The 57,671-nt window shown below is 60.6% G+C and carries 50 protein-coding genes and 1 pseudogene (2 of these 51 only partly in view); 24 read left to right on the plus strand and 27 right to left on the minus strand.

What is annotated here, in order from left to right; genetic code table 11:
* From dinG to JFU58_RS16310, 6 genes are all read left to right on the plus strand, one after another.
* Positions 1-1,436: the 3' portion of an ATP-dependent DNA helicase DinG gene (dinG, locus tag JFU58_RS16285; protein WP_008432096.1), read on the plus strand. Its footprint begins 709 nt before the window's first position; the window shows 1,436 of its 2,145 coding nt (coding positions 710-2,145); its start codon lies off the left edge, out of view; its stop codon occupies positions 1,434-1,436.
* Positions 1,437-1,531: 95 nt separating this feature from the next.
* The gene (locus JFU58_RS16290) at positions 1,532-3,859 is read left to right on the plus strand and encodes a beta-galactosidase (RefSeq protein WP_201141150.1); all 2,328 of its coding nucleotides are present in this window, start codon (positions 1,532-1,534) and stop codon (positions 3,857-3,859) included.
* 92 nt (positions 3,860-3,951) lie between these two features.
* Positions 3,952-5,097 carry a serine hydrolase domain-containing protein gene (locus JFU58_RS16295; RefSeq protein WP_093201025.1) on the plus strand — a complete coding sequence of 382 codons (1,146 nt, stop codon included), beginning with the start codon at positions 3,952-3,954 and terminating at the stop codon, positions 5,095-5,097.
* 142 nt (positions 5,098-5,239) lie between these two features.
* Positions 5,240-6,412 carry an OmpA family protein gene (locus JFU58_RS16300; RefSeq protein WP_201141152.1) on the plus strand — a complete coding sequence of 391 codons (1,173 nt, stop codon included), beginning with the start codon at positions 5,240-5,242 and terminating at the stop codon, positions 6,410-6,412.
* 27 nt (positions 6,413-6,439) lie between these two features.
* Positions 6,440-7,087, plus strand: coding sequence for a pyridoxamine 5'-phosphate oxidase (gene pdxH, locus JFU58_RS16305; RefSeq protein ID WP_201141154.1), 648 nt, complete (start codon positions 6,440-6,442; stop codon positions 7,085-7,087).
* Positions 7,088-7,367: 280 nt separating this feature from the next.
* Positions 7,368-7,832 (plus strand): glycine zipper 2TM domain-containing protein, encoded by a 465-nt coding sequence (locus JFU58_RS16310; RefSeq protein ID WP_010176704.1) that lies wholly within the window; start codon positions 7,368-7,370, stop codon positions 7,830-7,832.
* 81 nt (positions 7,833-7,913) lie between these two features.
* Here the strand turns inward: JFU58_RS16310 and nhaA are convergent, their stop codons facing one another.
* Positions 7,914-9,101, minus strand: coding sequence for a Na+/H+ antiporter NhaA (nhaA, locus tag JFU58_RS16315; RefSeq protein WP_017479371.1), 1,188 nt, complete (start codon positions 9,099-9,101; stop codon positions 7,914-7,916).
* 213 nt (positions 9,102-9,314) lie between these two features.
* Between nhaA and JFU58_RS16320 the strand changes: the two genes are divergently transcribed.
* Positions 9,315-10,412: a PLP-dependent cysteine synthase family protein gene (locus JFU58_RS16320; protein ID WP_201141246.1), complete on the plus strand. Its 1,098-nt coding sequence runs from the start codon at positions 9,315-9,317 to the stop codon at positions 10,410-10,412.
* Between the two features lie 144 nt (positions 10,413-10,556).
* On the opposite strand, the gene JFU58_RS16325 is transcribed toward JFU58_RS16320, so the two are convergent.
* The 3 genes from JFU58_RS16325 to JFU58_RS16335 form a co-directional block, all read right to left on the minus strand.
* Complete coding sequence (locus JFU58_RS16325; protein WP_063032829.1) at positions 10,557-12,170, minus strand: NAD(P)/FAD-dependent oxidoreductase; 1,614 nt, start codon at positions 12,168-12,170, stop codon at positions 10,557-10,559.
* Between the two features lie 107 nt (positions 12,171-12,277).
* A complete protein-coding gene (locus tag JFU58_RS16330; protein WP_177027532.1) occupies positions 12,278-12,949 on the minus strand; it encodes a COG3650 family protein in 672 nt (223 codons plus the stop codon).
* A 74-nt stretch (positions 12,950-13,023) separates the two neighbouring features.
* A complete protein-coding gene (locus JFU58_RS16335; RefSeq protein WP_017479367.1) occupies positions 13,024-13,623 on the minus strand; it encodes a short chain dehydrogenase in 600 nt (199 codons plus the stop codon).
* Positions 13,624-13,727: 104 nt separating this feature from the next.
* Here JFU58_RS16335 and JFU58_RS16340 point away from each other — a divergent pair, with 104 nt between their 5' ends.
* Entirely contained in the window at positions 13,728-14,636 is a 909-nt protein-coding gene (locus tag JFU58_RS16340; protein WP_177071817.1) for a LysR family transcriptional regulator, read from the plus strand.
* Here JFU58_RS16340 and JFU58_RS16345 read toward each other — a convergent pair.
* From JFU58_RS16345 to JFU58_RS16390, 10 genes are all read right to left on the minus strand, one after another.
* Positions 14,633-15,118, minus strand: coding sequence for a DoxX family protein (locus JFU58_RS16345; protein WP_017479365.1), 486 nt, complete (start codon positions 15,116-15,118; stop codon positions 14,633-14,635). The two genes, JFU58_RS16340 and JFU58_RS16345, sit on opposite strands and share 4 nt — an antisense overlap.
* On the minus strand, positions 15,115-15,891 hold the full coding sequence (locus JFU58_RS16350; RefSeq protein WP_093200999.1) for an HvfC/BufC N-terminal domain-containing protein: 777 nt from the start codon (positions 15,889-15,891) through the stop codon (positions 15,115-15,117). Before JFU58_RS16350 ends, JFU58_RS16345 begins: the two co-directional genes overlap by 4 nt.
* A complete protein-coding gene (bufB, locus tag JFU58_RS16355; RefSeq protein WP_201141156.1) occupies positions 15,888-16,763 on the minus strand; it encodes an MNIO family bufferin maturase in 876 nt (291 codons plus the stop codon). The genes JFU58_RS16350 and bufB overlap by 4 nt, the downstream gene beginning before the upstream one ends.
* 26 nt (positions 16,764-16,789) lie before the next feature.
* Positions 16,790-17,095 carry a BufA1 family periplasmic bufferin-type metallophore gene (locus tag JFU58_RS16360; protein WP_201141158.1) on the minus strand — a complete coding sequence of 102 codons (306 nt, stop codon included), beginning with the start codon at positions 17,093-17,095 and terminating at the stop codon, positions 16,790-16,792.
* Positions 17,096-17,355: 260 nt separating this feature from the next.
* Positions 17,356-18,057, minus strand: coding sequence for an ABC transporter ATP-binding protein (locus tag JFU58_RS16365; RefSeq protein WP_003211664.1), 702 nt, complete (start codon positions 18,055-18,057; stop codon positions 17,356-17,358).
* A gap of 1 nt (position 18,058) precedes the next feature.
* Positions 18,059-18,826 (minus strand): high-affinity branched-chain amino acid ABC transporter ATP-binding protein LivG, encoded by a 768-nt coding sequence (livG, locus tag JFU58_RS16370; RefSeq protein ID WP_063032815.1) that lies wholly within the window; start codon positions 18,824-18,826, stop codon positions 18,059-18,061.
* On the minus strand, positions 18,823-20,076 hold the full coding sequence (locus JFU58_RS16375) for a high-affinity branched-chain amino acid ABC transporter permease LivM (RefSeq protein ID WP_003211661.1): 1,254 nt from the start codon (positions 20,074-20,076) through the stop codon (positions 18,823-18,825). Before JFU58_RS16375 ends, livG begins: the two co-directional genes overlap by 4 nt.
* Complete coding sequence (gene livH / locus JFU58_RS16380) at positions 20,073-20,996, minus strand: high-affinity branched-chain amino acid ABC transporter permease LivH (protein ID WP_017137212.1); 924 nt, start codon at positions 20,994-20,996, stop codon at positions 20,073-20,075. Before livH ends, JFU58_RS16375 begins: the two co-directional genes overlap by 4 nt.
* A complete protein-coding gene (locus tag JFU58_RS16385) occupies positions 20,996-21,178 on the minus strand; it encodes a hypothetical protein (protein WP_003211657.1) in 183 nt (60 codons plus the stop codon). Before JFU58_RS16385 ends, livH begins: the two co-directional genes overlap by 1 nt.
* Before the next feature lie 45 nt (positions 21,179-21,223).
* Entirely contained in the window at positions 21,224-22,351 is a 1,128-nt protein-coding gene (locus JFU58_RS16390; protein WP_003211654.1) for a branched-chain amino acid ABC transporter substrate-binding protein, read from the minus strand.
* 341 nt (positions 22,352-22,692) lie between these two features.
* On the opposite strand from JFU58_RS16390, the gene JFU58_RS16395 reads away from it, so the two are divergent.
* A complete protein-coding gene (locus JFU58_RS16395) occupies positions 22,693-22,995 on the plus strand; it encodes a DUF2288 domain-containing protein (protein WP_017479356.1) in 303 nt (100 codons plus the stop codon).
* Between the two features lie 1,012 nt (positions 22,996-24,007).
* Here JFU58_RS16395 and JFU58_RS16400 read toward each other — a convergent pair.
* On the minus strand, positions 24,008-26,185 hold the full coding sequence (locus JFU58_RS16400) for a hypothetical protein (RefSeq protein WP_063032813.1): 2,178 nt from the start codon (positions 26,183-26,185) through the stop codon (positions 24,008-24,010).
* A 206-nt stretch (positions 26,186-26,391) separates the two neighbouring features.
* The gene (locus JFU58_RS16405; protein ID WP_063032811.1) at positions 26,392-28,653 is read right to left on the minus strand and encodes a putative bifunctional diguanylate cyclase/phosphodiesterase; all 2,262 of its coding nucleotides are present in this window, start codon (positions 28,651-28,653) and stop codon (positions 26,392-26,394) included.
* A 281-nt stretch (positions 28,654-28,934) separates the two neighbouring features.
* On the opposite strand from JFU58_RS16405, the pseudogene JFU58_RS16410 reads away from it, so the two are divergent.
* Positions 28,935-30,280 (plus strand): annotated as a pseudogene (locus tag JFU58_RS16410) (spinster family MFS transporter).
* Between the two features lie 185 nt (positions 30,281-30,465).
* On the opposite strand, the gene rapA reads toward JFU58_RS16410, so the two are convergent.
* Positions 30,466-33,312, minus strand: coding sequence for an RNA polymerase-associated protein RapA (gene rapA, locus JFU58_RS16415; protein ID WP_063032807.1), 2,847 nt, complete (start codon positions 33,310-33,312; stop codon positions 30,466-30,468).
* A 216-nt stretch (positions 33,313-33,528) separates the two neighbouring features.
* Between rapA and JFU58_RS16420 the strand changes: the two genes are divergently transcribed.
* Complete coding sequence (locus tag JFU58_RS16420; RefSeq protein ID WP_063032805.1) at positions 33,529-33,870, plus strand: hypothetical protein; 342 nt, start codon at positions 33,529-33,531, stop codon at positions 33,868-33,870.
* On the opposite strand, the gene JFU58_RS16425 is transcribed toward JFU58_RS16420, so the two are convergent.
* The 3 genes from JFU58_RS16425 to JFU58_RS16435 all read right to left on the minus strand — a co-directional run bounded on the left by JFU58_RS16425 (position 33,867) and on the right by JFU58_RS16435 (position 36,491).
* Positions 33,867-35,063 (minus strand): aminotransferase class V-fold PLP-dependent enzyme, encoded by a 1,197-nt coding sequence (locus tag JFU58_RS16425; RefSeq protein WP_446739979.1) that lies wholly within the window; start codon positions 35,061-35,063, stop codon positions 33,867-33,869. The genes JFU58_RS16420 and JFU58_RS16425 overlap by 4 nt on opposite strands.
* Positions 35,060-35,530 (minus strand): RidA family protein, encoded by a 471-nt coding sequence (locus tag JFU58_RS16430; RefSeq protein WP_063032803.1) that lies wholly within the window; start codon positions 35,528-35,530, stop codon positions 35,060-35,062. Before JFU58_RS16430 ends, JFU58_RS16425 begins: the two co-directional genes overlap by 4 nt.
* Before the next feature lie 88 nt (positions 35,531-35,618).
* Positions 35,619-36,491, minus strand: coding sequence for a LysR substrate-binding domain-containing protein (locus JFU58_RS16435; protein WP_063032801.1), 873 nt, complete (start codon positions 36,489-36,491; stop codon positions 35,619-35,621).
* A 133-nt stretch (positions 36,492-36,624) separates the two neighbouring features.
* Between JFU58_RS16435 and JFU58_RS16440 the strand changes: the two genes are divergently transcribed.
* Positions 36,625-36,786: a hypothetical protein gene (locus JFU58_RS16440; RefSeq protein ID WP_003172386.1), complete on the plus strand. Its 162-nt coding sequence runs from the start codon at positions 36,625-36,627 to the stop codon at positions 36,784-36,786.
* A gap of 143 nt (positions 36,787-36,929) precedes the next feature.
* Positions 36,930-37,046, plus strand: a complete 117-nt coding sequence (gene ccoM / locus JFU58_RS32480) for a cytochrome c oxidase subunit CcoM (protein ID WP_010176679.1) — start codon at positions 36,930-36,932, stop codon at positions 37,044-37,046.
* A gap of 946 nt (positions 37,047-37,992) precedes the next feature.
* Here the strand turns inward: ccoM and JFU58_RS16445 are convergent.
* The gene (locus JFU58_RS16445) at positions 37,993-39,468 is read right to left on the minus strand and encodes an inorganic phosphate transporter (RefSeq protein ID WP_063032797.1); all 1,476 of its coding nucleotides are present in this window, start codon (positions 39,466-39,468) and stop codon (positions 37,993-37,995) included.
* A gap of 311 nt (positions 39,469-39,779) precedes the next feature.
* Entirely contained in the window at positions 39,780-39,980 is a 201-nt protein-coding gene (locus JFU58_RS16450) for a hypothetical protein (protein ID WP_003219834.1), read from the minus strand.
* A 676-nt stretch (positions 39,981-40,656) separates the two neighbouring features.
* On the opposite strand from JFU58_RS16450, the gene pcaR reads away from it, so the two are divergent.
* The 11 genes from pcaR to pcaC all read left to right on the plus strand — a co-directional run bounded on the left by pcaR (position 40,657) and on the right by pcaC (position 51,424).
* Positions 40,657-41,499, plus strand: a complete 843-nt coding sequence (pcaR, locus tag JFU58_RS16455; protein ID WP_003219833.1) for a pca regulon transcriptional regulator PcaR — start codon at positions 40,657-40,659, stop codon at positions 41,497-41,499.
* A 148-nt stretch (positions 41,500-41,647) separates the two neighbouring features.
* Positions 41,648-42,994 carry an MFS transporter gene (locus JFU58_RS16460; protein ID WP_017479343.1) on the plus strand — a complete coding sequence of 449 codons (1,347 nt, stop codon included), beginning with the start codon at positions 41,648-41,650 and terminating at the stop codon, positions 42,992-42,994.
* Between the two features lie 148 nt (positions 42,995-43,142).
* Positions 43,143-44,000 carry a CoA transferase subunit A gene (locus JFU58_RS16465; RefSeq protein ID WP_063032796.1) on the plus strand — a complete coding sequence of 286 codons (858 nt, stop codon included), beginning with the start codon at positions 43,143-43,145 and terminating at the stop codon, positions 43,998-44,000.
* The gene (locus JFU58_RS16470; RefSeq protein ID WP_201141250.1) at positions 43,997-44,779 is read left to right on the plus strand and encodes a CoA-transferase; all 783 of its coding nucleotides are present in this window, start codon (positions 43,997-43,999) and stop codon (positions 44,777-44,779) included. The genes JFU58_RS16465 and JFU58_RS16470 overlap by 4 nt, the downstream gene beginning before the upstream one ends.
* Positions 44,776-45,981 carry a 3-oxoadipyl-CoA thiolase gene (gene pcaF, locus JFU58_RS16475; RefSeq protein ID WP_177070999.1) on the plus strand — a complete coding sequence of 402 codons (1,206 nt, stop codon included), beginning with the start codon at positions 44,776-44,778 and terminating at the stop codon, positions 45,979-45,981. The genes JFU58_RS16470 and pcaF overlap by 4 nt, the downstream gene beginning before the upstream one ends.
* Before the next feature lie 28 nt (positions 45,982-46,009).
* Positions 46,010-46,714, plus strand: coding sequence for a protocatechuate 3,4-dioxygenase subunit beta (gene pcaH, locus JFU58_RS16480; RefSeq protein ID WP_093200953.1), 705 nt, complete (start codon positions 46,010-46,012; stop codon positions 46,712-46,714).
* Position 46,715: 1 nt separating this feature from the next.
* Complete coding sequence (gene pcaG / locus JFU58_RS16485; RefSeq protein WP_017479339.1) at positions 46,716-47,282, plus strand: protocatechuate 3,4-dioxygenase subunit alpha; 567 nt, start codon at positions 46,716-46,718, stop codon at positions 47,280-47,282.
* Between the two features lie 180 nt (positions 47,283-47,462).
* Complete coding sequence (locus JFU58_RS16490; protein ID WP_063032788.1) at positions 47,463-48,758, plus strand: MFS family transporter; 1,296 nt, start codon at positions 47,463-47,465, stop codon at positions 48,756-48,758.
* 49 nt (positions 48,759-48,807) lie between these two features.
* Positions 48,808-50,172, plus strand: a complete 1,365-nt coding sequence (locus JFU58_RS16495; protein ID WP_201141160.1) for a 3-carboxy-cis,cis-muconate cycloisomerase — start codon at positions 48,808-48,810, stop codon at positions 50,170-50,172.
* A gap of 10 nt (positions 50,173-50,182) precedes the next feature.
* Entirely contained in the window at positions 50,183-50,974 is a 792-nt protein-coding gene (pcaD, locus tag JFU58_RS16500; RefSeq protein WP_093200945.1) for a 3-oxoadipate enol-lactonase, read from the plus strand.
* Between the two features lie 51 nt (positions 50,975-51,025).
* Positions 51,026-51,424, plus strand: a complete 399-nt coding sequence (gene pcaC / locus JFU58_RS16505; protein WP_201141162.1) for a 4-carboxymuconolactone decarboxylase — start codon at positions 51,026-51,028, stop codon at positions 51,422-51,424.
* Positions 51,425-51,448: 24 nt separating this feature from the next.
* Here the strand turns inward: pcaC and JFU58_RS16510 are convergent, their stop codons facing one another.
* From JFU58_RS16510 to JFU58_RS16530, 5 genes are all read right to left on the minus strand, one after another.
* Positions 51,449-53,062 carry a M91 family zinc metallopeptidase gene (locus JFU58_RS16510; protein WP_207198322.1) on the minus strand — a complete coding sequence of 538 codons (1,614 nt, stop codon included), beginning with the start codon at positions 53,060-53,062 and terminating at the stop codon, positions 51,449-51,451.
* A gap of 110 nt (positions 53,063-53,172) precedes the next feature.
* Positions 53,173-54,072 carry a polysaccharide deacetylase family protein gene (locus JFU58_RS16515; protein ID WP_063032782.1) on the minus strand — a complete coding sequence of 300 codons (900 nt, stop codon included), beginning with the start codon at positions 54,070-54,072 and terminating at the stop codon, positions 53,173-53,175.
* A gap of 78 nt (positions 54,073-54,150) precedes the next feature.
* Positions 54,151-55,401: an OprD family porin gene (locus JFU58_RS16520; protein WP_093200941.1), complete on the minus strand. Its 1,251-nt coding sequence runs from the start codon at positions 55,399-55,401 to the stop codon at positions 54,151-54,153.
* Between the two features lie 171 nt (positions 55,402-55,572).
* A complete protein-coding gene (adeC, locus tag JFU58_RS16525; protein WP_063032778.1) occupies positions 55,573-57,030 on the minus strand; it encodes an AdeC/AdeK/OprM family multidrug efflux complex outer membrane factor in 1,458 nt (485 codons plus the stop codon).
* Positions 57,027-57,671, minus strand: partial view of an efflux RND transporter permease subunit gene (locus JFU58_RS16530; protein WP_063032776.1) — the end only. It continues 2,517 nt past the right edge of the window; 645 of the gene's 3,162 nt are visible here — the last part of the coding sequence; its start codon lies off the right edge, out of view; the stop codon is at positions 57,027-57,029. The genes adeC and JFU58_RS16530 overlap by 4 nt, the downstream gene beginning before the upstream one ends.

Here is a 57,671-nt window from a genome sequence, read left to right on the forward strand (position 1 = left end):
TGGTCCTTGCGGACCTGGCCCTGGGCGGCGGTGCCGTGCTGCCAGATCCGCGTGACACGCTCTACGTGTTCGACGAGGGCCATCACCTGCCCGACAAGGCCATCGGCCACTTCGCCCACTACACGCGCCTGCGCTCCACCGCCGACTGGCTGGAAACCACCGCCAAGAACCTTACCAAGTTGCTCGCCCAGCACCCGCTGCCCGGCGACCTGGGCAAGTTGATCGAGCAGGTTCCGGAGCTGGCGCGGGAGATCAAGACCCAGCAGCAATTCATGTTCAGCGCCTGCGAGCAGGTGGCAGACTTCAAGCCCGGCGAAGACGTGGAAGGCCGCGAACGGCCGCGCCATCGTTTCGTTGGCGGGCTGATCCCCGAGCACATGCGGGAAATGGGCGTCGAGCTGAAGAAGGGCTTTTCACGCCTGACCGACTTGTTCACCCGCCTCACCGATTTGCTCAAGGAAGGCATGGACGGCGAGGTCAACATCGGCATCGCCAGCAACCAGGCCGAAGAATGGTACCCGCTGTTTGGCAGCCTGCTGTCCCGCTCCCAGGGCAACTGGGAGTTGTGGACCGCCTTTACCGTCGAAGACCCGGAAGACAACCCGCCCATGGCCCGTTGGCTGACTTTGTCGGAAAGCGGTGCGTTGTTTGATATCGAGGTCAACGCCAGCCCGATCCTGGCGGCGGAAATGCTCCGACGCAACCTGTGGAACGTGGCCTACGGTGCCTTGGTCACCTCGGCGACGCTGACGGCCCTGGGCACCTTCGACCGCTTCCGCATGCGCGCCGGGCTGCCGAAAAAGGCGGTCACCGCCGTGGTGCCAAGCCCGTTCCATCACGCCGACGCCGGTGTGCTGCGGGTACCGGACCTCAAGGCCGACCCACGGGATGCGCCGGCCCACACGGCGGCGATCATTCGTGACCTGCCCTCATTGGTAGAGGGTTCCCGGGGCACGCTGGTGTTGTTCTCGTCCCGCAAACAGATGCAGGACGTGTTCGACGGCCTCGACCGTGACTGGCGCAAGCAGGTGTTTATCCAGGGCAACCTGTCGAAACAGGAAACCCTGAACAAGCATAAGGCGCGGGTAGATGGCGGCGATTCCAGCGTCCTGTTCGGCCTCGCGAGTTTCGCTGAGGGTGTGGATTTGCCCGGCGCTTACTGCGAACACGTGGTGATCGCCAAGATCCCGTTCTCGGTACCGGATGATCCGGTGGAGGCCGCGTTGGCCGAATGGATCGAAGCCCGGGGCGGTAATCCGTTCATGGAGATCTCGGTGCCGGACGCCTCCTTGAAGCTGGTCCAGGCCTGCGGGCGCCTGCTGCGTACCGAAGAAGACCGCGGCACCATCACCTTGCTTGACCGGCGTCTGGTTACCCAGCGCTACGGGAAAGCTATCCTGAATGCTTTGCCGCCGTTTCGGCGGGAAATTTCTTAAGACCCCGTGGGCGAATTCGCCCACTTCGTGGTCTATCTCACCATTGCTTCACGTCATCAGGCCAGTCACCGGCCGTTTGGGAGAACCTTGTTCACATGATTCGCACGCTGCCCGCTGTTTTTGCCTTGTTGTTTGCCGCGCCATTGTTGGCTGCGCCTGCCGGGCAACAAACCCTGTTCAACTTTGTACGGCCCGCCGATGTGGTCAAGGTAGCGACCCAGGACGCCAGCCTGCCGCAATACAACGCCGAACAAACCCCTGAAGGCGAAGTGCTGCGCCGTATTACCTTCAACCCGGCGGCCGAACCAAGCGTGGTGCTCAGCCCGCAGACCGGTGCCTGGGACTGGTCGCAATCCGGTGCGATGAGCCTGCGTATCCAAAGCGCGATGGACTGGGCGCTGACCCTGTACGTCAAGGTGCAGAGCAATGACGGTCGGACCCTGTTCAGCCGTATCGACCTGCCAGCCGGCCCGGCGCAAACGCTGTTGATTCCGTTGCAAGCCAACTCGCCGCTGAGCCAGGGCATGAAGGCCGGCCCGCCGATGCCGATCACCGTCGATGGCCAGCGCGTGTTGCTGGCTAGCAGCGAAGGGGAGATCGACCGCAGCCAGATCGTGTCGGTGACCCTGTCGATGATCAAGCCCAATGTCGCCCAAAGCATCCTGCTGGAGCGCTTTGGCGTGCAGGATATCGAGCCGGTACTCAAGGCCACCTACAGCGACCTGGTGGATGCCTATGGGCAGTCCACCCGTGCCAAGTGGCCGGAGAAAGTCAGCAGTGACGATCAGTTGCGGGCCGCAGCGGTCAAGGAGCAGCAACAGCTCAAGGGCTGGCTGGCCGAGCGCGACAAGGCGTCCCTGGACAAGTACGGCGGCTGGAACAAGGGCCCGGCCTTTGACGCCAGCGGCTTCTTCCGCACCGAGAAGCGCGACGGGCGCTGGTACCTGGTGACACCGGAAGGCCATCCGTTCTACTCCCTGGGCGTCAACACCGTCGCCCCGGACAACAGCCAGACCTACGTCGCAGGCCGCGAATGGATGTTTGCCGCGCTGCCCAAGGCCGGCGAGCCTTTCGACAAATACTATGGAAGCGGCGACAGCCGCAGCGGCAATGGCGCGGATCAGGGGCGCAGCTTCAATGTTGGCCGCTGGTACGACTTCTATGGCGCCAACCTGCAACGTACCTATGGCCAGCCGTGCGTGCCGCCGGCACCCTGTGCTCCTGAAGGTTTCGACCAGAAACGCTGGGTCAGCCACACCCTCGACCGCCTGCAAGCCTGGGGCTTCAACACCGTCGGCAACTGGAGTGCGCCGCAGCTGGCGACCGCCGACCGTGTGCCTTACACCTTGCCACTGTCGATCGTCGGCGATTACGCGAGCATCAGCACCGGTACCGATTGGTGGGGCGGCATGCCCGACCCGTTCGACCCGCGGTTCGCCATGGCCACCGAGCGTGCGGTGGCGATTGCCGCCCGTGACCACCGTGACGACCCGTGGCTGATCGGCTTCTTTGCCGACAACGAACTGGCCTGGGCCGGTCCCGGTGATGATGCTAAATCCCGCTACGCCTTGGCCTACGGCACCCTGCGCATGACCACCGACGTGCCGGCCAAGCGCGCGTTTCTCAAGCAATTGCGTGACAAGTACCGCAACCAGGACGGCCTGTCCAAGGCCTGGGGCATCGAACTGCCCGCTTGGGAGTTGATGGAAGACCCGGGCTTCGTGCCGCCTATGCCGAACCCCGAGCACCCGGAAATCGAAGCGGACTTCAAGTACTTCCAGAAAACCTTTGCCGATGCCTACTTCAAGACCATCTCCGATGCACTGAAATGGCACGCGCCGAACCAACTGTTGCTGGGTGGCCGTTACGCCGTCAGCACCCCGGAGTCAGTGGCGTCCTGCGCGCAGTATTGCGATGTGCTGAGTTTCAACATGTACACCCTCAAGCCACAGGATGGTTACGACTTTGCGGCCCTGCGGGCTTTGGACAAGCCGGTGCTGATCACCGAGTTCAACTTCGGTTCGGCGGACCGTGGCCCGTTCTGGGGCGGCGTGACGCAGTTGGCCCGGGAAGAGGATCGCGGGACTGCCTACGCCAACTTCCTCAAGCAGGCCATGGCCGAGCCATCGATTGTTGGCGTGCACTGGTTCCAGTATCTGGACCAGCCGGTCACCGGTCGTCTGCTGGACGGCGAAAACGGCCACTTCGGCCTGGTGGGCATCACCGATGTGCCGTTCCAGGGTTTTGTCGACAGCGTGCGTAAAAGTAACCTGGCGGCGGTCGACCAGTTGGGCAAGGAGGCCGAAAAGGCCAAGGCGGCCGCTGCGGTCCACATCGGCGAAGGCGGTAAACCGGGGCGTGACGGCAATGCTGCCGGGCCGGGCGCAGGGCATTCCGGTGGGCATTCCGGCAAGGGTCATTGATGGTGCCGGATCGACGAGTGCGGGTTCACAAATCACTCAATGGCTGGAACAATGTCGGCCACTTTTTGTAGTACTTTTCCGAGGGGGCTTAGGTGCAGATTCAGGGTCATTACGAGCTTCAATTCGAAGCGGTGCGTGAAGCCTTCGCCGCGCTGTTCGACGACCCTCAGGAGCGTGGCGCCGCGTTGTGCATTCAGATTGGCGGCGAAACCGTTGTCGACCTGTGGGCCGGTACCGCCGACAAGGACGGTGCCGAGGCCTGGCACAGCGACACCATCGCCAACCTGTTCTCCTGCACCAAGACCTTTACGGCCGTCACGGCGCTGCAACTGGTAGCAGAAGGCAAGCTGCAGCTTGATGCGCCGGTCGCCAAATACTGGCCGGAATTTGCTGCAGCCGGCAAAGAAGCCATCACCCTGCGCCATCTGCTCTGCCACCAGGCCGGGCTACCGGCCCTGCGTGAAACGCTGCCTGCCGAAGCGCTGTACGACTGGCAAATGATGGTCGACGCCCTCGCCGCCGAAGCGCCGTGGTGGAATCTCGGAGAAGGCCATGGCTATGCGGCGATTACCTACGGCTGGCTGGTGGGCGAGCTGCTGCGTCGCGCCGACGGTCGTGGGCCGGGTGAGTCCATCGTGGCCCGGGTTGCGCGGCCATTGGGCCTGGACTTTCATGTAGGCCTGGCAGACGAAGAATTTCATCGAGTTGCCCATATAGCTCGAGGCAAGGGCAATTTAGGCGATGAGGCGGCACAGCGTTTACTTCAAGTAACGATGCGCGAGCCGATGGCGATGACTACCCGTGCATTTACCAATCCGCCGTCTATTCTGACCAGCACTAATAAACCCGAATGGCGGCGCATGCAGCAGCCAGCGGCAAATGGTCACGGTAATGCACGAAGTCTGGCGGGTTTTTATAGTGGGCTGCTCGACGGTAGTTTGCTGGAAGCCGACATGCTTGAAGAGTTGACCCGTGAACACAGTATCGGCCCGGATAAAACCTTATTGACACAAACCCGGTTCGGGTTGGGTTGCATGTTGGATCAACCGCAAGTACCAAACGCCACGTTCGGCCTTGGCCCACGGGCCTTTGGGCATCCGGGGGCAGGGGGCTCGGTGGGGTTTGCCGATCCGGAACATGATGTAGCCTTTGGTTTTGTGACCAATACATTGGGGCCTTATGTACTTATGGACCCGCGGGCGCAAAAGTTGGTAAGAATATTGGCCGGTTGTCTGTAAATAGCTTGCTGTCTTGCGTTTTTTTGTTACAAAGGCACATACAAAAAGACGCTAGGCAAAATGTTGTAACTTTAATGTTCCAAAAGCGTCTGTTTAACGGGTCATTCAGGCCCTTGGTTTTTTCTCATTTTGTGGATATCTCATGTTATCGAACAAGTCCTTGGCACTGGCGCTATGCCTCACTATTACTGGCTGTGCACAAACCCCACAAAATGATGCCGAAGGTGGGCATTGGTGGTCATTTGGTTCTGATAAGGCTGCTACCAAGGATGCAGTGAGCCAAGCCGACACCAAACCGGATGCCAAGCCGGCCGTCGCTGCCAAGGCGCCTGCGCCGGTAGCTCCCGCCGCTGCAGCACCTGCCCAGGCGCCGGCACCGGTTGCCAAGGCAGAAACCGGCTCCAGCTGGTGGCCGTTCTCGTCGAAAGCCGACGACGCCAAGGCCGACCTGAAAGCTGACCTCAAGGCTGCAACGCCTGCATCCGGCGCCCCCGCCGCTGCACCGGCTGCCGCACCTGCCGTTGCCAAGACAGATACCGACACCAAATGGTGGTGGCCGTTCGAAAGCAAGCCAAAGCCATTGGCCAAGGTCGACGTTGCCAATATTCCAATGCCTGATCCAAAAATCACCCAGGCCTGGCTGGACGACTACGAGCCGCGCCTGCGCCTCGCGATCAAAGACAGCAACCTGCAACTGGAACGTCGCGACAACGTATTGGTCGTGATTGCCCCGGTTGACGGCTCCTACAACCCGAAACGCCCGGCGATGTTGCTGCCGGTGACCCTGGGTCCATTCACCCGTGTTGCCAAGGCTGTTGAAGGCGATCCGAAGACCGCCGTACTGGTCCTGGGCCACGTCGATACCTCGGGTGCCGAGCCGGTAAGCCAGGCCCTGACCAAAGAGCGCGCGCAGTCCATCGCTTCGATCTTCAGCCTCAGCGGCCTGAAGCAGGACCGCCTGATGCTGCGTGGCATGGGCGACCTGATGCCGCGTGCCGCCAACGACAGCACTCAGGGCCGTGCCTTGAACCGTCGCATGGAGATCCTGTTCACCCAGCGCACCACCATGCTGGCCTTGCTGAGCAAGTACAACTCGGCCAACCCGCCGAAGGCTGAAATGGTTGCTGTGCAGGACGTTCCTGCTCCAGCCGCTGCTCCGGTCAAAAAAGCTGCCGCTCCGGCGAAAAAAACCGTCGCCAAGAAAGCAGCTGCCAAGCCAGCGGCCAAAAAGGCCCCGGCCAAGCCAGCTGCTAAAAAGCCAGCACCAGCCAAGGCAGCCGCTCCAGCCGCTACCAACGACCAGGCAAAAAACTGATTATTTGAGCGAGAAGGATAAAGCCGCATGACCCAGGCACTGGCCGATATGCGCCGTGACTACACACGGGACGGTTTGAGCGAGGCCCAGGCCCCGGACGAACCGTTGGCCTTGTTCCACCAGTGGTTTGCGGACGCGGTGAAAACCGAGCAGCCACCGGTTGAGGCCAATGCCATGACTCTGGCAACGGTCGACCAGGAAGGGCGCCCACATTGTCGGATCCTGCTGCTAAAGGGCCTGGACAGCCAGGGCTTTACCTTCTTCACCAATTATCAGAGTGCCAAGGGTGAACAGCTCGCGGCGCGGCCGTTTGCTGCCATGACCTTCTTCTGGCCGACCCTCGAACGCCAGGTGCGCATCGAAGGTCGGGTGGTCAAGGTCACGCCCGAGGAGTCGGACGCTTACTTCCAGGTCCGGCCCCTGGGCAGCCGCCTGGGTGCCTGGGCTTCACCGCAAAGCCGGGTAATCAGAGATCGCGAAGAGTTGCAGGACCTGCTCAAGGCCACCGAACAACGCTTCAGTGATACCCAGCCAGACTGCCCCGAACACTGGGGTGGTTATCGCCTGCTGCCGCAGCGCATCGAGTTCTGGCAAGGCCGCGCGAGTCGTTTGCACGATCGCTTGAACTACCGCTTGCAGGGTGCCGACTGGACCCGTGAGCGGCTGGCGCCCTGAGCCCACCTTTCGTCACCTCGCCTGAATGCAGCGCTGCACGCCGAAGTCTCTAGTCAGAGGCTTCGGATGGGTAGCGTTGCGCCGCGTCATGCAGCCGTTGGCTACAATGTGAAAGCGTCCATGAAGATCCTGAGGGAGGTGGGGTTGCTACCGTTCGTCGAGTTTTTCGGTACAGGCTCTCTGTACTAAGGCTGAATGAAAACAATTTTCTGCCGGGCATGCCGTGACAGGCAGCAAGCCACAGCGGTTTAATGGATACCTGTCCTTTGGAGTTGATGCTATGCGTAAGTCCGTTTTACTAGTTGCCTGCTTTACCACCCTGTCGCTGCTGCTGGGTGGCTGCGCCTCGAGTCTGACCGGCGACTCGTACTCCCGTGACGAAGCTCGTCGTGTACAGACTGTTCGCATGGGCACCATTGAATCCCTGCGTCCGGTGAAAATCGAAGGCACCAAGACCCCAATCGGCGGCGTTGCTGGCGCAGTGGTTGGCGGCGTTGGCGGCAGCGCTATCGGCGGTGGCCGTGGCAGTATCGTCACAGGCGTTATCGGTGCCGTTGCCGGTGGCTTGCTCGGTTCGGCCGCTGAAGAAGGCCTGACCCGTACTCAAGGCGTCGAAGTCACTGTTCGTGAAGACGACGGCAGCATGCGCGCCTACGTCCAGGCCGTTGACCCGAACGAAGTCTTCCGCATCGGCGACCGCGTTCGCATCATGACCGTGAACGGCACCAGCCGCGTTACTCGTTAAGGGTAAGGCTGCAGGAAAAGAAAAACCCCAACCGGGTGACCGGTTGGGGTTTTTTGTTGGGCGAACGATTGTTCGTGATGGTCAGGATTGAACGAGCGCCTGCTTGCGACTGGCCATCGCCGTCACTGCATACCCGATCAGCGCCGCCAATATCGATCCGGTCAGGATGCCCATCCGGTCCATCCCTGCGTATTCACTGCTGCCCGGCACAAACGCCAGAGAACCGACAAACAGGCTCATGGTGAAGCCGATGCCGCACAGGATCGCCACGCCCAGGACCTGGCCCCAGTTGGCGCCGGCGGGCAGTGCGGCGAGGCCGGTTTTTACCATGACCCAGGTGAAACCCAGCACGCCAACGGTCTTGCCCAGCAGCAGGCCGGCGGCGATGCCCATTGGCACGTGGTGGGTGAAGCTTTCCAGGTTGACGCCGGTCAGTGAAACCCCTGCGTTGGCAAAGGCAAACAGCGGCAGGATCGCGTAGGCCACCCAGGGGTGCAATGCATGTTCCAGGGTCAGCAGTGGTGAAGGTTCGGCGTTTTTGGTGCGCAGCGGGATACAGAACGCCAATGTCACGCCCGCCAGGGTCGCGTGCACGCCACTCTTGAGCACGCAGACCCACAGGATCAGCCCGACAATCATGTAGGGGCCCAGCTTGACGACACCGAGCCGGTTCATCGCAATCAAGGCGATCAGGCACGCTGCTGCGCCGGCCAATGAGGCCCCGGACAGGTCGGTGGAGTAGAAGATGGCGATGACGATGATTGCGCCAAGGTCGTCGATGATGGCCAGGGTCATCAGGAACAACTTCAGCGACACCGGCACGCGCTTGCCCAGCAAGGCCAATACGCCGAGGGCGAAGGCAATGTCGGTGGCCATGGGAATCGCCCAGCCGCCGAGGGCTGCCGGGTTGTCCTTGTTCAGCGCCCAGTAGATCAACGCCGGCACAACCATGCCGCCGATGGCTGCTGCGCCGGGCAGCACCACTTGCGAAGGTTTGGAGAGTTGGCCGTCGAGCAACTCGCGTTTTACTTCAAGGCCGATCAGCAGGAAGAACAGGGCCATCAGGCCGTCGTTGATCCACAGCAGCGCCGGCTTGGCGATTTTCAGCGCGCCGATTTGTGCGACCACCGGGACGTCGAGAAAACTCGCGTAAAGGTGCGACAGCGGTGAGTTGTTGATGATTAATGCCAGGGCGGCGGCAGCGATCAGGAGCAGACCGCTGGCGGCTTCCAGCTGGAAGAAACGGGTGAAAGTGCTACGCAGAGGCAAGGGATGCTCTCCAATCAAAGTTCAATAGGTGGGTACCCTAACCCGTACGGTTAGTTGTTAAAACAAAAGTTATATTCTTATTTGTTATAAGGGATCGGTCTCAACACTTGCGCGCCAAACCCCGGAAATTGTGTGTCCAATTGAGTCATGACTGTATCTGTGTGGAGTGTAGGAAACATCCTAAGATCTAGTCTGAAATCCTTAGAGAAACCGATCATGAGCGACAACCGCCAATGGGCCCGCGAAGCCATTCGTATTATTGAAGCGGACTTCCAGCGCAGTGCCGACACCCACCTGATCCCCTTGCCGTTGCCGGGTTTGCCGGGTATCGAGTTGTATTTCAAGGATGAGTCCAGCCATCCCACCGGCAGCCTGAAACATCGGTTGGCGCGCTCGTTGTTCCTCTATGCGTTGTGTAACGGCTGGCTCAAGCCCGGCGCACCGGTGATCGAGGCGTCCAGCGGCTCCACGGCGATTTCCGAAGCGTACTTCGCCCGGCTGCTGGGCTTGCCGTTTATTGCGGTAATGCCGGCTACCACCTCCCAGGAAAAGATTGCGCAGATCGCGTTCTATGGTGGCAAGAGCCATCTGGTACAGGATCCGACGCAGATCTACGCCGAGTCCGAGCGACTGGCGCAGGAAAGCGGCGGTCACTTCATGGACCAGTTCACCTACGCCGAACGCGCCACCGACTGGCGGGCGAACAACAACATTGCCGAATCGATCTTCCAGCAACTGCGCTTTGAGCGTTACCCGGAGCCGAGTTGGCTGATTTCCAGCCCAGGCACGGGTGGCACAACGGCGACGTTGGGGCGTTATGTGCGTTATCGCCAGCACTGCACCCGGGTGTTGTGCGCGGACGCGGAGCGTTCGGTGTTTTTTGATTACTACCTGAGCGGCGATGCGAGCCTGCGTTTGGAGTGTGGTTCACGCATTGAAGGTATTGGCCGGCCTCGGGTTGAGGCGTCGTTCTTGCCCAAGGTGATTGATGCGATGGTCAAGGTGCCGGACGCGCTGTCCCTGGCGGCCATGCATTACCTGGCGCAGCGCTTGGGGCGGCGAGTGGGTGGGTCCAGCGGCACCAACCTGATCGGCGCGTTGATCGCGGCGCAGCAGATGAAAGCGGCGGGAGAGTCGGGCTCGATCGTGGCGATCTTGTGCGACGGTGGGGAGCGCTATGCCACGACCTACTACGATCAGGCCTGGCTGGCAGGGCAGGGGTACGAGTTGGAGGGGTTGATTGCGGCCGTTGCGGCGAGTGTTGAGCGGGGGCAACCGTTGCCGGAAAGCATCCTGCGCGCCAATATCTAAAATCTTCCATACCACACAAGACAATGTGGGAGCCGGGCTTGCCCGCGATGGCGATACATCAGGCAACATCACTGTTGAATGACACACCGCCATCGCGGGCAAGCCCGGCTCCACATTTGATCCGCGTCGTTTGCGGAAGAGGTGTTAAGCCTCCAGGCCCAACATATCCCGCGCCAACGCCTCGGCAATCCGAATCCCGTCGACACCCGCCGACAAAATACCACCGGCATAACCGGCACCTTCGCCCGCGGGGAACAGGCCTTTCACGTTCAGGCTCTGCATCGATTCGTTACGGGTAATCCGCAGCGGCGATGAAGTGCGGGTCTCGATCCCGGTCAGCACCGCGTCGTGCAGCGAGTAACCCTTGATCTGCTTCTCGAACGCCGGCAGTGCTTCGCGGATGGCTTCGATGGCAAAGTCCGGCAGCGCCAGGGCCAGGTCACCCCAGGCCACGCCGGGCTTATAGGACGGTTCCACGGTGCCGATGGCGGTGGACGGCTTGCCCGCAATGAAATCACCCACCAGTTGCGCCGGTGCTTCGTAGTTGCTGCCGCCGAGGATGAACGCGTGGGATTCCAGGCGCTCCTGCAACTCGATCCCGGCCAGCGGGCCGCCCGGGTAATCCACTTCCGGGGTGATGCCCACCACGATCCCGGAGTTGGCGTTGCGTTCGTTGCGCGAGTATTGGCTCATGCCGTTGGTCACTACGCGATTCGGCTCTGATGTCGCCGCGACCACGGTGCCGCCCGGGCACATGCAGAAGCTGTACACCGAACGGCCGTTCTTGGCATGGTGCACCAGTTTGTAATCAGCAGCGCCGAGTTTCGGGTGCCCGGCGTACTTGCCCAGGCGCGCGGCGTCGATCAGTGACTGCGGGTGTTCGATCCGGAAACCCACCGAGAACGGCTTGGCTTCCATGTACACGCCACGGCCATGCAGCATGCGGAAGGTGTCACGGGCGCTGTGGCCGAGGGCGAGGATCACGTGTTTCGACAGGATCTGTTCGCCGCCATCCACCACCACGCCATTCAACTGACCGTCTTCGATCAGCACGTCGGTCACCCGCTGCTCAAAGCGCACTTCACCGCCCAGGGCGATGATCTGCTGGCGCATGTTCTCCACCACGCCGGTAAGGCGGAAGGTACCGATGTGCGGCTTGCTGACGTAGAGGATTTCGTCCGGCGCGCCGGCCTTGACGAACTCGTGCAGCACCTTGCGGCCGTGGAATTTCGGGTCCTTGATCTGGCTGTAGAGCTTGCCGTCGGAGAAGGTCCCGGCGCCGCCTTCACCAAACTGCACGTTGGATTCGGGGTTCAGCACGTTTTTGCGCCACAGGCCCCAGGTGTCCTTGGTGCGCTGGCGCACTTCGCGGCCGCGTTCGAGGATGATCGGCTTGAAGCCCATCTGCGCCAGCAACAGTCCGGCGAAGATACCGCACGGGCCAAAACCGACGACGATCGGCCGCTCGGTCAGGCCTTCCGGCGCATGGCCCACGACCTTGTAGCTGATGTCCGGTGCCGGGTTGACGTTGCGGTCGTCGGCGAACTTGAGCAGCAGGGCCGCCTCGCCTTTGACTTCCAGGTCGATGGTGTAGATGAAGCACAGCTCCGACGATTTCTTGCGGGCGTCGTAGCTGCGTTTGAACAGGGTGAAATCGAGCAGGTCATCACTGGCGATGCCCAGGCGCTGCACAATGGCAGGCCGCAGGTCTTCTTCGGGATGGTCGATGGGCAGCTTGAGTTCGGTGATTCGTAACATGACAGGAATCCGGTAGGCGGCGGGCAAAGAGGCCGGCTGTTTTGCAAACCGGCGATTATAAGCCCCAACAGCGGTTTCCCGTCATGTTAAAACAGCGCAGCGGACAATCAGTCGTCCCGCGAGCCGCCGAACGACGCGCAACCGCGCTGCACCTGGCCGTTGACCCGAAGCTCGGCGGACATGTGCTGCAGGCTGCCGCTGACGCTGTCGACACAGCGTTGCGGGGCCACCCAGAGTTCGATGTGCTGGTTATTGGCTTCGGTCATCAGGTTGAACCGTCCGTCGCCCGATTGTTCTTCCACATACGGCACGGCCAATGGCGGCTGGCCTTCACGCTCCAGCACCATGCCCTTGGCGGTAACGTTCATCGCCCAGGCCGGCTTGTGGCCGTTGGCCCGCAGGATCATGCGCTTGAAATCCGGATCATCGCAGGCCGAGGTCGAGCGTTCGACGCGGTACACCTGTTGCAGGTCCACCGTGCCCTGGGTGCCGCTGGCGACGCCGGAGAACTTGCCACGCAGGTCGGCAAACAGTGCGCCTTGCTGGCCGGCCAGGGAGGCGGCCTCCTGCAGGATGCTGGTGCCTCCGGTGTCGTTGACCACGTAGTTGCGTTTGTCGTTGCAGGGCTGGAACAGCAGTTTGTCACCCTGCGCCGTCAGTTCGCCCTGCATGCGGGTCAGCCCGGCGAGAGAGGGCTTGGCCGGCTCGTTCTCGAACATCTGGCAGGCGGCGAACAGGGGCAACAGGGCAAACAGAGCTAGGGTACGGGCGGCACGCATTATCGGGTCTCCTGATAAGTGCCGCCACGTTACGCAGGCTGGCGATGCATCACAAGCCCGGGACACAGGTTGAATCAACCGACGATAAACGTCTGCCCGGTCTGCAAACCTTCCACGCTTTTCGCGTAGGCCAGCGCCACGTCTGCACCTGGAGCCGGTTTGTAGCCACGGAAGTACGGCGCGTAGCTGCCCATGGCTTCCAGCAGCACGGTCGGGCTGACCGAGTTGATGCGCAGGCCGCGGGGCAGTTCGATCGCCGCAGCTTTCACGAATGCATCCAGCGCGCCGTTGACCAGGGCCGCCGAAGCACCGGTGCGAATCGGATCGCGGTTGAGAATGCCGCTGGTGAAGGTGAACGATGCGCCGTCATTGGCGAACTCGCGGCCAATCAGCAGCAGGTTCACCTGGCCCATCAGCTTGTCTTGCAGGCCCAGGTCAAAATCGCTGGCGCTCATGTCCCCCAGAGGCACGAAGTTGACGCTGCCGGCGGCGCAGATCAGTGCGTCGAACTTGCCGGTTTGTTCGAACAGTTTGCGGATCGAGGCGCTGTCGCTGATGTCGACCTGGAACTCGCCACTCTTGCGACCGATGCTGATCACTTCATGCCGTTGGGACAGTTCTGCCTTGACCGCCGAACCCACGGTGCCGCTTGCGCCAATCAACAGGATTTTCATCGTGCCTTCCTCCAGATGTGTAGGTGAGGTTTCAGTCTAGAGTGATTTTTTGCGCGGATAAGTGCACTAATAGGCAACCTTTGGTTTTCAAATGGAAACAATCCATGAGCGAAATGGATGACTTGGCGGCGTTTGCGGTGTTGATCGAAGCCGGCAGCTTTACCCTGGCGGCTCAGCAGTTGGGCTGCAGCAAGGGGCAACTGTCCAAGCGCATCAGCCAGCTGGAAGCGCAGTTTTCGGTGGTGTTGTTGCATCGAACCACGCGTCGTTTGAGCCTGACGGCAGCGGGGGCGGCACTGTTGCCGCAGGCCCAGGCGTTGGTGGTCCAGGTGGAACGGGCACGTCAGGCACTGGCCAGGCTCAAGGACGACCTGGTCGGCCCGGTGCGTATGACGGTTCCGGTTTCCTTGGGCGAAACCTTCTTCGATGGTTTGCTGCTGGAGTTTTCCCGGGAGTACCCGCAGGTGCAGATCGAACTGGAGCTCAACAACCAGTATCGAGACCTGGCGCGGGACGGCTTTGACCTGGCGGTACGCTCGGAAGTCGCCAACGACGAGCGACTGGTGGCCAAGCCGCTGCTGGCCTGGCACGAGATGACCTGCGCCAGCCCGGCCTATCTGGAACAGCATGGCGAGCCGCTGACACCGGCGGAACTGGTGGGCCACAACTGCTTGCTGAACAGCCACTACAGCGGCCGCGAAGAGTGGCTGTATCACCAACAGCATGAGCTGCTGCGGGTTCGCGTATCCGGGACCTTTGCCTCCAACCATTACAACTTGTTGAAGAAGGCGGCGCTGGTGGGGGCGGGCATCGCGCGTCTGCCCTCTTATGTGTTGCACACGGAATTGGCTGAGGGGCGCTTGCGCTGGCTCCTGCGGGATTATCAGACCCGCAGCATGCCGATGTACTTGGTCCATCCGTATCAGGGGGGCCTGCCGCGCCGCACTCAGGTACTCGCAGATTATCTGGTGGGCTGGTTCAAGCGCAGCGGCGAGGCCCTGGATCGCCTCTAGCGGTAGCGCCGGGCAATCAGGTGATCGATGGAGAAGCAGCCCGGCCCCTTGGCCATCAACAGCAACAACAGTGCGATCCAGGTGCCGTGGGTAGGGTACGCGTCCGGGTAGACGAACAGCTGGATGGTCAGGGTCATGCCCAGCAGCGCCAGCGCCGAGAACCGCGTGGCAAACCCCACCAGGATCAGCACCGGGAAAAAATGCTCGGCGAACGCGGCCATATGCGCCGCCACTTCCGCTGACAACAGCGGCACATGATATTCGCTGCGAAACAGCGGCAGGGTGGACGGCGCCAAGTGCGGCCAGCCCAGTTGGAACGTACCGCCGATCAGGTCCACGGCGAGGCCTTCGACCTTGGTCTGTCCGGATTTCCAGAACACCGCGGCGATAGAGAAGCGTGCGACGAAGGCGATCAGGCTGTAGGGGATTTTCTCGAAGAGCTGGATGATCCGTTGGATCAGCCCGGGAGCGGTGGTGTTCATGGCGATACCTTGGGTTCTGTGTGCAAGTGGGTGATGGCGCCATGGCCGATCAGCAGGGCCAGGCATTGATGCAGATCAAATTCGGCGGCTGCATCGAGGGCGTAGGCCACGGCCATCTCCAGCGGCCAACCGTTGTTCAGGCTGTTGATAAACGCGGCTGCGCCGCTGTCGATGTGAAATACCTGCACGTGCAGGCCGTTGCGCAGCACCAGCGCGCTTTGGGCATGGAAGGGGTCGAGGGTGGCGAGGGATTCGCCTGTCTGGTGCGCAGCCCATAACGCCACCACGGCGTAGGCCGAGTTCAGGGTGGCCAGGGACGGATGCAGTTGCAGGCGCAGTTCGCCCAAGTCCGACTGTTGTTGCAGGGCGGCGATGATTTCCTGCTGATCCAGTTGCAGTGCGTCCGCCGCGTGGTAGGCCCTGACCCGCAATCGCTCCAGGCGCGCCACGTCGGCTAGATATGGCACGCTGGCGGCGGGGGCGAAGCCCTGGATAAAGTCAGCCAGGTCGCCGCCGTACTCATTGATCAGTGGACTGGTCGGTGGGAAATCCTGGACATACACACCGGCCATCGCCCGAAAAAACTCATCGCCCACCAGTTGCAGAGTGACCGGGTAGCCGGCGGCCAGGGCGTTGATCAGTGAGCTGTGGACATTGTTGCGGTACACCGCAAAACGACTGGCCGGATCGGCGCCGTTACGGCTGAACAAACCTTCGGGGCAGCTTTCCTCGGGGGACAGCAAGGCGCGGGTAAACACGTCCTGGCGGCTCATGCGCGCGCCTCCAGCAGAAACCGGTCGGCTTGGCGCGCTTCAGCATGCAGCACGCTGAACGCCGGCACCTGGTTGTCGCGTTCGATCAGCGTGGCGACCGGCCCGGTGCGGCTGAGCACGTGCTGGTAGAGCTGCCATACCGCGTTGTCGATGGGGGCGCCGTGATCGTCAATCAGCAAACGGTCGCCGAGGCTGTCGGTGTCTTCGGCAAACCCTGCCAGATGAATCTCGCCCACGGCGTGCAACGGCAAGGCCTCGATGTACTTCAGCGGGTCTTGCTGATGGTTGATGCACGACACATACACATTATTCACGTCCAGCAGCAGCCCACAGCCGGTGCGGCGAATCGCTTCGCTGATGAAGTCGGTCTCTTCCAGGGTGGAGCACTGGAATTGCAGATAGGTCGACGGGTTCTCCAGCAGCATGGGCCGCTGCAGGCGGGTTTGTACCTGGTCGATGTGTTCGCACACCCGCTTCAGGGTTTCATCGTCATACGCCAGCGGCAGCAGATCATTGAGAAACACCGGGCCGTGGCTGGACCAGGCCAGGTGTTCGGAAAAGGAGTGGGGTTTATAGCGTTCGATCAGCGTGGCCAAGCGCGCCAGGTGCTCGTCGTTCAGCGGACCTTCGCCGCCAATGGACAGGCCTACGCCGTGCAGCGACAGCGGGTACTGTTCGCGGATCAAGCCCAGGTAGTGATGGAAAGGCCCGCCGGCCACCATGTAGTTTTCGGCGTGGACTTCAAAAAAACCGATGTCGGGGGAAGTATCGAGCACTTCACTGAAGTGCTCGTTCTTGAGCCCCAGCCCGGCCCGACGGGGGAGGCCGGGCGCCTGAGCCTGGGAGATGGAGTGGGTGAATGAGATCGTCATCGTCAGTACTCAGGCTGTGCAGGGTTTCAGGACTTGGCGGTGAAGGTAGCTTCCTGGCCGAAGCCGGTTGGGGAGGTGGTGCTTGGGGTTTTCAGGCAGGTACCGGCCGGGACCAGTTTCCAGGCGTTGGCCTGATCCTTGACCTTCGAGGTGCCCGCGCAGGAAGTGCCGGCGCCTGCAGCGCAATCGTTCTTGCCGGCTTCGGCTACACCGAAGCATTTCTGCATGTCGTCAGCAGCGTGGGCGGTGGAGGTCAGGGCGGACAGGCTCAGGGCCGAACCCAGGGCCAGGACGAGGGTGGCAGCGGACAGCGAGCGGGTTTTGGTAGTCATGGTGTATCTCCAGCAGTGGGTTGGGTTGGCAAGCGTAGTTGCCTGCTTACACCACTAGAGATAGGGGGAAGGGATTCGTTACAAACCTGGGGAAAATAATTTCAGGTTTCGCCAAAGTCTGTGGTTTACACAAAACAAATGTGGGAGCGGGCTTGCTCGCGAAGGCAGTGGGTCAGTCATCCAATAAGTTGGCTGATCCACCGCCTTCGCGAGCAAGCCCGCTCCCACAAAAGCCCGCTCATACATTAGCCAGCCGGGCATCAACCGCCTAGATAAGCCTCACGCACTTTCGGATCGGTCAGCAGTTGTTCGCCGCTGCCCTGCATCACCACGCGGCCGTTTTCCAGCACATAGGCACGGTCGGCAATCTTCAGTGCCTGGTTGGCGTTCTGCTCCACCAGGAACACCGTCACACCGTCCTTGCGCAGCTGTTCGATGATGTCGAAGATCTGCTGGATGATGATCGGCGCCAACCCCAGGGACGGTTCGTCCAGCAACAACAGCTTGGGCTTGCTCATCAGCGCGCGGCCGATGGCGAGCATTTGCTGTTCGCCGCCGGACATGGTGCCGCCGCGCTGGCTGAAGCGTTCCTTGAGCCGCGGGAACAGGTGCAGCACCTTGTCCATCTGCTCCTGGTAATCGCCCTTGTCGGTAAAGAACCCGCCCATGGCAAGGTTCTCTTCCACGGTCAGGCGGGCAAATACCCGGCGGCCTTCCGGAACCACGGCAATGCTCTTGCGCATGATCTCCGAGGAAGCCTGGCCCACCAGTTCCTCACCCATGTAGCGGATGCTGCCGCTGTGGGCCTGGGGCGAACCGCACAAGGTCATCAGCAGCGTGGATTTACCGGCACCGTTGGCCCCGATCAGGGTGACGATTTCGCCCTGGCGCACTTCGACGTTGACGCTGTGGAGCGCCTGGATCTTGCCGTAGAAAGTGGAAACGTTTTCGAATTGCAGCATTTTACGCTTCCCCCAAATAGGCTTTGATCACGGCCGGGTTGTCACGGATCTGCTCCGGCGTACCGTCGGCCAGTGGCGTGCCCTGGTTGATCACCACGATATGGTCGGAGATGCTCATGACCAGTTTCATGTCGTGTTCAATCAGCAGCACGGTGGCGTTGTTTTCTTCACGCAGCACGCTGATCAGCGCCTTGAGGTCTTCGGTTTCCTTGGGGTTCAGGCCGGCGGCCGGTTCGTCGAGCATGAGGATCCGCGGACGGGTCATCATGCAGCGGGCGATTTCCAGGCGACGTTGCTGACCGTAGGCCAGGGTACCGGCAGGACGGTTGGCAAACTCGGTGAGGTTGACCTTGTCCAGCCAGTACGCTGCATATTCCATGGCCTCGCGCTCGCTCTTGCGGAACGACGGAGTCTTGAACAGGCCGGCAAAGAAGTTGGTGTTCAGGTGACGGTGCTGGGCGATCAAGAGGTTCTCGACCGCTGTCATGTCCTTGAACAGCCGCACGTTCTGGAAGGTTCGCACCACGCCCTTGCGGGCAATCTCGTGACCGGCCAGGCCCTGAATCGGCTGGCCATCCAGCAGGATGGTGCCGCCAGCCGGCTTGTAGAACCCGGTCAGGCAGTTGAACACCGTGGTCTTGCCGGCGCCGTTGGGGCCGATAAGAGCCACAACCTGCTTCTCTTGTACGGTCAGGGCCACGCCGTTGACCGCGAGCAAACCGCCGAAGCGCATGCTCAAATTTTCGACTTTCAGGATCTCGCGGCTCATTTGCGCAGCTCCATGTGTGGACGTTGCATGGGCAGCAGGCCTTGAGGACGCCAGATCATCATCAGCACCATCATGGCGCCGAACATCAACATGCGGTATTCGCTGAATTCACGCATCATTTCCGGCAGCAGGATCATCACGATCGCCGCGAGGATCACGCCCAGCTGCGAGCCCATGCCACCCAGTACCACGATGGCGAGGATGATCGCCGACTCGATGAAGGTGAACGATTCCGGTGTCACCAGGCCCTGGCGAGCGGCGAAGAAGCTGCCAGCGAAACCGGCGAAGGTTGCCCCGAGGGTGAATGCCGAAAGCTTGATGACGGTCGGGTTCATGCCTAGTGCACGGCAGGCGATTTCATCTTCGCGCAGCGCTTCCCACGCGCGGCCGATCGGCATGCGCAGCAGGCGGTTGATCACGAACAGCGCCGCCAGTGCCAGCAGCAGGGCCACCAGGTACAGGAACACCACTTTGCTGACCGGGTTGTAGTCGATCCCGAAGTACTCGTGGAAAGTCTGCATGCCTTCGGCCGCGGTGCGGTCGAACGTCAGCCCGAAGAACGTTGGCTTGGGAATGCTGCTGATGCCATTGGGCCCGCCGGTGATATCGGTGAGGTTACGCAGGAACAGACGGATGATTTCACCGAAGCCCAGGGTCACGATCGCCAGATAGTCACCGCGCAAGCGCAGTACCGGGAAGCCCAGCAGGAAGCCAAATGTGGCCGCCGCCATGCCGGCCAGTGGCAGGCAGATCCAGAAGCCCCAGCCCAGGTAGTGCGAGAGCAACGCGTAGGTGTAGGCACCCACTGCGTAGAAGCCCACATAGCCCAGGTCGAGCAGGCCGGCGAGACCCACCACGATGTTCAGGCCCAGGCCCAGCAACACGTAGATCAGGATCAGCGTCGCGATATCCACCGCACCCCGGGAACCGAAGAACGGCCAGATCAACGCGGCCACGATCAGGCCGATGATGATGTAGCGCTGGGTGCGCGGCAGGGTCAGGAACTGACTGACCTTGGGCGAAACCAACGGGCCACGGTTGGACTTGAGGAGTGCACCGACCTGCTGGGTAAACAGCACGCGCAGGAACATCAACACCGAGCACAGGGCAATGATCGTCAATGTCACGGGACCGGTGCCATGCACTTCGAGGTTGATCCCGACAATGCTCAGCTTGAGGCCGAGTACCGGAAAGGCCACGGCCCACACCAGCAAGGCGCTGAAAAACGCCGATTTAAGATATCTGCTCATACTTTCTCAACCTCCGGACGGCCCAGAATGCCGGTCGGCCGGAACAACAGCACCAGAACCAATAGACCGAATGCCACCACGTCCTTGTACTGGTCGCCGAACACATCGGCGCCAAAGGCTTCAGCCACCCCCAGCACCAGCCCGCCGAGCATCGCACCCGGAATGCTGCCGATGCCGCCCAATACCGCTGCGGTGAAGGCCTTGAGACCCACCAGGAAACCGGCGTTGGGGTTGATCACGCCATACTGCATGCTCAGCAATACAGCGGCGATGGCCGCCAGTGCGGCACCGATGACGAAGGTCAGGGCGATGATGTTGTTGGTGTTGATGCCCAACAGGTTGGCCATCTTGATGTCTTCGGCGCAGGCCCGGCAGGCACGCCCGAGACGGGAGCGAGAGATGAACAGGGTCAGGCCGAGCATTGCCACCAGGGTGACGACGAAGACCAGGACCTGCATGTAGGAAATCAGCACTTCTTGTGCGCCACCTGGGCCGAAGGAGAAGCTCCCCGGGATCAGGTTGGGAATGGATTTGTCCTTGGAATCCTGGGACAGCAATACGGTGTTCTGCAGGAAAATCGACATGCCGATCGCAGAGATCAGCGGGATCAAGCGGTTGCTGCCACGCAAGGGGCGGTACGCAACGCGTTCGATACTGTAGCCATAGGCACTGGTTACGACGATGGACGCCAGGAACGCAGCGGTCATCAACAGCGGCAGGGAGTGGATACCCAGCATGGCCAGCCCGGCAAGGGCGATGAAGGCCACGTAGGAACCAATCATGTACACCTCGCCATGGGCGAAGTTAATCATTCCAATGATGCCGTAAACCATTGTGTAGCCAATGGCTATCAAGGCATAGGTGCTGCCAACGGTCATGCCGTTAACCAGCGTTTGGAAAAAATGATAGATCTCAGGCATTACAGCGCTCCTAAAAACCCGATACGCATTTCACTGGTGGAGTCAATTTCCGGCTCGGTGCCCTGTTCTGTGATCAGGTTGCACAAAGCGTTTGCCAGCGAACCGCTGGTGACGGTTTTAAGATTTTCAGGTGAGCCAGCGCCCGGATCGCGGGTGACAGGCCCATAAACCTCGTAAAACAAAGCCCACTGCTTGCACAGTGGGCTTGTTGACCAGTAACGCCTGGCTTACTGAGGGGAAACTTCGGTTTTTGGTTTGCCGAAGTGCCATTCGTAGACCACGAACTTGAAGTCTTTCAGGTCGCCCTTGGCGTCGAAGCTCAGGTCGCCGGTCGGGGTCTTGAAGGTACCGGCGTGGATGGCAGCAGCCACTTTGGCGGTGTCTTCGCTCTTCGCGGCAGCGATACCGCCGGCGATTACTTCAACAGCCGAGTAGGCCGGGAACACGAACGGACCGGTTGGGTCCTGCTTGTTCTTGGTGAACTCTTCAACGATTGCCTTGTTGGCAGGATCGGTGTCGAAAGACTTCGGCAGGGTGACCAGCAGGCCTTCGGAAGCGCCCTGGGCGATTTGCGAGATGGAGTCGTTGCCGACGCCTTCAGGGCCCATGAACTTGGCATTCACGCCTTTTTCCTTGGCTTGGCGCAGGATCAGGCCCAGCTCCGGGTGGTAGCCGCCGTAGTAGACGAAGTCGACGTTGGCTTGCTTGAGCTTCTGAATCAGCGAACCGAAGTCTTTGTCGCCAGCGTTGATGCCTTCGAAGAGGGCAACTTTCACGCCTTTCTTCTCGAGGGTCTGCTTGACGGCGGTGGCGATGCCTTCACCGTACTGCTGCTTGTCGTGGATAACGGCTACGACTTTCGGCTTCACGTGGTCGGCGATGTAGTTACCGGCGGCTGGGCCTTGGGCGCTGTCCAGGCCGATGGTACGGAAGACCAGCTTGTAGCCACGGGACGTGATTTCCGGGCTGGTGGCAGCCGGGGTGATCATGATCACGCCTTCGTCTTCGTAGATGTCGGATGCTGGCTGAGTGGAGCTGGAGCAAAGGTGACCAACCACGAACTTGACGCCGTCGTTGACCACTTTGTTGGCTACGGCCACGGCTTGTTTTGGATCGCAAGCGTCGTCGTATTCTTTGGCTTCGAGCATTTTGCCATCTACGCCGCCCTTGGCGTTGATGTCGGCGATGGCCTGCTTGGCACCCATGAACTGCATGTCGCCGTACTGGGTCACAGGGCCGGTTTTAGGGCCGGCAATACCGATCTTGATGGTGTCAGCTGCGAACGAATGGCTGGCAACCCCGGCCAGGACCATAGCGGCAAACAGTTTGGAAATCTGCTTAGTAGCCTTATTCATAGTGCTCCACTCTTACTGTTGTATTTTTTATAGTTCTAGCGGCCTTGTGAGCTGCAGAACCGGATCAGATATCTCGGATATCCCCCGGCAGCGGCCTGGCAACTGTACCGGTACAGTGTAGAGCGCCGGTTGATCGCTTGAAAAGCTGGCTGCTGGGGGCAAAACCCGGGTATGTCGCTTAAATGAAAGAAAAAGACAGAATTGCGGCGGGGGTGATGCCAGAGTTCCGGGCAATCCTTGGCTTTCCTGACACTTTCGTTCGGTGCCTCATTTGCAACTGGGTTTTTCTGCCTGGAGCTCGACGGTATGATTGCGCCGATTTTTTCTTCAGGTGAACTCCCATGACGCAAGAACCTAGCACCCTCTATGCCAAGCTGCTTGGTGAAACCGCGGAAATTTCCTGGAAGGAGCTTGAGCCGTTCTTTGCCAAGGGTGCCCTATTGTGGGTCGATGCCGGGCTGGATTTGATCGAGGCCGCCGAGGGCATGGCTGAGGACAACCGTGAGAAAGTCGCTGCCTGGCTGGCTGCGGGGAGTCTTGGCGAGGTGTCTGCGACGCGGGCGTTGGACCTGGTTGAGCGGGACCCGAGTTTGTGGGCGGTGGTGGTTTCGCCGTGGATTCTGATCCAGGAAAGGGCGGCGTAGGAAATGACTGCGCGAAAATGGTGCGTGATTTTTCTGGGTTTAAGTGTGTAGGCGGGTAACTGCATTCGCGGTGATGGCATGTTGCCGTAGAGAAAGGTCACAGGCGGGGGTTACGTGCGCGTCATGGGAACAGTTTTGGTAGCGGCGGAATGCTGGGGGAATTGTTTCTTTGTGTGAGTGGGAAGGGGGTACATATCCATTTCTGCGGTAACGGCTGCTTATGGTTCCGCTCTTACAGCGGGTCACTTTTGGCAAACGCCCCAAAAGTAACCAAAAGGTCTTTGCCCCACCACTCGGTGCCTCGCCTAGGCTCGGCATGCCCGCACTCCGGCCCGATTCCGCGGGCCGCCGCGACGGGCCATCCATGGCCCGGCGCGGCTAAACCGGCGTCCTGCCGGTTTACCCGCCCCACCGTGCCTACTTGCGGCCATCGTGGTTAACGGGGCCTGCAGATCAAAATCAAAAGCAAGAGCACAGCGGCCTCCCGGCCGGCTTGAGTGTTAAAAGCCAGATCAAAAGCCAGAGCGAATGCAGATCTGCTTTTCTGTGGGAGCTGGCTTGCCTGCGATGCAGACACCTCGGTGTATCAGGTACACCCAGTTGATGCTATCGCAGGCAAGCCAGCTCCCACATTTGGACCGTGCCCGCTTTAGCTTTTGATTGTGCTGTTGCTCTAAAACACTCAAGCCGGCCGGGAGGCCGCTGTGCTCTTGCTGTTGATCTTGATCTTAGGCGCCCCGTTAAACCACGCTGGCCGAACGCAGGCTTTGGAGCGTGGGTAACCCGGCAGGACGCCGGGTTAGCCGCGCTGGGCCAAGGATGGCCCATCGCGGCGGCCCACGGTCCAAAGCCGGAGTGAGGGCACACCGAGCATTAGCGAGGTGCCGAGTGGTGGGGCAAGAGCGTTTTGCTTACTTTTGCGCTCTTCAAAAGTGAGCCGCTGTAAGAGCGGAACCAATATCAGCCCCAACCCAAATAACGGATATACACCCCACCCCAGCAACAACAAAACCTACGCCGTCTTCCCAGTATGGTTATTCAGCGAAATAACCTTGGTCTTCCCAATCCGGTGACGATAAATCTCACGCAGATACTTGATCGCCTTCTTCACACAATCCCGCGACAGCCGAATATCGTTGATCGACACAAACTTGTCCTTGTCGTTGATCAACTCACGATATTTCTTCTCATACATCGGCTTGATGGCATACCAGTTGGTGTCCAGGATCTTCGCCGGGTTCTCAAACTCATTGAGCAGCTCATCAATCCGGTCTTCATCAAAATCCTCATGGATGATGAAATCCAGAATCGAGTTATCCAGCGTGTCATCAAACCGATACGGATTCCTCGCAAAGCAGCGCTTGATAAACGCCACGATCAACGTCAAAAAATCATCCGACAAACACGGACTCTTAGCGATCAAGGTCGTGAGCGACAAGTTGGCCGACGCCCCGATCACCAGCGCATACCGCTTGAGCGTCGTGTTGGGAAACAGACTGTTGAGGTGCGTCTTGAGCCGATTCAGGTCCATATAGGACAGCTTGTAATCCTTGGGCAACGACACAATCGACACCACCGACGAGCAGTTTTTGAAGAAGTGCAGGTCATGCAACGCCGCCGCGTCATACCCGGAATTCTTGTACTGCTCCAAGGAGGCTTTGTAGCGCTTGGACTCAATCGGCAACAGGCTGATGCCCTCGATCGCCTGGGTCACCTTGTTGAAATGCGGCAGGTCAATGGAGCGGAAAAACAAGTCATCGATATTCAGCCGCTGTGGTTCTTTTTCGAACACCTTGAACTTGTCACTCGAAGGCGCGGGCGTTTCCGGCACCACCGATTCGGCATACGCAATCGCCACCGGGCCGGCCAGGCTCATAAACAGGTCGTTGGCATCCAGGCGGATGGTCTCGCCGATGTCGATCCCGGCCCGACGGAAGTAGTTCTGGTCGTAGTCGGTGGTAACCGCTTGGGCCGTCAGAATGTTGAAGATCTGTTGTGAGATGTACTGGTTGGCGTGCTTCTCCATGGCATTGACATCAATGTTCTGGATGTTGCCGTCATCGCTTTCTTCGGCATACCGCATGATGTCGTTGGAGATCAGCATCATCGCGTTCCACGGCCGGATGCGGCCTTTCACGCTGGCCTCGCTGCTGTCCTCATTGTCGAAGTTGTACGAGAAATCCCATTCTTCCGAGAGGTATTTGCACAGCAGCCGCCCGGCGTTGATGTGCAGCGCCTCGGACATTTCACTGCGGTGATCGGAGATGTTCGGCAGCACACAAATGCCGCTGGTGAAGATCGGCTCGAACACAAAGGCGTGGCCGCTTTTGCTGTCATGTTCGTCGGCGGGCTTGGTGTCGAACGTCTTGTTCATGTACGAGTGCTGCTGGGCCAGGCCGAATTCCGAGGCCATGCCCGAGCCGGTACCGCCGCCGGCGCTGAAGATCGAGAAGTACAGGCGGGACTGGTTGGCCTTGATGCCGCAGGAGTCGATCAGGTACGAGTGGATCATCTTCCAGTCGGGGCTGGAAAAGCGCTGGGTGTCTTTGTTGAGGATGATTTTGGCCAGGTACTGGCCAAGGATCGGCGCGTTACCGGCGCCACCGGCATGGACTTCCGAGAGGTCCATGATTTTCATCTTGCTGTAGTCCCGCAGGAAACCGCTTTTCTCTCCTTTGCGCGAGAAACGGATGCGCCCGGCGATGTCCTTGTCCAGGTCGCCCAGCATCACCAGCGGCTCGACCAGGAACACCGGCTTGGTGCCTTTGTTCGACCCCAGGCGCAGGTTGTTGCGAATCCACTGGGCGGGGCGGTAGCCCTTGTCGGTGGTTTTGTCTTCGTTGCTGAATTCGTTGAGGTAGAACTTGCGGGCGTTGTACACCAGCTCTGCCACATCCAGGGCAATGTTCGAGCCGCAGCGGCCCAGGCCGATCAGGCACACCGAGGGGAATTCCTGCTCGTTGCGCAGTTCGCTGTCGACTTCCAGGTGCGGTGCGCGCGGGAACACCATGTCGCGCAGGCCGTCGAGGTTGTCGAGGATGCGGTCGGTGTTGGTCTCGGTGAAGTACAGGTACTGCTGGGTGGCCAGTGGGCGGGCGGTGCTCAATGACTTTGAGCCTGAGGGTTTTTCCGCAGGGGCTGTCAGCAACACGTCGGATACCGCGGTGGCAGAGTTATTTTTAGAAGTCATTGTGCGCCATGTGCCTGGACGGATGGCTGAAGAGGTATCAAGTGGCCATCACGGAATGAGAGATCGCGACTTTACAGTGCGTCCTGGTCCTGGGCGGGAGGGTTTAACCCTAGGGTTTTAAGGGGAAATCCTGGCCGGACTCTGATGAATCGGCCGTTCGTCGGGATTCTTTAGTGAAGTGATGGCGATTTGCCAAATTTTCGGCGTCAGCGAATTGGCCTGACGATGGAGGCGGGGCCCGTACGGCCCGAAGGCGGGTCTTTGGGGGCGGGTTCACTGCCTGTAAGGCCCAGCAGGCTGAACATGTTGTGCTGGTCGAGGCCTTTGATCACTGCGCTGATGTCACTCATCGGTACCGCAGCGCTGAGCAAGTAACCCTGAACGAAATCACAGCCGTGTTTTTGTACCACTTCCAATTGTTGCAGGGTCTCTACGCCTTCGGTCACGACTTGCAGATGCAGGGTGTGGGCCATGCCGATAATGGCCTGGACGATATCGATGTCGGTGGCGGATTTGGGAATGTCCTGGATAAACGAGCGGTCGATTTTCAAGGTATTCAGCGGCAGGCGCTTGAGGTAGGCGAGGGACGAATAGCCGGTGCCGAAGTCGTCGATGGACAGCGACACGCCCAATGCGCGGATTTGCCGCAGCAGTGCCAGGGTGCTGCTGATATTGCCCATCAGGGCGTTTTCGGTCACTTCCAGTTCCAGGCGATTGGCGGCGATCCCGCCGAAGCGCAGGGCGTTTTCGATTTCATCGGCCAGTTCGTCACGAGTCAGGTTCAAGGCCGAACAATTGACCGCCATGATCAATTCCGTATGACCCTGCTCCGACAGCAGGCTCAGGTCGTGGCAGGCCTGGCGCAGAACCCAGTGATCCAGTTCGGCAATCAGGCCATTGTTTTCAGCAATGCCAATGAACCGGTCAGGGGTCAGCAAGCCGTGTTGGGGATGTTGCCAGCGCACCAGGGCTTCGAGGCGTGTGATCCGGCCTTTTTTCAGGTCAAGAATCGGTTGATAAAACAGCACCAGCTCGTTTTTGCCCCGCAGCGCGGCGCGCAGTTCTTCCTCCAGTTGCAGTTCCAGGAAAGCCCGGGTTTTCAGGTTGGAGCTGAAGAAGTTCAGGTTGTTACGCCCGGTATCCTTGGACTGATACAACGCCAGGTCGGCGGTTTTGAGTAGCTCCTCGCTGGTTTTGCCGTCTTCGGGGAACAGGCTGATGCCGATGCTGGTGGTCATCACCATGCGCCGGCCAGCCAACTCGATGGGGTCTTTCATTTTCTGCATGATGCGTTGGGCCATGTGCCGCGCTTCATCGCGATGGTGAATGCTGATCAGGATGCAGAACTCGTCACCGCCAAACCGCGCGACCACGTCGTCGTGGCTGCGTACCGAGCTTTTGATATGGCCGGCCAGCACCGTGAGCAATTCGTCGCCGGCGTCATGGCCGAGGCTGTCGTTGATGCGCTTGAAGTGGTCGATATCCAGGAAGATCACCGCCAGCATGCCGTCGGTGGCGGTTTTTTCTGCGAGCTTCTCGGCGAAGATCTGGTTGAAGCCGCGGCGGTTGAGCAGGCTGGTCAAGGCGTCGTAGTGCGCCACCTGTTGCAGCGAGGCGCGGGCCTGGTCGAGTTCGGTGAGCAGTGCATTGACCCGGCGCAGGTCGGTTTCCTTGTGTTGCAGCTTCTTGTCTGCCAGCGCAGCGCTTATGCTGCTGCCGATCACCAGCAAGGCGATGACCGCTACCAGCAGGCCCAGTTGGATGGGGTTGTTGTCCACGGGCAGCGCCGACGGAACAAGGTCCTCGGGCACCAGCAGTTGCATGGCCGCCATGCCGGTGAAGTGCATGCTGATAATGCCGGCGCCGAGCACCAGGCTGGCGGCGTACTTAAGTAATTGATGAAACATGCCGGTGCCGTTGCGCAAGTACAACGACAGCAGCAACGCCGCGAGGCTGGCGCCGATGGCGATCAATACCGAGGCCAGGAACAGCCCTGTCTCGAAATACACGCCCGCCTCGGAGCGCATGGCCGACATGCCCACGTAGTGCATCAACGCAATGCCCAGCCCCATCCACACCGATGCCAGCACATATTGGTGCAGGCGCAGCCTGGGATGACTGAGGGTTTGCATGGCGAACAGCGACGCGATCAGGGCGATCAGCAGCGAGGCGAACGTCATGATCAATTCGTAGTGAATTGCGATAGGCGCCTGGAAGGCCAGCATGCTGATGAAGTGGGTCGACCAGATTCCGCCTGCCAGGCAGCCCGCACCTACCCAGCGCCAGTGCCGTTGAGCCTTGGGGTTGTCGACATGGCCGACCCGCTCGGCCATGTCCAGGGTGCCGAAGCCCGCTGCACAGGCCACCACGTAAGCCAGAAGCACCAGAAAGGGGTTATGACTGCAATTGAGTAATAAGTGCCCGCTGTCCGGAAGGTCGGTAAAAAAATGCAAACCAAGCCATTCCATAGCATGTCCCGTCACAGAGTTTTAGTCTGACTGCGTCTTTCAGTATAGAGAGCGTGAGCGGGTTACAAGGGCTGATGGCAGATTGCTTCTAATCATTTGGCGATGAGTTTATAAATAACTAGAACTAAATGATTAGGGATGACAGCCCGGGTCGCCCGATGGAGTGACATCAGACTTACGAATCATTACAGACAATCCCCACGGGGCTGACTAGATTGCAGGTTCCGGGCTCAGGATGCGTCTGGCATCGCGGCTCACATAACAATAAAAGAGACGGACCCATGCAGAACTCGACCCAAGCGGCGAATGCCTGGCGCATTCTGTTCCTGTTGTTCCTGGCCAACCTGTTCAACTTTTTCGACCGCACCATCCCCGCGATTATCATCGAACCGATCCGCATGGAGTGGCACCTCAGCGATTTCCAGCTCGGCATCATCGGCACTGCGTTCACCATTGTTTATGCGATTGCCGGCTTGCCCCTCGGGCGCATGGCCGATACCGGCTCGCGCAGCAAACTCATGGGCTGGGGCCTGGCGGCGTGGAGTGGCCTGACGGCGGTCAACGGTCTGGTGGGCAGTTTCTGGACGTTTTTGCTGGTGCGCATGGGCATCGGCATCGGCGAGGCCAGTTATGCGCCGGCGGCGAACTCGCTGATCGGTGACCTGTTTCCGGCTCACCGCCGGGCGCGGGCCATGGGGATCTTCATGCTGGGCCTGCCCTTGGGCCTGTTGCTGGCGTTCTTTACCATTGGTGCGATGGTCAAGGCGTTCGACAGCTGGCGTGCGCCGTTCTTTATTGCCGCGGTGCCGGGGCTGATTCTTGCGGTGTTCATGTTCTACATCAAGGAGCCCAAGCGCGGCGCCGCAGAAACCGTGCAAGTCTCCCAGGAGAAAGTCGACCGGCCGATTCGCCGGGTGCTGGCGGTGCCGACATTTCTATGGCTGGTGCTGGCAGGCTTGTGCTTCAACTTCGCCACCTACGCCTGTAACTCGTTCCTGGTACCGATGCTGCAGCGCTATTTCCTGCTGCCGTTGCAGGACGCGGCAGTCGCCACCGGTGTTATCGTCGGGATTACCGGCCTGGTGGGCCTGACCCTGGGCGGCTGGATTGCCGACAAGATCCATCAACGCATCGCGAATGGCCGGTTGTTGTTCGCGGCGTGCAGCTTGATCATCTCTACCGTCACCACTGCTTGGGCGTTGCACGCCGGGCGGATCGAGATTGGTGTGTTTGTGGCGTTGTTCAGTGTGGGCTGGCTGTTTGCCTATAACTTCTACACCTGCGTGTACACGGCGATCCAGGACGTGGTCGAGCCGCGCCTGCGGGCCACGGCGATGGCGTTGTTCTTCGCCGGCTTGTATTTGCTGGGGGTGGCATGGGGCCGATTGTGGTGGGCGGGCTGTCGGATCATTTTGCCCATTCGGCGATGTATGCGGCGGGGGCGGAGCAGATGACCGAGGCTTATAAAGCCATAGGCTTGCACGATGCCATGTACCTGATTCCGGTGGCGCTGTTTCTGACCATGCTGTTTCTGTTCCAGGCGTCCCGCAGTTTTGTGCGCGATGCCAAGCGGATGAAGGATGGGTTGGGGGTGGTGGAGGTGCCGGCTACGGCGGTTACTGCCTGAGACCGAGGTGACGCCTTCGCGAGCAAGCCCGCTCCCACAGTTGACCGAGTTCCATCTTGAGAATGCGGTCTAATGTGGGAGCGGGCTTGCTCGCGAAGAGGCCATCAATAACAACGATGTCTCAAGTGAATAAAAAAGGCCCGCATTACGCGGGCCTTTTTGTTTGGCAGGGTAGGGCGGCGAAGTTAGCCCGCGACCAATACCCGAATCGCTTCCAGTCGCAGCGCCGCCTTGTCGAGCATGGCCAGGCCTTGCTCGCGCTGTTGGCGCAGGGCAACCAGTTCGCTGTCACGCACGGTCGGGTTGACCGCTTGCAACGCGGTCAGGCGCGCCAGTTCTTCGTCGGTGTCCGCCGCCAGGCGACGTTGAGCCTCGGCCACACGCTCGGCGTGACGCGGGGCGATCTTCTCTTCGCCGGCGTTGATCCGTGGCGTCAACTGGTCGCGCTGGGCCTGGACGAACTTGTTGGCGCTGGCTCGGGGCACGCTTTCGAGCTGGTCGTTCAAGGTCAGGAATGACACGCGGCCCGACAGGTCATTGCCGTTGGCATCCAGCAGGCAACGCAGCGCAGCCGGCGGCAGGTAACGGCCCAATTGCAGCGAGCGCGGGGCAACCACTTCGCTGACGTAGAGCAGTTCCAGCAACACGGTGCCCGGCTTGAGCGCCTTGTTCTTGATCAGCGCCACGGCGGTGTTGCCCATGGAACCGGACAGCACCAGGTCCATGCCGCCCTGCACCATCGGGTGTTCCCAGGTGATGAACTGCATGTCTTCGCGGGACAGCGCCTGGTTGCGATCGTAGGTGATGGTCACGCCTTCGTCGTCGCCCAGGGGGAAGCTGGCGTCGAGCATTTTTTCGCTGGGCTTGAGGATCAGCGCGTTTTCCGAATGGTCTTCGCTGTCGATACCGAAGGCGTCGAACAGGGTTTCCATATAGATCGGCAGGGTGAACTGGTCGTCTTGCTCGAGGATGGCTTCCACCAGCGCATCACCTTCACCGGCACCGCCGGAGTTGAGCTCCAGCAAACGGTCGCGACCGGTGTGCAGTTCGGCTTCGAGGCGCTCGCGCTCGGCACGGGCTTCGTCGATCAGCGCTTGCCACTCGCCGTCGTCGGCGTTTTCCAGCAGCGGCAGCAGGCGCGGGCCGAACTGGTGCTGCAAGGCGTTGCCGGTCGGGCAGGTGTTGAGGAACGCGTTCAGCGCTTCGTGGTACCACTGGAACAGGCGCTCTTGCGGGCTGGTTTCCAGGTACGGCACGTGGAGTTCGATCACGTGCTTCTGGCCGATCCGGTCCAGACGGCCGATCCGCTGTTCCAGCAGGTCCGGGTGGGACGGCAGGTCAAACAGCACCAGGTGGTGGGAGAACTGGAAGTTGCGGCCTTCACTGCCGATTTCCGAGCAGATCAGCACTTGGGCGCCGAACTCTTCATCCGCAAAGTACGCAGCGGCGCGGTCGCGCTCGAGGATGTTCATGCCCTCGTGGAACACCGTGGCCGGGATGCCGGAACGCACGCGCAGGGCGTCTTCCAGGTCCATGGCGGTTTCGGCGTGGGCGCAGATCACCAGGACTTTGGTGCGCTTGAGCATTTTCAGTTGGTCGATCAGCCACTCGACGCGCGGGTCGAAACGCCACCAGCGTTGTTCTTCATCCACATCCGGCTGGGACTGGAAGCTGACTTCCGGGTACAGCTCGGCGTGTTCGCCCAAGGGCAGTTCGAGGTATTCGTCCGGGCACGGCAGCGGGTAGGCGTGCAGCTTGCGCTCCGGGAAGCCTTGTACGGCGGCGCGGGTGTTGCGGAACAGCACGCGGCCGGTGCCGTGGCGGTCGAGCAGTTCGCGTACCAAACGGGCGCTGGCTTCGGCATCGCCATCGTTGACGGCGGTCAGCAGCGCTTCGCCTTCGTCGCCGAGGAAACCCTGGATGGTCTTGTGGGCGGCGGGCGAGAGGCGGCCCTTGTCCAGCAGCTCCTGAACGGCTTCGGCCACCGGGCGATAGTTTTCGCTCTCGGCGCGGAAGGCGTGCAGGTCGTGGAAACGATTCGGGTCCAGCAGGCGCAGGCGCGCGAAGTGGCTGTCCTGGCCCAATTGCTCAGGGGTTGCAGTGAGCAGCAGTACACCGGGAATCACTTCGGCCAGTTGTTCCACCAGCGAGTATTCGGGGCTGGCTTTTTCTTCGTGCCAGACCAGGTGGTGAGCTTCGTCGACCACCAGCAGGTCCCAGCCGGCGGCGAACAACGCGTCCTGGGCCTTCTCGTCGTCCACCAGCCATTCCAGGGCCACCAGCGCGAGCTGGGTGTCTTCGAACGGGTTGGTGGCATCGCTTTCGATAAAGCGCTCTTCGTCGAACAGCGCCACCTGCAGGTTGAAGCGGCGGCGCATTTCCACCAGCCACTGGTGCTGGAGGTTTTCCGGCACCAGGATCAGCACGCGGTTGGCGCGACCGGACAGCAACTGGCGATGGATCACCAGGCCAGCTTCGATGGTCTTGCCCAGGCCCACCTCGTCCGCCAGCAGAACACGCGGCGCGATACGGTCGGCAACTTCACGGGCGATGTGCAGTTGGTGCGCGATCGGTTGTGCACGCACGCCGCCCAGACCCCAGAGCGAGGACTGCAACTGGCGGCTGGTGTGTTCCAGCGTGTGGTAGCGCAGGGAGAACCAGGGCAGCGGGTCGATCTGGCCGGCGAACAGACGGTCGCTGGCCAGTCGGAACTGGATGAAGTTCGAGAGTTGGGTTTCCGGCAGGGTAACCTGCTCGTTCTGCCCATTGAGGCCGTGGTAGACCAGCAGGCCGTCGACATCGTCGACTTCTTGCACGGTCATTTTCCAGCCTTCGAAATGGGTGATGGTGTCACCCGGCGAAAACCTCACGCGAGTGAGGGGCGCATTCCGTAGCGCATACTGGCGGGTGTCGCCAGTGGCCGGATAGAGCACGGTTAACAAGCGGCCGTCCTGTGCCAGAACGGTGCCTAACCCCAGCTCTGCTTCGCTGTCACTAATCCAGCGTTGCCCCGGTTGATACTGCTGCGCCATGCTGCCTGACTCCCGCCGTGAAAAAGCCGACTATTCTAACGGAACACGGCTTCCAGACCAAAAGGAATAGGTGCAGCTTCAAGCTTTAAGCTACAAGCGGCAAGAAAAAGGGCTGTATGTTCGTCGGATAGATGACGATTGGTTCACAAGTTGGCGCCTTGACGCTCAAGTCGTCACCCACGCAGCCGACAGTCTGCTGAACAGGAGACTATTAATATGCTGCCACCCATGCTGCCCTTGAGTGTTGTGCCGGTCACGTCGCAGCTTGATCCGGTGCGCCAGAAACCGGATATCCCGCCTGTGGCGCCGGTTCAACCAGGCTCCAACGAAAGCACCATCGACCTGCAAAAGCGCGACCCCGAGGAAGCAGCCCTGTTGCTGCGCGAGGAACAGCGACGCCAGCAGGAACAGCAAAAGCGCCGCCGCGAAGCCGATGAGGATTCGGAGCAGCACCTGGCCATTCCCGGCGACGAACTCAACGCCGACAACACAGTGCCGGTGGTGCCGCTGATTGAAGATGCGCCACGGCAAGGCCTGTGGGTGGACGTCGAGGTTTAATCCCGCAGTTCGTGCAGGGCGGCTACCAGTTGCTCGATATCGTGCGCGGTGTTGAGGTAGCTCACGGAGATTCGCGCCACGCTGTCCAGCTCGCGCGCCTGCATGTCCAGCGGGGTGTAGGGCACGCCGTTGGCACCGATGTTGATCCGCTTGAGCCCCAGGCGCCGCTTGAGCTCAAAGGCGTCCCACCCGGCCAGGTTGAAGGCGATCAAGCCTGACTGGTTTGCAGTGGTTCCCAGATCGTGCAAGGTAATCCCATCAATCCCACGGAGTTCTTCGCGGATCGTGTCGCTTAGAAGCTGGACCGTCCGGTGGATCCGCTCAACCCCCAATCGATTGACCTCCTGCAGTGCATTGCCCAGGCCTGCCAGCAACGCGAATGACACTTCGCTAGTTTCAAAGCGCCGGGCGTCGTTGCGCAAGTCGAAACCCGCAGGGCTCCAGGGCGCAGAAAACACATCGCGCTGGGCTGGGTTCAAACGTTCAAGAAAATCCGGACGCACATACAGCAATGCGGTCCCGCGCGGGCCGCGCAGATGCTTGCGCCCGGCGCCCTTGAGCACATCGCAGTGCAGCGCTTGCACATCCATCGGCACCTGGCCGATGGCTTGTCCGGCGTCGATGAAGTAGGCGATGCCATGACGCTTGGCCAGCGCGCCGATGGCCTCGGCAGGGTTGATCAAGCCGCTGTTGGCGGGGAGCCAGGTCAGGTCGATCAACCGCACCCGTGCGTCGAGCATGGCTTCCAGGCCGGCGACGGACACCGCGCCGGTTTCATCGCAAGGGATTACCTCCACGTGCGCACCCGCTTGCACAGCCGTTTGCATGCTCGCCAGGTTGCCGCCCCATTCGTGGCGGCCCACCAGAATGCGGTCGCCCGGGTGCCATGGGCCCAGCGCCTGAAACGCCATGCTCCAGGCGGTCGAGCCGCTGCTGGCGAAGGCAATCGATGACACGGGGGCGTTGAGCAATTGCGCCGCCGCGCGACGGGCTTTCTCCGCCAGCAGCGACCCGTGCTCGCCGGCCTCCATCGGGCCGTCACGGGCTTCGCGTTGCAACTGGTCAATGATTGCGTCGAGCGTCCCCTGGCTTGGCAAGGAGGCCCCGGCGTGGTTGAAGTGGACGATGCCGGACTGGCAGCCCGGCGTTTCGTCCCGCAGCTCCCGGACCTCGGTCAGGGACAGCGCGGTCACGGCTGCAGCTCGAAAATGGCATCAACCTCCACTGCCACGCCGCCTGGCAAACTGGCGACGCCCACGGCAGTACGGACATGGCGACCTTTGTCGCCAAGGGCGTTCACCAGCAGGTTCGAGGCGCCATTGGCCACTGCGCCCTGGCGCTGGAAATCACCGCTGCTGGCGATAAACACGCCCAACCGAATGATGCGCACCAGCCGCGACAGGTCATCGCCCAAGGCATCGCTCAATTGTGCCAACAGGCCCAGTGCGGCGAGTTCGGCGGCCTTGGCGCCTTCGTCTTCGCTGATGGACTCGCCGAGACGACCGATGTAGGTGGCTTTGCCGTCCAGCAGCGGGATTTGGCCGGAGATGAATAGCTGGTTCTGGCTGATCACGAAATTGACGTAGTTGGCGATCGGCTGGCTGGGATTGGGCAGGCTCAGGCCGAGGGCTTGTACGCGTTGCGAGATGGAGTGGCTCATGTTGAATCCTCTTGGGAAGAGTCTTCAGCATGGGCGGCGTGGTTTGGGTCGACAAACGGATAGATCTCACTCGACGTATCGAAATAACTCATGCGTCAGCACAGATTTCCCGCAGCCATTCACTGAAACAGTTGGCCGCTTGGCTGGTATCGCCTTGCGAGGTGATCAGCCAGTAACCGATCTCGCTGTGGTAGGGCGGCTGATCGAAGGCTTCCACCAATGTGCCGTCCTTCAACCTGCGCTCGATCAGGCGGTGGCGGCCCATGGCGATGCCCTGGCCGGCGACGGCAGCTTCCACCACGATGTTGTAGTCGTGCAACAGCGCCTTGGGGTAATGCTCCACATCCACCTGGTAATGCCGGGACCAGTCGGTCCACTCGAAAGGGCGGTGCGAGGTGGCCATCAGCAGGGGGCCGTTCTCCAGTTGGCTGGCCTTGAACGCTGGGCTGCACACCGGTGACAGGGTTTCGCTCATCAAGCGGGTGGCCTGCACGTCGGCCCAGTCGCCCTTGCCGTAGCGAATCGCCAGGTCGACCTCGGCGGCGGCGACATCTGCCAGTTGAATCGCGGGTACCAACTCCACCTGGATGTGCGGGTAGCGGCTAAGAAACCCGGCCAGGCGCGGCGCCAGCCACAAGGTGGCGAACGAGGCGAGCAGGCCGACGCGCAGCACGGTGGTGGCGGGTGGCGTTTGTTGCTGGCGGGTAGCGGCGGCGATGACGTCGAGGGCGGGGCGGATTTGGTCGTAGTAGTGTTGGCCGTCTTCAGTCAGATCGATGGCGCGGGTGCGTCGGATAAATAGAGGCTTGCCCAGATGCTGTTCGAGCTTCTGCACTTGATGGCTGAGGGCGCTTTGGGTCACCGACAGTTCGGCGGCAGCCTTGATAAAACTCAGATGCCGGGCCACGGCTTCAAAGGCGCGCAGGGCCAGGAGTGGGGGAAGGTCCTTGTGCAGTGCCACGTCGAACGCTCTGTGTGAGGGTTGGGATGGGGTGATTTTGCGGGCAAATGCGCGGGATGACATCGATTTTGTTTACGCGGGATTGGCGCAGGACGCATTATTGGGGCATCCCAGCCATTACGTAAGCCAAGCCATGAGTGACGACGACAAGCTGATTGACCTGAATGCCGAACGGGCCAAACGTGTCCATGATCTGAATGACAAACGGCTGAATGAAGTGCGTCAGGCGTTTGAGCAGGCGATGCCGTTGGGTAAGGCCAAGAAAAAGCCGAAAAACAAACCGAAAAAGCGTTGATATAGCCTGCATCGTTTGATGCAGGTCAGTTATTTCCCTTCTTTACGCCCCGTCGCGGGCGACATTGATCCTCGTCAATTTCTTCTTTCGTCTTCTTGGTTAACTTAGCCCTATCGCAACAGGGCAAGTGCAGGAGGCCGGTCATGTTTTTCGATAATGTGGTATTTGCCGGAGTGCTGACGGTTGGCCTCATGGTGATGTTCTTTGTAGGGTTTGGAATTTTTATCTGGAAAGACGCTAATAAGCGTAAGAAGCCTTAGGTCTTTTCGGGATACATGAGCACGCAAGGCATTTTGGGCGACTTCGGTCGCCTTTTTTTTGTTTTGGATTTAGTGGTGGGGTGTGGGTGTATATCCGTTATTTAGGTAACGGCCACTTATGGTTTCGCTCTTACAGCGAGTCACTTTTTTACAAACGCCTAAAAAAGTAACCAAAAAACGCTTTGCCCCACCACTCGGTGCCTCGCCCAGGCTCGGCATGCCCGCACTCCGGCCCGGCTCCGCGGGTCGCCGCGATGGGCCATCCATGGCCCGGCGCGGCTAAACCGGCGTCCTGCCGGTTTACCCGCTCCACCGTGCCTACTTGCGGCCATCGTGGTTAACGGGGCCCGCAGATCAAAGTCAAAAGCAGATCAAAAGCACGCAGCCTCGCTGGCGCTCGACAGCTGCTACGGGCGGGGGTGGCTCTGTTTTTCTGTGGGAGCTGGCTTGCCTGCGATGCAGACAACTCGGTTTTTCAGACACACCGAGGTGATGCCATCGCAGGCAAGCCAGCTCCCACATTTGACCGTGCCCGCTTTAGCTTTTGATTTTGCTCTTCAACACTCAAGCCGGCCGGTAGGCCGCTGTGCTCTTGCTGTTGATCTTGATTTTGATCTTAGGCGCCCCGTTAAACCACGCTGGCCGAACGCAGGCTTTGGAGCGTGGGTAACCCGGCAGGACGCCGGGTTAGCCGCGCTGGGCCAAGGATGGCCCATCGCGGCGGCCCACGGTCCAAAGCCGGAGTGAGGGCACACCGAGCCTAAGCGAGGTGCCGAGTGGTGGGGCAAGAGCGTTTTGCTTACTTTTGCGCTCTTCAAAAGTGAGCCGCTGTAAGAGCGGAACCATAAGTGGCCATCACCCAAATAACGGATATACACCCAAACCCCAGCCACAAAAAAAGGCACGACCCTCACAGGTCGCACCCTCTTCACAAGCCAAAGATCTGTCAGCTACCCAAAGCCTTGGAAGCCAACCAGAACAACCCGGCCGAAAGGCCCACAGTCGCCGGCAAGGTCAACACCCAAGCCATCAAAATGGTCTTAACGGTACCGCCTTGCAGCCCACTCTTGTTAGCCACCATGGTCCCGGCCACACCCGAAGACAACACATGGGTCGTGGAAACCGGCAGGCTAAAGATGTTAGCCAAACCAATCATGCTGGCCGTGGTGATCTGCGCCGACATGCCCTGGGCATACGTCATCCCTTGCTTGCCGATCTTCTCACCAATGGTCAACACCACACGCTTCCAGCCCACCATGGTGCCCAGGCCCAAGGCCAGCGCTACCGCCAGGATCACCCAGAACGGTGCATATTCGGTAGTAGCCGTCAGATCCTTGCGCAACTTGTCCAGGTCCGACTTCTCACGCGCTTCCAGGCCAGGCAACTTGCCCACCTTCTTCGCGGTGTCATCCAGGCACAACAGATAACGACGCACTTCAATGCGGTGCTCGGCAGTCAACGAATGGTAGTCAGAGACCCCCTTCAATGTATCCAGCAGGGCGTTGATGGTCGGTTCAGTCTGCTGCGGATTGCACTGGAACTTGCCCGGCAAATCGTCTTTCACACTCTTGCCCAGAGCGAGGAACTCACCGAGGGTTTCGTGATTACGCTGGTAGAACTGATTCAAGTGCAGCGTCGCGTCGCGGGTACGCTCGATCTGGTAAGTGGTGCTGCCCAAGTCCAGTACGAACTGCGCCGGGACGATACCAATCAACACCAGCATGATCAGGCCGATACCTTTCTGACCATCGTTGGAGCCGTGCACGAAGCTCACGGCCATTGCCGAAATCACCAGTACCAGGCGGTTCCAGAACGGCGGGTGCTTCTTGTCGTCGAGCTTGCGGCGCTGGTCCGGTGTCTTGTGCATCTTTGACAGCGGGCGCCACCACTTCAGGCCGAGCAGCACCAGGGCTGCCACCACGAAACCGGCCATCGGCGAGAACACCAGCGAGGCACCGATATCGATCGCTTTCTGCCAGTTCACGCCGTCAGCCAGGGGAATGTCGTTGATCAGGGCGTTGGCCAGGCCGACACCGAGGATCGAGCCGATCAGGGTGTGGGAACTGGACGCCGGGATCCCGAAATACCAGGTGCCGAGGTTCCAGGTGATCGCCGCGGCCAATAATGAGAAGACCATGGCCAGACCGTGGCCGGTGTTCACATTGATCAGCAACTCCACCGGCAGCAAGTGCACGATGGCATATGCAACACCGACACCGCCGAGCAACACGCCGAGGAAGTTGAACACCCCGGAGAAGAACACGGCCAGATGCGGAGGCATGGCTTTGGTATAGATGACTGTGGCAACCGCGTTAGCGGTGTCATGAAAGCCATTGATGAACTCGAAGGCGAGGACAAAGGCCAGGGCGAGCAACAGGCTCACTAGAACCCAAGCATCCAGTCCGCTGAATAAATCGATCATGAAGGTTTTCTGACCCGGTCGTAAGGGGGCGCGATTATGCCAGAAAACATCGGTAATCAATGCACTAGCTGCTCATCGGTAACATTCTTCAACGAAAAAAAATGGCGGGGAGGGGCGTATCCCGGTGTTTTCGGGGCTTTGGCAAGTGGTTGATTTATAAGGAGGATGCTTTAAATGTGCGGCTTAAATCGCTGGAAGGAAGCATCTGAAACCATTGTATGAAATTTCGGTAAGACGCCATATAGGCGCTTCCCTCCGCCAGCGCGGTACTGGCAGAGAGATGGCACCTCTGGAAGCTCAATCCGAATCGCTTATGGCTCTTCGGCTTTGAGGTCCTGTTCAATCTTTTGGATTTCCTGGGCAAAGGCCTGGTCGAGCAGACTGGCTCGTTTGCGCCATGGCTTGCGTTCAGGTTCTGGTTGGGCGGCGTAGGTGGTGACTTCCCCGCCGTAAACATCCTTGTAACGTTGTTCCTGGCGCTCAAGTTCCGCGCGCAGTTCGTCTTTCGTCACATTGTTACCTAATTGAGTTGAGTTTGATTCCGGCGAAGCGCGATGCCGAGAAGTCGCCCCGGTATACCATCAACCCGAAAGATCAGCGTGTGAAGGTATACAGGAAAAACCACTTCTTTATTGCACGCGGCCACGATGCCGGAGAAGAACAGCTGTCGTAGCAACAGTTTTCTTGTTCACAACCACAAGCAGTTGGCAGGCATTTGAAATGAGTGTCAGGTACTTGCGGCGCAGCTTGCACAAAGCCGGTACACGGCTGGGTGAGGTTCGTCCTCGAGGGCGAGACGACTGGCCTCTACACAGGATGCATTATAGCGACGCGTTTGAATAACACTATCGCGATCAAGTTAAAAATCGTCAACTTTGTGTGAGAGTTTTGTTACGCGCGCAGGTGAGGTACTTGCTGAACTATTGGCGTCATAAATGGTGAAGCTTTCTAAACGCGGTAAATAAATCTTAACTTCTCTCGTACATCAGCCGATTCTGAAAGTCGCTTGAGAAGCCACCCTGGTGGACGATCCGGATCCGACACCAGCCGGCAGTGAAAAATTGCGATAATCGAATGATCGTCCGATAATCGCCCAATGTTGGCCTCGCTGCCTTGTGTATCAATTGCACGGCGGCTTGTAATAGCGCTCACCCCCGCAGCGGTTAAAAATAAGAGAAAGGATCCTAAATGAACGATCAATTGCGCAACTCCTTCGCATCAGTGGCGCCGCCGATCGTTGCGTCACCGGCCAAGCGTATCCAGGCGTTTACCGGTGATCCGGACTTCATGACCTCTCTGGCCCGTGGCCTGGCCGTGGTGCAGGCGTTCCAGGAACGCAAGCGCCACCTGACCATCGCCCAGATCAGCCACCGCACGGAAATTCCCCGCGCCGCCGTACGCCGTTGCCTGCATACCCTGATCAAACTCGGCTACGCCACCACCGACGGGCGTACCTATTCGCTGCTGCCCAAGGTGTTGACCCTCGGCCACGCGTACCTGTCGTCCACGCCCCTGGCGGTTTCCGCCCAGCCCTACCTGGACCGCATGAGCGAACAACTCCACGAAGCCTGCAACATGGCGACCCTGGAAGGCGATGACATCCTCTACATCGCCCGCTCCGCCACCACCCAGCGCCTGATTTCCGTCGACCTTTCCGTGGGCGGCCGTCTCCCGGCCTACTGCACCTCCATGGGCCGTATCCTGCTGGCGGCGCTGGATGATGCCTCGCTGCAGGACTACCTCGACCACGCCGACCTGCAAACCAAGACCAGCCGCACCCTCACCACCCCGCAAGCCTTGCTCGAATGCCTGCAGGAAGTGCGGCAACAAGGCTGGTGCATTGTCGACCAGGAACTGGAACAGGGCCTGCGTTCCATCGCTGTGCCGGTGTACGACGCCTCCGGCCAGGTGCTGGCCGCGCTGAACGTCAGCACCCATGCCGGGCGGGTCAGCCGCAGTGAGCTGGAGCAGCGTTTTCTGCCAAGCATGCTCAGCGCCAGCCAGGAGCTGAGTGCCCAGCTGTTTGCGTAAGCTGTTCGGTGACCGCACAGATCCCGGCTGGATGAATTGACGGTGTTTCCCAAGGCTTATTAATGTGCGGCAGCGCTTCAAGGCGCCGCCCCAATAATAATGACGACTCAAGGTCGTTCGCCCGCCCATCGGTGTGGAAATAAAAATAATGAATCAGCCTTCACCTGCTGTCGGTACTTGCCTGGACGTTCAGTCCTTCATCAACGCCCAGCCGCTGTCGCGGTATCAGTGGCGGGTGGTGATCCTGTGTTTTCTCATCGTCTTCCTCGACGGCCTCGACACGGCCGCCATGGGCTTTATTGCCCCGGCGCTGTCCCAGGACTGGGGCATCGACCGCGCCAGCCTCGGCCCGGTGATGAGCGCCGCGTTGATCGGCATGGTCTTTGGCGCCCTCGGCTCCGGCCCGCTCGCCGACCGCTTCGGGCGCAAGGTGGTGCTGGTGGGGGCGGTATTGGTGTTTGGTGCCTTCAGCCTGGCATCGGCCTACAGCAGCAACGTCGATCAACTGCTGATCCTGCGTTTCCTCACCGGCCTGGGCCTGGGCGCGGGCATGCCGAATGCCACGACGCTGCTCTCCGAATACACCCCGGAGCGCCATAAGTCGCTGCTGGTGACCAGCATGTTCTGCGGCTTCAACCTGGGCATGGCCGGTGGTGGGTTTATCTCGGCCAAGTTGATCCCGGCCTTTGGCTGGCACAGCCTGCTGATGATCGGCGGCATCTTGCCGTTGATCCTCGCGGTGGTGTTGCTGTTCTGGCTGCCGGAGTCGGCACGTTACCTGGTGGTGCGCAATCGCGGCACCGACAAGGTGCGCAAGACCCTCGCGCCCATCGAGCCCAGCATCGTCGCCCAAGCCTCAAGCTTCAGCGTACCCGAGCAAAAAACCGTCAAGGCGCGCAACGTGTTCGCGGTGATCTTCTCGGGCACCTACAGCGCCGGCACCTTGCTGTTGTGGCTGACTTATTTCATGGGCCTGGTGATTGTTTACCTGCTGACCAGTTGGCTGCCGACCCTCATGCGTGACAGCGGCGCCAGCATGGAACAGGCCGCATTTATCGGTGCGTTATTCCAGTTCGGCGGCGTGCTAAGCGCAGTCGGCGTGGGCTGGGCGATGGATCGGTTCAATCCCCACAAGGTAATCGGCACCTTCTACCTGCTGGCCGGGGTATTTGCCTACGCGGTGGGGCAGAGCCTGGGCAATATCACGCTGCTGGCGACCCTGGTGCTGATCGCCGGTATGTGCGTCAACGGTGCGCAATCGGCGATGCCGTCGTTGGCCGCACGCTTCTACCCGACCCAGGGCCGTGCCACCGGTGTGTCGTGGATGCTCGGCATCGGCCGTTTTGGCGCGATCCTCGGGGCGTGGATGGGCGCGACCTTGCTGGGCCTGGGCTGGAACTTCGAACAGGTGCTGACGGCACTGGTGATACCAGCGGCATTGGCTACCACCGCGGTGGTGATCAAGGGCATGGTCAGTCATGCGGACGCCACCTGAGGCGGACCGATAGCAAGACAACAATCCGTTCGATAATCGAACACTCAGTCGATTATCGGATTGTTTGGCCTCAACCCCCGGCTTAATCTTCAAGCACTTCGGCGCTGCCCCCAGCGCCTTTTTCGATCGATACCGGGAGCCCAACCCCATGGCTGAAATCCTTTCGCTGGCTGATGCGGTCAAGCAGTTCGTGAATGACGGCGACACCGTTGCACTGGAAGGCTTTACTCACCTGATCCCTACGGCGGCGGGTCATGAAATCATTCGTCAGGGCAAGAAAGACCTGACCCTGGTGCGCATGACGCCTGACCTGATTTACGACCAGTTGATCGGTGCCGGCTGTGCACGCAAGCTGATTTTTTCCTGGGGCGGCAACCCGGGCGTGGGCTCCCTGCATCGCCTGCGGGACGCGGTTGAAAAGCAATGGCCGCAACCGCTGGAGATCGAAGAACACAGCCACGCCGACCTGGCCAATGCCTATGTCGCCGGTGCGTCCGGCCTGCCATTCGCGGTGCTGCGGGCCTACGCCGGTTCCGACCTGCCCAAGGTCAATCCGCTGATCAAGACCGTGACCTGCCCCTTTACCGGCGAAGTGCTGGCCGCCGTACCTTCGGTGCGCCCGGACATCACCGTGATCCACGCACAAAAGGCTGACCGCAAGGGCAATGTGCTGCTCTGGGGCATCCTCGGGGTGCAGAAAGAAGCGGCCCTGGCGGCCAAGCGCTGCATCGTCACCGTCGAAGAAATCGTCGATGACCTCAAGGCACCGATGAACGCCTGCGTCCTGCCGACCTGGGCCCTGACTGCCGTGTGTCATGTGCCGGGTGGCGCGCATCCGTCCTACGCCCACGGTTACACCGAGCGTGACAACCGCTTCTACCAGGCCTGGGACCCGATCGCCCGGGACCGTGAGACGTTTACTGCGTGGATCAACGAATACATCCACGGCACTGCCAACTTCAGTGAATTCCAGGCCAAGCTGGCCACCGCGCAGGAGGCCAAATAATGGCTTACTCCACCAATGAAATGATGACCGTCGCCGCGGCGCGCCGCCTGAAGAACGGTTCGGTGTGCTTCGTCGGCATCGGCCTGCCCTCCAAGGCCGCCAACCTGGCACGCCTGACGTCGTCCCCCGACGTCGTGCTGATCTACGAGTCTGGCCCGATTGGCGCCAAGCCATCCGTGCTGCCGCTGTCCATCGGTGACGGCGAGCTGGCGGAAACCGCTGACACCGTGGTGCCGACCGGCGAGATTTTTCGCTACTGGCTGCAGGGCGGGCGGATTGATGTCGGGTTCCTCGGTGCGGCTCAGGTCGACCGCTTCGGCAACATCAACACCACCGTGGTCGGTGATTATCACCAGCCCAAAGTGCGCCTGCCGGGTGCCGGTGGCGCGCCGGAGATTGCCGGTTCTGCCAAGAGCGTGCTGATCATCCTCAAGCAGTCGGCGCGTTCGTTTGTCGACAAGCTGGACTTCATCACCTCGGTCGGCCACGGCGAAGGCGGTGACTCGCGCAAACGCCTGGGTCTGCCAGGCGCCGGTCCGGTAGGCATCATTACCGACCTGTGCATCATGGAACCGGAGGAGGGCAGCCACGAGTTTGTCGTCACCGCCCTGCACCCCGGCGTAACCCGTGAGCAAGTGGTGGCCGCCACCGGTTGGGCGATTCGTTTTGCCGACCAGGTGACCACCAGCTCCGAACCTACCGAGATTGAACTGACCGCCCTGCGCGACCTTGAGGCACGCACTGCTGCGGCCCACGGCCAAGCCCCCGGAGAAGCCTGATGCGCGACGTATTTATCTGTGACGCCATTCGTACCCCCATCGGCCGTTTTGGCGGTGGCTTGTCCACCGTGCGTGCCGATGACCTGGCGGCACTGCCGATCAAGGCGCTGATGGAACGCAACCCATCGGTGGACTGGAACGCGGTGGATGAAGTGTTCCTCGGCTGCGCCAACCAGGCCGGCGAAGACAACCGCAACGTCGCCCGCATGGCAGCGCTGCTGGCTGGCCTTCCGGAAAGCATTCCCGGCGTCACCCTGAACCGCCTGTGCGCCTCGGGCATGGACGCGATCGGCACGGCTTTCCGCGCCATCGCCAGCGGCGAAATGGAGCTGGCGATTGCCGGTGGCGTTGAGTCGATGTCCCGCGCACCGTTTGTGATGGGCAAGGCCGATGCGGCGTTCTCGCGCAACATGAAGCTGGAAGACACCACCATCGGCTGGCGTTTCATCAACCCGTTGATGAAGGCCCAGTACGGCGTCGATCCGATGCCGCAAACCGCCGACAACGTGGCCGACGATTACAAAGTCTCCCGCGCCGATCAGGACGCCTTCGCCCTGCGCAGCCAGCAACGTACCGCTGTTGCACAGGCTGCCGGCTTCTTCGCCGAAGAAATCGTGCCGGTGCGTGTCGCCCATAAAAAAGGCGAAACCCTGGTCGAGCACGACGAGCACCCGCGGGCCGATACCACTTTGGAAGCCCTGGCCAAACTCAAGCCGGTCAACGGCCCTGACAAGACTGTCACCGCGGGCAACGCCTCGGGTGTGAACGACGGCGCCGCGGCGCTGATCCTGGCCTCCGCTGAAGCCGTCAAAAAACATGGCCTGACCGCTCGCGCTCGTGTGCTGGGCATGGCCAGTGCCGGTGTGGCGCCTCGCGTCATGGGCATCGGCCCGGTGCCGGCGGTGCGCAAACTGGTAGAACGCCTGGGCCTGGCGGTCACCGATTTTGATGTGATCGAGCTCAACGAAGCCTTCGCCAGCCAGGGCCTGGCCGTACTGCGTGAACTGGGGATTGCCGACGACGCGCCGCAGGTCAACCCGAACGGTGGCGCCATTGCCCTTGGCCATCCGCTGGGCATGAGCGGCGCGCGTTTGGTACTGACTGCTCTGCATCAGTTGGAAAAAACCGGTGGCAGCAAAGGCCTGGCGACCATGTGTGTTGGTGTTGGCCAAGGCCTGGCCCTGGCGATCGAACGCGTTTGAGACCCACAAGAAGAAAGAGGATTGCTCCATGAGTGACAAGCCCGGATACCGGCGCCCGCAAGCGGGTACTCAGCCTGATTACCTGCACCCGGCCTACCAGTCGACGAACCTGCGTTCGCCGTCCAAGCCGTTGGTGTTTCTGCCCCATTCCCTGTCGGAAATCACCGGCCCGACTATCGGCGCCGAGCGCATCAACGAGAAGGACAACGACCTGACCGCCCAGCATGAAGGCGAGCCCCAGGGCGAACGCATCATCATTCACGGGCGTGTGCTGGACGAAAACGGCTTGCCCGTGCCCGGCATCCTCGTGGAAATCTGGCAGGCCAATGCTGCCGGCCGCTACAACCACAAGCGCGACCAGCACGACGCGCCGCTGGACCCGAATTTCACCGGCACCGGGCGCACCGTCACCGACGCCGAGGGCTGGTACCAGTTCCAGACCATCAAGCCCGGCGCCTACCCGTGGGGCAACCACCACAACGCGTGGCGCCCGGCGCACATCCACTTCTCGCTGTTCGGCCCGAGTGTGCTGACGCGGTTGGTGACGCAGATGTATTTCCCCGGCGACCCGCTGCTGGCCTACGACCCGATCTACAACTGCGTCCCGGACACGTCCGCCAAGGAACGCCTGATCGCCAGTTTCGACCTGGAAAAAACCATTCCGCACTATGCCCTCGGCTACCGCTGGGACATCGTCCTGCGCGGCCGCGACGCCACGCCGATGGAGAAATGAGATGAGCCTCAACGCGACTACTTCCCACACCGTCGGGCCGTATTACCACATCGGCCTGACCTGGCTGAACCGCGAAGACCTCACCGTTGCCGCCACCCTCGGTGAGCGCGTGGCGATCACCGGGCAGGTGGTGGATGGCAACGGCGATGTGGTCAACGACGCCATGCTGGAAGTCTGGCAGGCCAATGCGGCCGGCAAGTACGACCATCCTGAGGATGAGCAGGACAAGCCGGTGGACCCGAACTTCGAAGGCTTTGGCCGGGTGCCGGTGGATGCCGAAGGGCGTTTCAGGTTTACCACCATCAAGCCGGGCAGTGTGCCGGGGTTGAAGGGCACGACCCAGGCGCCGCATTTGGTGGTGCTGGTGTTTGCCCGTGGGTTGGTGAAGCACCTGCTGACGCGGATTTACTTTGACGGTGAGGCGGCGAATGGCGATGACGCGTTGTTGGCGTGTGTGCCGCAGGAACGCCGGCGCACGTTGATCGCCAAGGCGGATGCGACGGGTGTGTATCAGTGGAATGTGATTTTGCAGGGCACAGACGAGGAGACGGTGTTCTTCGATTATTGAGTTGGCTGGGGACCTGTCGCAGGCAAGCCGGCTCCCACAGGGGAATGCATTCCAAATGTGGGAGCCGGGTTTGCCCGCAATGAGGCCGGCACAGGCAACAAATATCCAAAAGTCTGCTTGCGGAACATGGTTGTTGCAAAGTATGTCTAGGCTATAACCGTTCCCACTGAGTGAAAAAACATGACAACAAAAACCAGCCACTACACCGGAGAAGAACGCAGCAAAAGGATTTTTGCGATTGTCGGTGCCTCTTCCGGCAACCTCGTCGAATGGTTCGACTTCTACGTCTATGCCTTCTGCGCCATCTATTTCGCCCCGGCGTTTTTTCCGTCGGACGACCCCACCGTGCAACTGCTCAACACCGCTGGCGTGTTCGCCGCCGGCTTCCTGATGCGCCCCATCGGCGGCTGGCTGTTCGGCCGGGTGGCGGATAAACACGGTCGCAAGAATTCGATGATGATCTCGGTGCTGATGATGTGCGCCGGCTCCCTGGTCATCGCCTTTTTGCCCACCTATAAAGACATCGGCGCCTGGGCCCCGGCCTTGCTGCTGGTGGCCCGGTTGTTCCAGGGCCTGTCGGTAGGCGGCGAATACGGCACTACCGCTACCTATATGAGTGAAGTGGCGCTCAAGGGCCAGCGCGGGTTCTTTGCCTCGTTCCAGTACGTGACCCTGATCGGCGGGCAACTGCTGGCGGTGTTGGTGGTGGTGATCCTGCAACAGATCCTCACCGAAGATGAACTGCGGGCCTGGGGCTGGCGGATTCCGTTTGTGATCGGCGCCATTGCGGCGGTGATCTCGCTGCTGCTGCGTCGCACCCTGAAAGAAACCACCAGCAAGGAAATGCGTGAAGACAAGGACGCCGGCAGCATTGCCGCGCTGTTCCGCGATCACAAGGCCGCGTTTATCACCGTGCTCGGCTACACCGCCGGCGGTTCGCTGATTTTCTACACGTTCACCACCTACATGCAGAAGTACCTGGTGAACACCGCCGGGATGCACGCCAAGACCGCCAGCTACATCATGACCGGCGCGCTGTTCTTCTACATGTGCATGCAGCCGGTGTTCGGCATGCTGGCGGACAAGATTGGCCGCCGTAACTCGATGCTGTGGTTCGGTGCCCTGGGCACGCTGTGCACTGTGCCGATCCTGTTGACCCTGAAAACCGTCAGCAGTCCGTTCCTGGCCTTTGTGTTGATCACCCTGGCCCTGGCCATCGTGAGCTTCTACACCTCCATCAGCGGCCTGGTGAAAGCCGAGATGTTCCCGCCACAAGTGCGTGCATTGGGCGTGGGCCTGGCGTATGCGGTGGCGAACGCGATCTTCGGTGGTTCGGCGGAGTACGTGGCTTTGGGTCTCAAGTCCATGGGCATGGAGAACACCTTCTACTGGTACGTCACGGCGATGATGGCGGTGGCGTTCCTGTTCAGCTTGCGCCTGCCCAAAGAGGCGGCGTACTTGCATCACGATCTGTAACCGGCTGGCGCATGCCCCTCTTCGGGTATGCGCCACCTAGGGATGTTTTATGACGATGCGCACGAGCAACCAACTGTTCGACGCCTATTTCACTGCCAACAGCATGGCCGAAGTGTTCTGCGACCAAGGGCGCTTGCAGGGCATGCTGGATTTCGAAGCGGCACTGGCCCGGGCCGAGGCTCAGGTCGGGTTGATCCCGCAAGCGGCCGTCGCACCGATTGCCCAGGCCTGCCTGGCTTCTCTCTACGACGTGGATGCCCTCGGCGAGGCGATTGCCACGGCGGGCAATTCGGCGATTCCGTTGGTCAAGGCCCTCGGCAAATTGATCACCAGCGAAGATGCCGGCGCGGAGCGTTATGTGCATCTGGGCGCTACCAGTCAGGATGTGATGGACACCGGCCTGGTGCTGCAACTGCGCAGCGCTGTCGAGTTGATCGAACACGATCTGGCGCGGTTGGGTGACATTCTTGCCGCCCAGGCTCAGCGCTATGGGACAACTCCTTTGGCTGGCCGGACGTGGCTGCAACATGCGACGCCGGTCACCCTGGGCATGAAAATCGCCGGCTGGCTCGGCGCAGTCACCCGAAGTCGGCAGCGCCTGAGTGAGCTCAAGCCGCGTTTGCTGGTGCTGCAATTTGGCGGTGCTTCCGGAACCCTGGCAGCCCTTGGCGAACAGGCGATGCCGGTGGCGCAAGCCTTGGCGGCCGAGTTGCAGCTGGGCCTGCCGGAGCAACCTTGGCACACCCAGCGCGATCGTCTGGTGGAGTTTGCCTCGGTGCTTGGCCTGATCGCCGGTAGTCTCGGCAAACTGGGCCGCGACATCAGCCTGCTGATGCAGACCGAAGCGGCGGAAGTGTTCGAACCCTCAGCCCCCGGCAAGGGCGGCTCTTCGACCATGCCCCACAAGCGCAACCCGGTGGGCGCGGCCGTGCTGATCAGCGCCGCCACCCGCGTGCCGGGCCTGGTGGCGACGATGTTCAGCGCCATGCCCCAGGAGCACGAACGCAGCCTGGGCTTGTGGCATGCCGAATGGGAAACCTTGCCGGAAATTTGCCGGCTGGTATCCGGTGCATTGCATCAGGCGCTGCTGGTGAGTGAAGGGCTGGAAGTCGACCCGGGGCGCATGGCCCAGAATCTGGACCTGACCCAAGGCCTGGTATTGGCTGAAGCGGTCAGCATCGTCCTCGCCCAGCGCCTGGGCCGCGAAACTGCGCACCATCTGCTGGAACAGTGCTGCAAACGCGCCGTCGCCGATGGGCGCCACCTGCGGGCGGTGCTGGGGGATGAACCCCAGGTGACTGCCGAGCTTTCGGCGGCCGAACTCGATCGCCTGCTGGACCCGGCGCACTACCTGGGCCAGGCACACACCTGGGTTACCCGGGCCGTGGCCGAACATTTTGCTTTGACTGCCTGAGGAGGCTGCTGTGGGATTTGTACAACTCGCCGATGGCGAACTGAACTACCAACTCGATGGCCCCGAAGACGCACCGGTGTTGGTGCTGTCCAACTCCCTGGGCACCGACCTGCACATGTGGGATATCCAGATCGAGGCGTTCACGAAATACTTCCGGGTGCTGCGTTTCGACACCCGAGGCCACGGCAAATCCCTGGTCACCGAAGGCCCTTACAGCATCGAGCAATTGGGCCGTGACGTATTGGCGCTGCTGGATGCGCTGGAAATCGAACGCGCGCATTTCTGCGGGTTGTCCATGGGCGGCCTGATCGGCCAGTGGCTGGGCATCCATGCGGGTGAGCGTTTGCATCGGTTGGTGGTGTGCAACACCGCAGCCAAAATCGGCACGCCCGAGATCTGGAACCCGCGCATCGAGATGGTCCTGCGCGACGGTGCGGCTGCGATGGTTGCCCTGCGTGATGCGTCGATTGCCCGCTGGTTCACCGCCGACTTTGCCGAGGCTCATCCTGACCAGGCCAAGCTGATCACCGACATGCTGGCAGCGACCAATCCCCAAGGTTATGCCGCAAACTGCGCGGCCGTGCGCGATGCGGATTTCCGTGAGCAACTGTCGTCCATCAAGGTGCCGACCCTGGTGATTGCCGGCAGCGAAGACGCGGTCACGCCGCCGTCTGGTGGGCACTTTATCCAGGAGCACGTGAAGGGCGCCGAGTACGCCGAGTTCTACGCCGCGCACCTGTCCAACGTACAGGCCGGCGCGGCTTTCAGCGACCGTGTGCTGGAATTTCTGTTAGCCCGCTGAGTATCGCCACAGGTTATGTGCCTGTCGTCAACGTTGCATGAGGAGCTTTTTGTGGACGAGAAACAACGTTATGCCGACGGCCTGCAAGTGCGCCGTGAAGTGCTGGGGGACGCCCACGTCGACCGCAGCCTCAACGCCCTGACCGAATTCAACAGCGAGTTCCAGGAAATGATCACCCGCCACGCCTGGGGTGATATCTGGACCCGCCCGGGCCTGCCGCGGCATACCCGCAGCCTGATCACCATCGCCATGCTCATCGGCATGAACCGCAGCGAAGAGCTGAAGCTGCACCTGCGGGCCGCCGCGAGCAACGGCGTGACCCGCGTCGAGATCAAGGAAGTGCTGATGCAGAGCGCAATCTACTGCGGGATCCCGGCGGCGAATGCGACGTTTCATTTGGCTGAGTCGGTGTGGGATGAGTTGGGGGTTGAATCGCGCGATCCAGTCTGATTGAACCCCCGCAGGACGCGTCTGCTATGTGTACTGGGTGCGTAACGGGCGCCCCATTTCCTCTCGGAGAGCATTTTCCGTAAAGGGCTTGGGATTGGTTGTCGTGGGTTCGGTTGATCGATGATTGTCGAAGTCAAAAGGCAGCGCAATCGTAGGCAGGCCTACAGCTTGCCGTTCGGCGTTGGGTTCGCCGCCGGGGTTCTCCGGGATGCCGGTATCGCCTTCGAGAAAGGTTCCCGTGGCACCGTTATAGGCATGGGCCATTTCATGATAGAGGGCGTTGACTGGGGCGCTGTCTTCATCCAGTGAGTAGGAGGGGTTGTAGTGTATTTCCCCGCCTGTAGCGGCCGCGCCGCGCTGATTATGGGTGATGTAGCCCTGGGCTGCGGGCTCTAGCGTTTCAAGGGTATTGCCCGCTGCCAAGTGGTTGCGAACAGCCGCGTTATTGAAAAAGTAACGACCGTTATCTTCAGTCAACTCAGTGATGCGAACGGGCGCATCGTTTTGCTGAGCCTTGGCGTCGGCGGTACTGAGCATCTTCTTGCCCTGCATGGACATTCTCAGCAGTTCCATATCGTCTTCTACCTGTTGTTTGAACTCGGTAGATCCTTCAACGATATAGCCACTTTTACCCGCCTCACTGGGTTGTGTGTGAACAAGTGTGGAACCTGGGGTGCGATGAATCTGGTCCGAAGGCTTGGCGTAAATAACGGTGTCATCGTTGTCGGACCTGACAATGTTCTTGTCGCGGCCGGTATAAACCGTGGCGGGGCCGTGAGTGACAATCAGGTTTTCACCTTTGCCTCCGTGCATGACCGCCGGAATGTCTGTGTCATTGCGGGTGACAATCATGAAGTCGTGGCCATCACCGCCGTCCATGAGCAGGCGGCGCTCAGGGAGGCCTTGGCCTGCCTGCATGCGATCGTTGCCGTTATTGCCTTTGAGGATGCTGTTGCCTGAGCCTGCGATCAGCAGGTCATCGCCATCATCGCCCATCGCGATGCCATTGCCGCTCCCGAGTTTGAGCCTGTCGTTGCCTGCACCGCCGTATAGCCGGGTATTGCCGGAGCCCGCCTGGGCGTAATCGTCACCAGCGCCCAACTCAATGCGAATATCGTTATCAACCTGTGGATCGATCAGCACGCAATCGTTGCCGCCATTGGTTCTGATCCGCAGTGGTTGGGTTTCACTGCCATCAGGGGAACGAAGCAGGTTCAGTTGATAGGGCGTGTTGTTGATGATGGCGATCAGATTGTTGTCCGGACTTTTTTTGATGACCACCTTGTCGTCGTGATTGGCGGTCTCGATGATGAATTCGTTACCGGCAGCGCCTACAGGCTTCCCGCCTTTGCTGACGTAGGTGATTTCCTGGTAAATCTTCACATTCTGGTCATGACGCAATATGTCGGTGTTGGTGTATTTTTTTTCGTTTTTGTCGAGGGGGTTCTGATCCGCGGCGAGCTTGGAAAGGGAAGAGAAATACATGAAATCCAGGGGTCTGTCGTGACCGATATACCGGGATGATTTGCTGGTGACTACGACGGGGGCCTGCACAGAGGGAGCAGTGGAAGCCGCTGGCAGGGGCGATGTCGACAGTTGATTAAAGGCAGGCGAAACCAATAGCGAAGGCGTGTTCATGGGGGTATCTCATCGCGAATATACCCCAGTGTGTGGTGCGGGTTGAGCGTGGGTTCCCCTGTCGGTCGAGCTTGGACAGGGGCAAATGTTACCTGCTGTCACGCAGGTGATTAATGAGCGTCAGCGTCCCACACCCAATTCCACACCCCCGGCAGATGCACCACTTCGTCGGCGCTCTTCACCGTGCGGGCCATGGCGGCTCGCTGCAAGGTTGCTCGGTCGGTATAGAACGGCTGCTGGGCGACCGGCACGCCGTTGATGCGCGCGCTGTCCATCAGGATTTGCAGGTATTCCTTCAAGTGCCAGGCGGTGTAGCGGTTGATGTCGTGGAAGGTCACCACCACCGGGATCACGCCGTCCACCGTCGGCAGCTCATCCCGGGCGATGCGTTCGCGCAGTACTGACAGTTGGCGTATCAGGTTTTCCCGTCGGCGGGGGCTGCCATTGAACACCCAGATCACCCCATCGTTTGCACTCAGGTCTGTCAGCAGTACATGCATGCCGTGCTGCTGATAGGCGGCGAAGGTGCGCTTGTCGTAGTTCCAGAACGGCGGGCGTACCAGCGTGGGCGGCTGGCCGGTGATGGATTCGAGGGTCGACGAGCCCAGGCTGAGGTAGTGTTCCAGCTCAGCGGGATTCTGCGAGCGATGATTGCTGTGCCATGGGGTCGCGGTGTGGAAGCCCAGGATATGACCCGCCGCGTATTCGCGTTCCATGGTCTTGCGGCCTCGCGGGTTGCCGCCGGAGCGGGGCGCCTCGGTCTGCAAAAAGAACACCGCCTTGATCCCCGGTTGTATCGGGTTGTTCGCCAGGTCCGCCATCACCGAGCGGCTGGGGTTCATGAAACCCGAGGCGCTGGGGCCGTCGTCGAAGGTCAGCAAAAAACGGATCGGCGCTTCGGTTTGCAGGCGTCGTTCGGTTTGCGGTGTCAGCGCCAAGGGCGGGCCGATGCAGCCGCTTAGACTCAGGGCCAAGGCTAATGCGGCCGATACGATGGCAAAGTGTTTCATGGAGGACTCGAAAGACGTTGGCTGCTGGGGCGGGTCATCCATGACACGCGCGCACCATACAGCAAGTCTGTCGAGGCTTTACAGCAGGCTTATCGGGTAACTGACGATCAACCGGTTTTCATCAAACTCATTGTTGTTGTAATCCCTGCGCATGCTGGAATTGCGCAGACGCACATTGAGGTTCTTCAATGTTCCGCTCTGCACAACGTAGGCCACTTCAGTTTCCCGTCCCCATTCCTTACCGTCAGTCACCGTGCCGCTGTGTACGTTACTGCCGCTGATATAGCGGTTCATCAGTGTCAGGCCCGGCACGCCAAGGGCGGCGAAGTTGTAGTCATGGCGCACCTGCCAGGATTTTTCCTGGGCATTGTCGTAGCTGGAGTTGTAGCTGTCGTTGGCCAGGGTGCCGCCGCTGGTGCCGTTGACGCGCATCCAGGCACTGTTGCCGGTGAGCTTTTGCAGGCCGACGTAGAAGGTGTTGCCGCCGTATCGCGCCGAGAACAATCCGGACCAGGTCTTGTTGTCGAGGTCACCGGCGCGGGCGCTGCCGTCGTCCTTGCCATAGAAGAACCCGAGGTTGGCGCCCAGGGTCCAGTCGCCTACGGGCTGGCTGTGGATCAGGTTCAGGTATTGCTGGCGGTAGATGTCCTTGAGCTGCGCGTTCCACACGCCGATCTGGGTGCGTTTGTCGTTGAAGGCATACTCGCCGCCCTGGAAGTTGAAACGGTCGGAAGTAAACGCGGTTTTCCCGAACATCGACATGTCGGTCATGCTGCTGTCGTCGCGCGGACTGTTGGCGCGGAACTGGCCGCCGTACAGGGTCAGGCCGTCGATTTCTTTGGAGGTGATTTGCCCACCGCGCAGGGTTTGCGGGAGCGAGCGGCCATCGTCCGAACGCAGGATTGGCAGCACCGGCATCCATTCGCCGACCTTCACTTCCGTCTTCGAAATTCGCGCCTTGAACGCCACGCCCAAACGCCCGAATTCATCCGCAGGGCGGCCGTCGTGGTCCAGCGGCAACAGCTGGGTGCCACCGGTGCCGCGCCCGCCATCAAGCTTCAATGAGTACAGCCCCAGTACATCCACACCGAAACCTACGGTGCCCTGGGTAAAGCCCGACTTGGCGTCGAGAATGAAACTTTGCGTCCACTCCTGCGCGCCGCCCTGGGTTTTGGTGGGGTTGGTGTAATTGCGATTGAAGAAGAAATTACGCAGGTTGAGGTTGGCGCTGGCATCTTCGAGAAAGCCGTGTTCTTCAGCGACGACGGGGAGGGCAAGGCTGGCGACAGCGGTTGCCAGCAAGAGCCGGCGCGGGTTGAAAGTGCTCATGGTGTTGGACCTGTTGTTATTGGGGTTATGCAGGTGGCGGCCATGGTGCGGGGCAGTATGGGGGCGATGAAAGTGGGGGAAAGCGGGTTGTGGGCGATGATCGAACGCAAAGTAGGGGCGTAAAAAAACCGCTCCCTGTGAGGGAAGCGGTTTTTGTTTACTGCGCCACTATCAGAACAACTTCAAGGGCGGCGCTTCTTCTTTCAACGGTTCGTTCTTCGCGGTTTGTTCGTTCCAGCCACCACCGAGGGCCTTGTACAGGTTGACCTCGCTGTTGAGCTGCGCCAGGCGATCGGTGATCAGCGATTGCTGGGCACTGAACAGTTGGCGCTGGGCATCGAGGAACGTCAGGTTGCTGTCGACACCAATGCGGTAGCGACGCTCGGCCAGGCGGTAGTAATCCTGGTTGGCCGCGACGAAGCCACGTTGGGCGTCCAGTTGCTGCTTGTAGGTCTCACGGGCGGCGAGGCCGTCGGAGACTTCCTGGAAGCCGGTCTGGATCGCTTTCTCGTAGTTGGCGACGTTGATCTCTTTCTGGATTTTCGAGTAATCCAGGCTGGCGCGCAGGCTACCCGCGTTGAAGATCGGGATGTTGATCTGCGGTGCAAACGACCAGGTACCCGAACCGCCCTTGAACAGGCCGCCCAGGGTCGGGCTTGCGGTGCCGGCGCTGGCGGTCAGGCTGATGCTCGGGAAGAACGCAGCCCGTGCGGCGCCGATGTTGGCGTTGGCCGCCTTGAGGTTGTACTCGGCCTGCAGGATGTCGGGACGACGTTGCAGCAGGTCCGATGGCAGGCCGGCCGGTACTTCGCTCAACAGGTCATCAGCCAATGGCCGGCTGGCGATGTTCGCCGGCAGGCCGGTGCCCAGCAGCAGGGTCAGGCTGTTTTCGTCCTGAGCCACCTGGCGGGTATAGCGCGCCAGTGCAACCCGGGCGTTTTCCACCGAAGTGCGGGCCTGGCTCAAGTCCAGGGCCGACGCCACGCCGACTTCGTTGCTGCGCGAGGTGAGCTTGTAGCTCTGTTCGAACGCACCGAGGGTGTCCTGGGTGAGCTTGAGCAGTTCCTTGTCGGCCTGCCAGGTCAGGTAGGCATTGGCCACGCTGGCCACCAGGCTGATCTGGGTCGTGCGACGCGCTTCTTCAGTGGCGAAGTATTGTTGCAGCGCTTGTTCGCTCAGGCTGCGGACGCGGCCGAACAGGTCCAGCTCATAAGAGCTGATCCCGAGGCCAGCCGAGTACTGACTGGAGATGGTCGATTCGCCGGTCTGCGACAGCTTGGCCGGGGTACGCGAGCGGCTGCCGCTGCCCGTGGCCGAGATTGCCGGGAACAGATCGGCACGCTGGATCTGGTACTGCGCTGCATACGCGTCGATGTTCAGGGCCGCGACACGCAGGTCGCGGTTGTTCACCAGTGCAGTCTGGATCAGCTGTTGCAGGGCAGGGTCATGGAAAAACTGCTTCCAGCCTTGCTCGGCAGCGGCCTGGCCAGGCGCCTGGGCCGACGAATACGCCGGCCCCTGCGGGAACTGCGCGGCTACCGGCGCTTCAGGGCGCTGGTAGTCCGGGATCAGCGAGCAGCCACTGAGCACGAATGCTGTGACCGCTAAGGAAAGTAGCGACTTGCTCATTGGCCAGCCTCTTTAGGAGTTTGCTTGGTTTCAGTCTTTTTACGCTCGCCAGCGGAGGACACGGTTGCGAAGAACAGGGGTACCCAGAAGATCGCGAGGACCGTGGCGGTGATCATACCGCCAATTACGCCCGTACCGATGGCGTGCTGGCTACCTGAGCCTGCACCGGTGGAAATCGCCAGGGGCAGTACGCCGAGCATGAACGCCATGGACGTCATGATGATCGGTCGCAGACGCATGCGGGATGCCTCGATGGCCGACTCGACGATGCCTTTGCCCTGTTCGTGGAGCTCTTTGGCGAACTCCACGATCAGGATGGCGTTTTTCGCTGCCAGACCCACCGTCACCAACAGGCCCACCTGGAAGAACACGTCGTTGGACAGTCCCCGCAGGCTGGTGGCGATCAACGCACCGATCACACCCAGTGGTACAACCAGAATCACCGCAATCGGGATTGACCAGCTTTCGTACAGTGCCGCAAGGCAGAGGAACACCACCAGCAGGGACAGGGCGTACAGCGCAGGTGCCTGGGAGCCGGACAGGCGTTCTTCGTACGACAGGCCGGTCCACGAGTAACCGACACCGGCCGGCAGGTCCTTGGCAATGCGTTCGACTTCCGCCATCGCATCACCGGTACTGTA

This window comes from Pseudomonas sp. TH34 (assembly GCF_016650865.1).
Lineage (GTDB): Bacteria > Pseudomonadota > Gammaproteobacteria > Pseudomonadales > Pseudomonadaceae > Aquipseudomonas > Aquipseudomonas yamanorum.

Bases quoted from the DNA above. Each gene is read 5' to 3' on its own strand.
- JFU58_RS16290 (WP_201141150.1), top strand. From the start codon at position 1,532: ATGATTCGCACGCTGCCCGCTGTTTTTGCCTTGTTGTTTGCCGCGCCA.
- JFU58_RS16300 (WP_201141152.1), top strand. From the start codon at position 5,240: ATGTTATCGAACAAGTCCTTGGCACTGGCGCTATGCCTCACTATTACT.
- pdxH (WP_201141154.1), top strand. From the start codon at position 6,440: ATGACCCAGGCACTGGCCGATATGCGCCGTGACTACACACGGGACGGT.
- JFU58_RS16310 (WP_010176704.1), top strand. From the start codon at position 7,368: ATGCGTAAGTCCGTTTTACTAGTTGCCTGCTTTACCACCCTGTCGCTG.
- JFU58_RS16325 (WP_063032829.1), bottom strand. From the start codon at position 12,170: ATGTTACGAATCACCGAACTCAAGCTGCCCATCGACCATCCCGAAGAA.
- JFU58_RS16330 (WP_177027532.1), bottom strand. From the start codon at position 12,949: ATGCGTGCCGCCCGTACCCTAGCTCTGTTTGCCCTGTTGCCCCTGTTC.
- JFU58_RS16335 (WP_017479367.1), bottom strand. From the start codon at position 13,623: ATGAAAATCCTGTTGATTGGCGCAAGCGGCACCGTGGGTTCGGCGGTC.
- JFU58_RS16340 (WP_177071817.1), top strand. From the start codon at position 13,728: ATGAGCGAAATGGATGACTTGGCGGCGTTTGCGGTGTTGATCGAAGCC.
- JFU58_RS16345 (WP_017479365.1), bottom strand. From the start codon at position 15,118: ATGAACACCACCGCTCCCGGGCTGATCCAACGGATCATCCAGCTCTTC.
- JFU58_RS16350 (WP_093200999.1), bottom strand. From the start codon at position 15,891: ATGAGCCGCCAGGACGTGTTTACCCGCGCCTTGCTGTCCCCCGAGGAA.
- bufB (WP_201141156.1), bottom strand. From the start codon at position 16,763: ATGACGATCTCATTCACCCACTCCATCTCCCAGGCTCAGGCGCCCGGC.
- JFU58_RS16360 (WP_201141158.1), bottom strand. From the start codon at position 17,095: ATGACTACCAAAACCCGCTCGCTGTCCGCTGCCACCCTCGTCCTGGCC.
- JFU58_RS16365 (WP_003211664.1), bottom strand. From the start codon at position 18,057: ATGCTGCAATTCGAAAACGTTTCCACTTTCTACGGCAAGATCCAGGCG.
- livG (WP_063032815.1), bottom strand. From the start codon at position 18,826: ATGAGCCGCGAGATCCTGAAAGTCGAAAATTTGAGCATGCGCTTCGGC.
- JFU58_RS16375 (WP_003211661.1), bottom strand. From the start codon at position 20,076: ATGAGCAGATATCTTAAATCGGCGTTTTTCAGCGCCTTGCTGGTGTGG.
- livH (WP_017137212.1), bottom strand. From the start codon at position 20,996: ATGCCTGAGATCTATCATTTTTTCCAAACGCTGGTTAACGGCATGACC.
- JFU58_RS16390 (WP_003211654.1), bottom strand. From the start codon at position 22,351: ATGAATAAGGCTACTAAGCAGATTTCCAAACTGTTTGCCGCTATGGTC.
- JFU58_RS16395 (WP_017479356.1), top strand. From the start codon at position 22,693: ATGACGCAAGAACCTAGCACCCTCTATGCCAAGCTGCTTGGTGAAACC.
- JFU58_RS16400 (WP_063032813.1), bottom strand. From the start codon at position 26,185: ATGACTTCTAAAAATAACTCTGCCACCGCGGTATCCGACGTGTTGCTG.
- JFU58_RS16405 (WP_063032811.1), bottom strand. From the start codon at position 28,653: ATGGAATGGCTTGGTTTGCATTTTTTTACCGACCTTCCGGACAGCGGG.
- rapA (WP_063032807.1), bottom strand. From the start codon at position 33,312: ATGGCGCAGCAGTATCAACCGGGGCAACGCTGGATTAGTGACAGCGAA.
- JFU58_RS16420 (WP_063032805.1), top strand. From the start codon at position 33,529: ATGCTGCCACCCATGCTGCCCTTGAGTGTTGTGCCGGTCACGTCGCAG.
- JFU58_RS16430 (WP_063032803.1), bottom strand. From the start codon at position 35,530: ATGAGCCACTCCATCTCGCAACGCGTACAAGCCCTCGGCCTGAGCCTG.
- JFU58_RS16440 (WP_003172386.1), top strand. From the start codon at position 36,625: ATGAGTGACGACGACAAGCTGATTGACCTGAATGCCGAACGGGCCAAA.
- ccoM (WP_010176679.1), top strand. From the start codon at position 36,930: ATGTTTTTCGATAATGTGGTATTTGCCGGAGTGCTGACGGTTGGCCTC.
- JFU58_RS16445 (WP_063032797.1), bottom strand. From the start codon at position 39,468: ATGATCGATTTATTCAGCGGACTGGATGCTTGGGTTCTAGTGAGCCTG.
- pcaR (WP_003219833.1), top strand. From the start codon at position 40,657: ATGAACGATCAATTGCGCAACTCCTTCGCATCAGTGGCGCCGCCGATC.
- JFU58_RS16460 (WP_017479343.1), top strand. From the start codon at position 41,648: ATGAATCAGCCTTCACCTGCTGTCGGTACTTGCCTGGACGTTCAGTCC.
- JFU58_RS16465 (WP_063032796.1), top strand. From the start codon at position 43,143: ATGGCTGAAATCCTTTCGCTGGCTGATGCGGTCAAGCAGTTCGTGAAT.
- pcaH (WP_093200953.1), top strand. From the start codon at position 46,010: ATGAGTGACAAGCCCGGATACCGGCGCCCGCAAGCGGGTACTCAGCCT.
- pcaG (WP_017479339.1), top strand. From the start codon at position 46,716: ATGAGCCTCAACGCGACTACTTCCCACACCGTCGGGCCGTATTACCAC.
- JFU58_RS16490 (WP_063032788.1), top strand. From the start codon at position 47,463: ATGACAACAAAAACCAGCCACTACACCGGAGAAGAACGCAGCAAAAGG.
- JFU58_RS16495 (WP_201141160.1), top strand. From the start codon at position 48,808: ATGACGATGCGCACGAGCAACCAACTGTTCGACGCCTATTTCACTGCC.
- JFU58_RS16510 (WP_207198322.1), bottom strand. From the start codon at position 53,062: ATGAACACGCCTTCGCTATTGGTTTCGCCTGCCTTTAATCAACTGTCG.
- JFU58_RS16515 (WP_063032782.1), bottom strand. From the start codon at position 54,072: ATGAAACACTTTGCCATCGTATCGGCCGCATTAGCCTTGGCCCTGAGT.
- JFU58_RS16520 (WP_093200941.1), bottom strand. From the start codon at position 55,401: ATGAGCACTTTCAACCCGCGCCGGCTCTTGCTGGCAACCGCTGTCGCC.
- adeC (WP_063032778.1), bottom strand. From the start codon at position 57,030: ATGAGCAAGTCGCTACTTTCCTTAGCGGTCACAGCATTCGTGCTCAGT.